The sequence below is a fragment of the Streptomyces sp. NPDC104814 genome (assembly GCF_055583185.1).
In genome coordinates this window covers 1-55,902 of sequence record NZ_JBVJOL010000012.1, presented here as the reverse complement: position 1 = coordinate 55,902, position 55,902 = coordinate 1, and the positions used below count along the sequence as shown (strand labels likewise).

Genomic DNA, 55,902 nt, shown 5'->3' with positions numbered 1-55,902 from the left:
AACATCGTCCCCCATCGACTCAGTACGGGGACCGGGGACCGGATCGGTCATCGGTCCCGCGATGTTGGCGTCGGACCGCAAGGATTCACTCTCCTCGACTTCAGGCTCGCAATGAACAGAGCCTCGCATGTCTTCGGGGTCATCAACCAGTGAGGTCTGGTCTTCTGTGGAGAAATCCACCTCTGTGGACAACTCCGTGCCCCTCACGGGGGACCGGGTCCCGTCGATGGGGGCCCCATCTACGGGGTCTTTGTCGAGTGAACCGAGGGGCTTACGGTCGCGGGGATCGGCCGCAGCGCGGCCCCGACTGATGATGCCGTGCAGCAGTGAGCGACGTTTCACGTGAAACACGATGCACAGCACCGCAGGCCGAACCGGAGCGACACTCCGTCAGGCGTAGGCGGGGCAGCTTGTGTGGAGTACGTCTCGTCGTCGGAGGCGATCAACGCCGCCGGCGCGTCCGGCCCGTCCGAGCGGCCTTCGCACGCTTCGCCGCGAACCGCACTCCACCGGGGCTCTCGCCCACCTCGACCCGCACCACGGTCGACAGGGGATCCACCACGCCCTCACCGACGTGCAGGATCGACGTCTCCACCGCTCCCAGCTTGCTCAGTGCCGTGGCCGCGCTCTTCAGCTCCTCCTCCGCGGTGTCGCCCTTGAGCGCGAGCATCTCGCCGTAGGGGCGCAGCAGCGGAATGCCCCACGTGGCCAGCCGGTCCAGCGGGGCGACCGCACGGGCGGTGACGACATGGACGGGAGGCAGCTTGCCCATGACCTCCTCGGCGCGCCCGCGCACCACGGTCACATGGTCGAGCCCGAGCAGCTCCACGACCTCCTGGAGGAAGTTCGTGCGCCGCAGCAGCGGCTCCAACAGGGTGATCTTGATGTCCTCGCGCACCAGCGCCAGCGGGATGCCGGGCAGACCCGCACCGGAGCCCACGTCGCACACGGTCACGCCCTCGGGGACGACCTCCGAGAGCACCGCGCAGTTGAGCAGGTGCCGCTCCCACAGGCGTGGCACCTCCCGCGGCCCGATGAGCCCACGCTGCACACCGGCCTCGGCGAGGAGCTCGGCGTAGCGGACCGCATCCGTGAAGCGATCACCGAACACGTCGCGCGCCTGCTCGGGCGCAGGGGGGAGCTCCGCTGCCTCCGTCACGGGGACCGTCCTTCCGTACGCATCAGCGCCACCAGCGCCGATCACCAGAACTACAGGCTGACAAAGTCCGGCCCCGCCTGCGCATCAGACGGGGCCGGAGTGACGTACGTATCGACGTCAGTTGGGCAGGACGACGACGAAGCGCTGCGGCTCTTCGCCCTCGGACTCGCTGCGCAGGCCGGCGGCCTTCACCGCGTCGTGGACGACCTTCCGCTCGAACGGGGTCATCGGCTTGAGCCGCTTGGCCTCACCGCTGCTCTTGACCTCGGCGGCGGCCTTGGCACCCAGCTCGGCCAGCTCGGAACGCTTCTTGGCCCGGTAGCCGGCGACGTCCAGCATCAGCCGGCTGCGGTCCCCGGTCTCCCGGTGCACGGCCAGCCGCGTCAGTTCCTGCAGCGCCTCGAGCACCTCGCCATCACGACCGACCAGCTTCTGCAGATCACGGCTGCCCGTGTCGCTGATGATCGACACGGAGGCCCGGTCGCCCTCCACGTCCATGTCGATGTCGCCATCGAGGTCGGCGATGTCCAGCAGACCCTCGAGGTAGTCCGCCGCGATCTCGCCCTCCTGCTCCAGGCGGGAGAGGGTGTCTGCACCCTCGGCAGCGGCGGAGGTGGTGCCTTCCGTCACGGGATGGGCTCCTTCTTACTTCTTGGACGGGGACTTGGGCCGCTGCGGGCCCTTGCGCTGGCCGGACTGGGCCTTGCTGCGGGTACCGGAGCCCTGCTTCGGGGCGGCCTTGCCGGCGGCACCGGCGGGCTTGGTGTCCTCCGGCTCCTCGGACTTGCTCAGCGACGGGCCGGTGGACGAGGGCTCATCGCCCGCCTTCATCGCGCCCGACTGGCGCTGGGCCTTGGACTGCCGCTTGGGCTGCTGCCGCTTGGGCTGGCCACCGGTGATGGTCGTGCCGTCCTCGGTCTCGACCACCGTCTGGCTCTCGCTGCGGATCACCGTGCCGTCGGTCTGGGCGGCCAGGCCGGCCTTGCTCAGGCCGTTGATGAACTTGCGCTCGAACTCGTTGCGGTCACGGCCCTTGGCGACGATGGCCTTGACGATGACCTTGTCCCGGCGCCGGGCGACCTTGCCGTGGTGCGTGACGTGCTTGTGCAGGCGCTCCAGGTAGGCGGCCTGGGCCTTGGAACCCGGGGTCGGGTTGTTGTGGATGACGTACATCTGCTGGCCCATGGTCCACACGTTGGTGGTCAGCCAGTAGACGAGGACACCGACCGGGAAGTTGATGCCGAAGACGGCGAACATGACCGGGAAGACGTACATCAGCATCTTCTGCTGCTGCATGAACGGCGTCTTCACCGTGGTGTCGACGTTCTTCGTCATCAGCTGGCGCTGCGTGTAGAACTGCGACGCCGACATCAGGACGATCATGATCGCGGTCACGACACGGACGTCGGTCAGCGTGGCGCCGAGCGAGGCGACCTTGTCGGCGCTGTCCGTGAACTTCGCGGCGAGCGGGGCACCGAAGATGTGTGCCTTACGGGCACTGGCGAGCAGCGGGTCGTTGATGACACCGATGGTCTTGCCCGTCGCGATGCCGTTGAGCACGTGGTACAGGGCGAAGAAGAACGGCGACTGGGCCAGGATGGGAAGGCACGAGGAGAGCGGGTTGGTACCCGTCTCCTTGTACAGCTTCATCATCTCTTCGGACTGGCGCTGCTTGTCGTTCTTGTAGCGCTCCTGGATCTTCTTCATCTCCGGCTGGAGCGTCTGCATCGCGCGCGTCGACTTGATCTGCTTCACGAAGAGCGGGATCAGGCAGATGCGGATCAGGATCACCAGGGACACGATGGACAGGCCCCAGGCCCACCCGGTGTCGGCGCCGAAGATCGCGCCGTACATCTTGTGGAACTGGACGATGACCCAGGAGACGGGCCAGGTGATGAAACTGAAGAGGCTGGCAATCGTGTCCACTAATCATGCTCCTTGGGCATGGGGCGGGGTCTCTGCGGCCGGGCTCGAAGGGATCTCCCCGTCGGTGGCCGGTTCGGCGGCGGAGGGCCCGCCCCTGCGTGCACGCCAGGCGTCACGCAGCATTTCGTGCCACCGCGGGCGCTTGCGCGGCGGAACATGGTCCACTCCGCCCGGCGACCACGGATTGCACCGCAGAATCCGCCAGGCTGTGAGCGCTGTTCCCTTGATCGCACCGTGCCGGTCGATCGCCGTGTAGCCGTAGTGGGAGCACGACGGGTAGTACCTGCACACCGGCCCGAGCAGCGGACTGATCGTCCACTGGTAGAGCTTGATCAGGGCCAGCAGTGGGTACTTCATCGCGCGCCCCCTCCCAGCAGCCGCTGAAGGGCGGCGTCCAGGTCTCGGGCCAGCTGTGCATGGTCGGCGTCACCCGCACCGGGCAGCGCACGTACCACTACCAGGCTACCGGGGGGCAGCTGGGTGACCCGGTCGCGCATCAGATGGCGAAGCCTGCGCTTCACCGTGTTGCGCACGACCGCGCCGCCGATGGCCTTGCTCACGACGAAACCCGCACGCGGCGGGGGAGCGCTCTCCCCTGGCGCGTGCGGGTCCGTGGCACCGCTGCGAAAATGGACGACGAGGGACGGGCGGGCTGCCCGGCGCCCTCGTCGTACCGCGGTCGCGAAGTCCTCGCGCCGCCTCAGCCGGTTTTCGGTGGGCAGCACGACGTCATGACCTGATCGGGATCAGGCGGACAGACGGGCGCGACCCTTGCCACGGCGGGACGCGAGAATCGCGCGGCCGGCACGGGTGCGCATACGCAGCCGGAAGCCGTGGGTCTTCGCGCGACGACGGTTGTTCGGCTGGAAGGTGCGCTTGCTCACTCGGGGGCTCCAGAAAGAATCGGGGTTGGCGGGGTGCCGTCCTGGCTGTCACCGTGCGCCCACGAGTAGCTCGCGTTACGCCCGAGTGCACCGCTGTCCGATCACCGTGTTCGCGATCTGTGCCCATCGGAGGCAGGCGGCAGCAGCCATCGACAACTCGACCTGGTTACGGTACGCGGGACTACGCCATCCGGTCAAACCGACGGTCACCGGGAGACACTTGTCCACAGCCTGGGGACAACAACTTGAACCGTACCCGCCGCGCTGACTACCGTGGCTGGACTCCGATTCGTTCCCTTGTCCCCTCAAGCACCCGATTCACATCCCGACCCGTCCCCGAACCACACGTTCGAGGGACTCTCTGAGAGAGCGTGCCCTGTGGCTGACGTACCTGCCGATCTTGCCGCAGTGTGGCCACGAGTGCTGGAGCAGCTCCTCGGCGAGGGACGCGATCAGGGGGTCGAAGGAAGGGACGAGCACTGGATCCGGCGCACACAGCCGCTGGCGCTGGTCGCCGACACGGCCCTGCTCGCCGTACCGAACGAGTTCGCGAAGAACGTCCTCGAGGGGCGTCTCGCGCCGATCGTCAGCGAGACGCTGAGCCGCGAGTGCGGCCGGCCGATCCGGATCGCGATCACCGTCGACGACTCCGCGGGCGAGCCCGCGGCTCCCGCCACGCCGGCCGCTCCGCCGCAGCCGCGCTACGAGGAGCCGCGGTACGAGGAATCGCGTTACGAGGAGCCCGAGCCGCCCGCCGCCCCGCAGTACGACCAGTACGAGGGGTACGGCCGGCACCGCGGCGAGTCCGGCGACCAGCTCCCCACGGCCCGCCCCGCCTACCCCTCCGAGTACCAGCGCCCCGAGCCCGGCGCCTGGCCGCGTCCCTCCCAGGACGACTACGGCTGGCAGCAGCAGCGGCTCGGCTTCCCCGAGCGCGACCTGTACGGCTCCGGGGGACACGGCGCGAAGGACCCGTACGGCTCCGGGCCGGGTGGCAAGGACCCGTACGCCTCGGGTGGGCCGGCGAAGGACCCCTACGCCTCGGCACCGGGCGGCAACGATCCGTACGGCTCCGCGCCGGGCGGCAAGGACCCGTACGCGTCCGGCGGCCCGGCGAAGGACCCGTACGCCTCGCCGTCGTCGAAGGATCCGTACGCCTCGCCCTCCTCGGCGGACTACCGGCCACCGGCGAGTGAGCGGCCGTCCTACGACCAGCCCCGCGGTGAGTACGACCGCCGCGACACCCACGACACCCGCGACGGCCGTCCCTCGCGCGACTACGACCGTGACTACGACCAGCGCGACGGCGGCCGCCGGGAGCTGCCCGAGCCGCCGGCCGGCTCCGGGCACGTGCACCGCGGCGGTCCCGTGGGCTCGAACCTGCCCACCACCGGGGCTCCCGGACCGCTGGCCGCGCAGCCCGCGCCGGCCTCCGGACCCGGGGAGCCGACCGCGCGGCTGAACCCGAAGTACCTGTTCGACACGTTCGTCATCGGCGCCTCGAACCGCTTCGCGCACGCGGCCGCGGTGGCCGTGGCCGAGGCGCCGGCGAAGGCGTACAACCCGCTGTTCATCTACGGCGAGTCCGGGCTCGGCAAGACGCACCTGCTGCACGCCATCGGGCACTACGCGCGCAGCCTCTACCCGGGCACGCGCGTGCGGTACGTGAGCTCGGAGGAGTTCACCAACGAGTTCATCAACTCCATCCGCGACGGCAAGGGCGACAGCTTCCGCAAGCGGTACCGGGAGATGGACATCCTGCTCGTCGACGACATCCAGTTCCTGGCGGACAAGGAGTCGACGCAGGAGGAGTTCTTCCACACCTTCAACACGCTGCACAACGCCAACAAGCAGATCGTGCTGTCCTCCGACCGGCCGCCGAAGCAGCTGGTCACGCTGGAGGACCGGCTGCGCAACCGGTTCGAGTGGGGACTGATCACCGACGTCCAGCCGCCCGAGCTGGAGACGCGGATCGCGATCCTGCGCAAGAAGGCGGTGCAGGAGCAGCTGAACGCGCCGCCGGAGGTGCTGGAGTTCATCGCCTCCCGTATCTCGCGGAACATCCGTGAGCTGGAGGGCGCGCTGATCCGGGTGACGGCGTTCGCGTCGCTCAACCGGCAGCCGGTGGACCTGGGGCTGACGGAGATCGTCCTGAAGGACCTGATCCCGGGCGGCGAGGACTCGGCCCCGGAGATCACCTCCACGGCGATCATGAGCGCGACGGCGGACTACTTCGGGCTGACGGTCGAGGATCTGTGCGGCACGTCGCGGGGGCGCGCGCTGGTGACCGCCCGGCAGATCGCCATGTATCTGTGCCGTGAGCTGACGGATCTGTCGCTGCCGAAGATCGGTGCGCTGTTCGGCGGCCGGGACCACACGACGGTGATGCACGCGGACCGCAAGATCCGCAATCTGATGGCCGAGCGCCGCTCCATCTACAACCAGGTCACCGAGCTGACCAACCGCATCAAGAACGGCTGACGCCACCACGGCGGATTGCACAGAGGGCGCTCCCGGGTCGCCGGGGGCGCCCTCAGCCGTATCCAGGACGCCTTAGCCGGCCGCGAACGCCTTCGACGGCCTCCGACGCGCTGCCTTGGCCGTCGTCCATCTGTCATCTCTTGTTCGATTACCTGCCGGGTTACGGCCTCTCTCCACAGATTCGGGGACTTTTTCGCGTCCACACCCTGGGGACTGCCGAGTTGTCCAGATCGCGTCCACAGGGGAGCCTGGGGGAACATCATCGGCCCAGCTCAGGTGCCTGTGGATCCGTGGACGAAGAAGATCCACAGGGTGTGGACAACTTGCCGGTCCACACCCTGTGCAGGAAGTTGTCCACGGGTAACCCACAGGCTGAGGCCCGTTGTCCCCAGAGATCGCCCGCTTCTCCACATGTCTGTCCACTGTTCGGCAAGCCGACGCGCCTCCTCACCACGTCGAGTGAAAGCCGTCACACGAAGCTGCCGGGTTGGGCTGTGGGAAACGTGGGTAAACCTGGGGACGCTTCTGGGGAGAACTCGCCCCGGCCTGTTGATGGTGTGTGCAGAACTTTCTGTTCTCCACAGAAGGCCCCGGTTGTCCACCGCCTCCACCCACAGGCCCGGTGGATAAAATTTGGGCTCTGACCTGCGCAAACGAGGTTATCCACGGTATCCACAGGCCCTACTACTACCAACGACTAGAGAGAGCGAGGAATTCGTTTCGAAGCGGGGCCTGTGCACAACTCGCTGTCGGTTGACCGGCTGCCCCTCGTCGCGACTTGACCCCGACGGGCACCTACTGTCAGTGCGGTGCGTCAGACTGGTCCCGGTGTCCTTCCCCCCGACGGGGCCCGTGACACCGCGACAGACGACGAAGGCGAAGCAGGGCGACAAGCGCCGGCAACAGCAGGAGGCGGCTTACCGTGAAGATCCGGGTGGAACGCGACGTACTCGCGGAGGCAGTGGCCTGGGCGGCCCGCAGCCTCCCGGCCCGTCCGCCGGCGCCTGTCCTCGCCGGCCTGCTGCTGAAGGCGGAGGACGGCCAGCTGAGCCTGTCCAGCTTCGACTACGAGGTCTCCGCCCGGGTGAGCGTCGAGGCCGAGGTCGAGGAGGAGGGCACGGTCCTGGTGTCCGGCCGCCTGCTCGCCGACATCTCCCGCGCGCTCCCCAACCGCCCGGTGGAGATTTCCACAGACGGTGTACGGGCGACGGTGGTCTGTGGGTCGTCCCGGTTCACCCTGCACACACTGCCTGTGGAGGAGTACCCGGCGCTTCCCCAGATGCCGAACGCGACCGGCACGGTCCCCGGCGAGGTCTTCGCCGCCGCCGTCTCGCAGGTGGCCATCGCCGCCGGCCGTGACGACACGCTGCCCGTCCTCACCGGTGTGCGCATCGAGATCGAGGGCGACACGGTCACCCTGGCCTCCACCGACCGCTACCGCTTCGCGGTCCGCGAGTTCCTGTGGAAGCCGGAGAACCCGGACGTCTCCGCGGTCGCCCTGGTGCCCGCCAAGACCCTCCAGGACACCGCCAAGGCGCTCACCAGCGGCGACAGCGTCATCCTGGCGCTGTCCGGCTCGGGCGCAGGCGAGGGCCTGATCGGCTTCGAGGGCGCCGGCCGCCGCACCACGACCCGGCTGCTCGAGGGCGACCTGCCGAAGTACCGCACGCTGTTCCCGACGGAGTTCAACTCCGTCGCCGTGATCGAGACCGCCCCCTTCGTGGAGGCCGTCAAGCGTGTGGCCCTGGTCGCCGAGCGCAACACCCCGGTGCGGCTGAGCTTCGAGCAGGGCGTGCTGATCCTGGAGGCCGGCTCCAGCGACGACGCACAGGCTGTGGAAAGGGTCGACGCCCAGCTGGAGGGTGACGACATCTCCATCGCCTTCAACCCGACGTTCCTGCTGGACGGTCTGAGCGCGATCGACTCGCCGGTGGCGCAGCTGTCGTTCACCACGTCCACCAAGCCCGCGCTGCTGAGCGGCAAGCCGGCCGTGGACGCCGAGGCGGACGACGCGTACAAGTACCTGATCATGCCGGTGCGGCTGAGCGGCTGACCCCGCCCGCTGCCGGAGTGAGGCCGCCGCGGTGGTCCACAGCCTGTGGACCACCGTCCGTCGAAATCCCCAGGTGAGGGCGTACGTCTGAGCGCGTATGCCCACAGCTGTGCGGGACCGTCCGGGATTAGGCTCGGACAGGGGTACGAGGGTGCCCCAGGGGTGCCATGGTGCCCCGCACGCCACACAGCGACCTTAAGGAACAGCACTGATGGAGCTCGGTCTCGTCGGCCTCGGCAAGATGGGCGGCAACATGCGCGAGCGGATCCGCCGCGCCGGCCACACCGTCATCGGATACGACCGCAACCCCGACGTCGCGGATGTCCACAGCCTTCAGGAGCTTGTGGGCAAGCTCTCCGGCCCGCGCGTGGTGTGGGTGATGGTCCCGGCGGGCGAGCCCACCCAGTCGACCATCGACGAGCTGGCCGAGCTGCTCCAGCCCGGTGACGTGGTGGTGGACGGCGGCAACTCCCGCTGGACCGACGACGAGAAGCACGCACGGGAGCTGGCCGCCAAGGGCATCGGTTTCGTCGACTGCGGCGTCTCCGGCGGGGTCTGGGGCCTGGAGAACGGCTACGCGCTGATGTACGGCGGCGACGCCGAGAACGTCGCCAAGGTCCAGCCGGTCTTCGACGCGCTGAAGCCGGAGGGCGACTTCGGCGCGGTGCACGCCGGCAAGGTCGGCGCGGGCCACTTCGCGAAGATGGTCCACAACGGCATCGAGTACGCCATGATGCAGGCCTACGCCGAGGGCTGGGAGCTGCTGGAGAAGGTCGACTCCGTGGAGAACGTCCGCGAGGTCTTCCGCTCCTGGCAGGAGGGCACGGTCATCCGCTCCTGGCTGCTGGACCTCGCGGTGAACGCCCTCGACGACGACGAGCACCTTCAGGGCCTGCGCGGTTACGCACAGGACTCCGGTGAGGGACGCTGGACCGTGGAGGCCGCCATCGACAACGCGGTGCCGCTGCCGGCGATCACCGCGTCGCTGTTCGCGCGGTTCGCCTCCCGCCAGGAGGACTCGCCGCAGATGAAGATGATCGCGGCGCTGCGCAATCAGTTCGGCGGCCACGCGGTCGAGAAGAAGTAACCCGCCCCGGGCGACGCGCCCGCAGGACGCGTCGCCCGGAGAGAACGCGCAACGACAAGCGCGCCACGAGAAGCAGTACAGGCACTACCCGAAGGCTGGGGAGGTCGGCGAACGACCATGCACGTCACGCATCTGTCGCTGGCCGACTTCCGCTCCTACGCCCGGGCCGAGGTCCCGCTGGAGGCGGGCGTCACCGCGTTCGTCGGCCCCAACGGGCAGGGCAAGACCAACCTGGTGGAAGCGGTCGGCTACCTCGCCACGCTGGGCAGCCACCGCGTCGCCTCCGACGCCCCGCTCGTGCGCATGGGCGCCGAGCGGGCCGTCGTACGCGCCCAGGTCCGGCAGGGCGAGCGGCAGCAGCTGATCGAGCTGGAGCTGAACCCCGGCAAGGCCAACCGCGCCCGTATCAACCGGTCCTCGCAGGTCAGGCCGCGGGACATCCTCGGCATCGTGCGGACCGTGCTGTTCGCGCCGGAGGACCTCGCCCTGGTCAAGGGCGATCCGGGGGAGCGGCGGCGGTTCCTGGACGAGCTGATCACCGCGCGCTCCCCGCGCATGGCGGGCGTGCGCTCGGACTACGAGCGGGTGCTGAAGCAGCGCAACACCCTGCTCAAGACGGCCGCGCTGGCCCGTCGGCACGGCGGCCGCTCCATGGACCTGTCCACGCTCGACGTGTGGGACCAGCACCTCGCGCGGGCCGGCGCCGAACTGCTCGCCCAGCGCCTGGACCTGATCGCCGCGCTCCAGCCGCTGGCCGACAAGGCGTACGAGCAGCTGGCCCCGGGCGGCGGGCCGCTCGGTCTGGAGTACAAGCCGTCCGCGCCCGGCGAGGCACACGCGCGTGAGGACCTCTACGCGCAGCTCATGGCGGCGCTCGCGGACGCCCGCAAGCAGGAGATCGAGCGGGGCGTCACCCTGGTCGGCCCGCACCGCGACGACCTGCTGCTCAAGCTCGGCCGGCTGCCGGCCAAGGGCTACGCCTCCCATGGCGAGTCCTGGTCCTACGCCCTCGCCCTGCGTCTGGCCTCCTACGACCTGCTGCGTGCCGAGGGCAACGAGCCGGTGCTCATCCTCGACGACGTGTTCGCCGAGCTGGACGCCCGCCGCCGGGAGCGGCTGGCGGAGCTGGTGGCGCCGGGCGAGCAGGTGCTCGTGACGGCGGCGGTCGACGACGACGTACCGCACGTGCTCAGCGGCGCCCGGTACGCGGTGGCGGACGGCGAGGTGGCACGCGTATGAGCGGCGGCATGGCACGCGTGACGGCGGAGGCCGGCACCCGGATGACCGGCGAGGTGGCACGCGTGACCGCGGAGGTGACGCGCGGATGACCGGACAGCAGCCGGAGAGCCGGCCCGAGAGCCGGCCGGAGAACCAGCCGAAGAAGGCTCCCGAGCCGTCCGGTGTCGACCTCGCGCGCGTGGCGCTGCGCGCCGCGAAGGAGGCCGCACGCGCGCGTGGCGACGCCGCGCAGCAGAAGAAGCAGGCGCGCCGCGGCGGCCTGCGCTCCGGCGCGCGGGCCGACGGACGCGACCCGCTGGCACTCGGTGCGGCGATCAACCGGCTGATCACCGAGCGGGGATGGGAGACGCCGGCCGCGGTGGGCGGAGTCATGGGCCGCTGGCCGCAGATCGTCGGCGAGGACGTGGCCAAGCACTGCGTGCCGGAGCGGTACGACGAGGACGAGCGCGTGCTGGTGGTGCGCTGCGACTCCACGGCCTGGGCGACCAACCTCCGTCTGCTCGCCCCGACGCTGGTCGCGCGGCTCAACGAGGACCTGGGGCACGGCGCCGTCCGCATGATCAAGGTGCTGGGCCCGGGCGGCCCCGTGCGCCGCTACGGCCCCCTGCGCGCCCCGGGCAGTGTCGGACCGGGCGACACCTACGGCTGAGTACGGCCGGGGACGGCGCCGGCGTGCCCGAGTGAGCGACGTCACACCGAATCCCTGCGTCTACGCGCGTGCGTGCCGGGTCGCCTGCCGCGCTGCCCGCCCCCGCGTACGGAACGCACGCACGCGTGCACGGCAAGACACACAAAATCACCGCATAAGCGTACGAAACGACACCTGACTCCCGAGTAGCAAAGGGTTGACAGTCCGAGGCGCTGAGTGCCGCTGTGAGCCTCTTGGAGCCCCCTTCCGTATATCGGGAGTCGGAAGAGGCCGGTTCAGGGCGCCACATCGGGACTCAGGTACCGGCAAACCCCCATCGATGTCAGTGCTACCGGTAGACTGGAAGCCAATCCCGCCCCAACCACGGGGACCGTCCGGGAAACGCTGAGCAACGCTGATCAAGGCTTACCAACGCACCATGCCGCAGCCGCTCCGGCAACCCTCCTCCACAGGGGGAACCCCCAGGAGCCTGGCTTGTGCTGTGCCAGAAAGGGCGCTTCGTGGCCGATTCCGGCAACCCCAACGAGAACATCCCGTCCACCGACGCCGGCGCGGACAACGCGGCGAGCACCTCGAGCGGTGAGGTCACGGCCTCGTACGACGCCAGCGCCATCACCGTCCTCGAGGGTCTGGACGCGGTCCGCAAGCGACCCGGCATGTACATCGGCTCGACCGGCGAGCGCGGACTGCACCACCTCGTGTACGAGGTCGTCGACAACTCCGTCGACGAGGCGCTGGCCGGCCACGCGGACACGATCGACGTGACGATCCTCGCCGACGGCGGGGTGCGCGTCGTCGACAACGGCCGCGGTATCCCGGTCGGCATCGTGCCCTCCGAGGGCAAGCCGGCCGTCGAGGTCGTGCTGACGGTCCTGCACGCGGGCGGCAAGTTCGGCGGCGGCGGCTACGCGGTCTCCGGCGGTCTGCACGGCGTGGGCGTGTCCGTGGTGAACGCCCTGTCGAGCAAGGTCTCCGTCGAGGTCAGGACCGACGGGTACCGCTGGACGCAGGACTACAAGATGGGCGTCCCGACGGCGCCGCTGGCCCAGCACGAGGCGACGCAGGAGACCGGCACCTCGGTCACCTTCTGGGCCGACGCGGACATCTTCGAGACCACGGAGTACTCCTTCGAGACGCTGTCGCGGCGTTTCCAGGAGATGGCGTTCCTCAACAAGGGCCTGACGATCAAGCTCACCGACGAGCGTGAGTCGGCGAAGGCCACCGCCGGGGCGGACGAGGCGGGCGCCGACGAGAAGGACGAGGCCAAGACCGTCACGTACCACTACGAGGGCGGCATCGTCGACTTCGTGAAGTACCTCAACGCCCGCAAGGGCGAGGTGGTCCACCCGACGGTCATCGACCTCGAGGCCGAGGACAAGGACAAGAGCCTGTCCCTCGAGGTCGCGATGCAGTGGAACAGCGGCTACAGCGAGGGTGTGTACTCCTTCGCGAACATCATCCACACTCATGAGGGCGGCACTCACGAAGAGGGCTTCCGCGCCGCGCTGACGTCCCTGATCAACAAGTACGCGCGCGACAAGAAGCTGCTGCGTGAGAAGGACGACAACCTCACCGGTGACGACATCCGCGAGGGTCTGACCGCGATCATCTCGGTCAAGCTGAGCGAGCCGCAGTTCGAGGGCCAGACCAAGACCAAGCTGGGCAACACGGAGGCCAAGACCTTCGTGCAGAAGGCGGTCTACGAGCACCTCACCGACTGGCTCGACCGCAACCCGAACGAGGCCGCGGACATCATCCGCAAGGGCATCCAGGCCGCCACCGCGCGCGTGGCCGCGCGCAAGGCCCGCGACCTGACCCGCCGCAAGGGCCTGCTGGAGACGGCGTCCCTGCCCGGCAAGCTCTCCGACTGCCAGTCGAACGACCCCACCAAGTGCGAGATCTTCATCGTCGAGGGTGACTCCGCCGGCGGCTCGGCCAAGTCCGGACGCAACCCGGAATACCAGGCGATCCTCCCGATCCGCGGCAAGATCCTCAATGTCGAGAAGGCGCGGATCGACAAGATCCTGCAGAACCAGGAGATCCAGGCGCTGATCTCCGCCTTCGGCACGGGTGTGCACGAGGACTTCGACATCGACAAGCTCCGCTATCACAAGATCATCCTGATGGCGGACGCCGACGTCGACGGCCAGCACATCAACACGCTGCTGCTGACCTTCCTGTTCCGCTTCATGCGGCCGCTGGTCGAGGCCGGGCACGTGTTCCTCTCCCGCCCCCCGCTGTACAAGATCAAGTGGGGCAAGGACGACATCGAGTACGCCTACTCCGACCGTGAGCGCGACGCGCTGCTGGAGCTGGGCCGCCAGCGCGGCAAGCGGGTGCGCGAGGACTCGATCCAGCGCTTCAAGGGTCTCGGCGAGATGAACGCCGAGGAGCTGCGCGTGACCACCATGGACCAGGAGCACCGCGTCCTCGGCCAGGTCACCCTCGACGACGCCGCCCAGGCCGACGAGCTGTTCTCGGTCCTGATGGGCGAGGACGTCGAGGCACGCCGGCAGTTCATCCAGCGCAACGCCAAGGACGTCCGCTTCCTCGACATCTGAGTCGGTCTCAGCTGACCGCACCAGGAAGGATCTTCACCAGCAATGGCCGACGAGAACACCCCCGTCACCCCCGAAGGTGACGGCGTCATCGCCCAGCGTGTCGAGCCCGTCGGGCTCGAGACGGAGATGCAGCGCTCCTACCTCGACTACGCGATGTCCGTCATCGTCTCGCGTGCGCTGCCCGACGTCCGGGACGGCCTCAAGCCCGTCCACCGCCGCGTGCTGTACGCGATGTACGACGGCGGCTACCGCCCCGAGCGCGGCTTCTACAAGTGCGCCCGTGTCGTCGGCGACGTCATGGGCAACTACCACCCGCACGGCGACTCCTCGATCTACGACGCGCTGGTCCGCCTGGCCCAGCCGTGGTCGATGCGGATGCCGCTGGTCGACTCCAACGGCAACTTCGGCTCCCCGGGCAACGACCCGGCCGCGGCCATGCGGTACACCGAGTGCAAGATGGCGCCGCTGTCGATGGAGATGGTCCGCGACATCGACGAGGAGACCGTCGACTTCACGGACAACTACGACGGCCGCTCCCAGGAGCCGACCGTCCTGCCCTCGCGCTTCCCGAACCTGCTGATCAACGGCTCGGCCGGTATCGCGGTCGGCATGGCGACCAACATCCCGCCGCACAACCTGCGCGAGGTCGCCGCCGGCGCCCAGTGGTATCTGGAGAACCCCGAGGCCTCGCACGAGGAGCTGCTGGACGCGCTGATCGAGCGCATCAAGGGCCCCGACTTCCCGACCGGCGCGCTCGTCGTGGGCCGCAAGGGCATCGAGGAGGCGTACCGCACGGGCCGCGGTTCGATCACCATGCGCGCGGTGATCGAGGTCGAGGAGATCCAGAACCGCCAGTGCCTGGTGGTCACCGAGCTGCCGTACCAGGTGAACCCGGACAACCTGGCGCAGAAGATCGCCGACCTGGTGAAGGACGGCAAGATCGGCGGCATCGCCGACGTCCGCGACGAGACCTCCTCGCGCACCGGACAGCGCCTGGTCATCGTGCTCAAGCGGGACGCGGTCGCCAAGGTCGTCCTGAACAACCTGTACAAGCACACCGACCTGCAGACCAACTTCGGCGCGAACATGCTCGCGCTGGTCGACGGCGTGCCGCGCACCCTCTCCCTGGACGCGTTCATCCGCCACTGGGTGACGCACCAGATCGAGGTCATCGTCCGCCGTACGCGCTTCCGGCTGCGCAAGGCGGAGGAGCGGGCGCACATCCTGCGCGGTCTGCTCAAGGCGCTCGACGCGATCGACGAGGTCATCGCGCTGATCCGGCGCAGTGACACCGTCGACGTCGCCCGCCACGGCCTGATGGACCTGCTGGAGATCGACGAGATCCAGGCCAACGCCATCCTCGAGATGCAGCTGCGGCGCCTGGCGGCCCTGGAGCGGCAGAAGATCGTCCAGGAGCACGACGAACTCCAGGCGAAGATCACCGAGTACAACGCGATCCTCGCCTCGCCGGTCCGTCAGCGCGGCATCGTCAGCGAGGAACTGGCCGCGATCGTCGAGAAGTACGGCGACGACCGCAAGACGAAGCTGATCCCCTACGAGGGCGACATGTCCATCGAGGACCTGATCGCCGAAGAGGACATCGTCGTCACGGTCACCCGCGGCGGCTACATCAAGCGGACCAAGACCGACGACTACCGGGCGCAGAAGCGCGGCGGCAAGGGCGTACGGGGCACGAAGCTGAAGGAAGACGACATCGTCGACCACTTCTTCGTCTCCACCACGCACCACTGGCTGCTGTTCTTCACCAACAAGGGCCGCGTCTACCGCATCAAGGGCTACGAGCTGCCCGAGGCCGGCCGGGACGCGCGCGGCCAGCACGTGGCGAACCTGCTGGCCTTCCAGCCGGACGAGGCGATCGCCGAGATCCTCGCCATCCGCGACTACGAGGCGGTGCCGTACCTGGTGCTGGCCACCAAGTCCGGCCTGGTGAAGAAGACGCCGCTGAAGGACTACGACTCCCCGCGCTCGGGCGGTGTCATCGCCATCAACCTCCGTGAGCGCGAGGAGGGCGGCGACGACGAGCTGATCGGCGCGGAGCTGGTCTCGGCCGACGACGACCTGCTGCTGATCAGCAAGAAAGCGCAGTCGATCAGGTTCACCGCCTCGGACGACACGCTGCGTCCGATGGGCCGTGCCACCTCGGGCGTCAAGGGCATGAGTTTCCGTGGCGGGGACGAACTGCTCTCGATGAATGTGGTGCGACCCGGTACGTTCGTGTTCACTGCCACTGACGGTGGGTACGCGAAGCGGACCCGCGTCGACGAGTACCGCGTCCAGGGCCGCGGCGGCCTCGGCATCAAGGCCGCCAAGATCGTGGAGGACCGCGGTGAGCTGGTCGGCGCGCTGGTGGTCGAGGAGACCGACGAGATCCTCGCCATCACACTCTCGGGCGGTGTGATTCGTACGCGAGTCAACGAGGTCAGGGAGACGGGCCGTGACACCATGGGCGTCCAACTGATCAACCTGGGCAAGCGCGATGCCGTGGTCGGCATCGCCCGTAACGCCGAGGCGGGGCGTGAGGCGGAGGAAGTCGACGGCGACGTGGCCGTGGACGAGACCGCCGAGGACGCCGCGACCACCGGCACGGACGAGGGTGAGTCGCCCTCGGCCGAGTAGCACGAGGAGTGAGCATCGTGAGCGGAGCCACGGGCGCCGGACCGACCGGTACCAGTACGGGAACGGACGGCGGCGGCCGTGGCTCCGCCGCGCACGCCTCACCTGTGAACGACCCTGCGCACGACCCGCAGACCACCAACCTCCAGGCGATCAAGGCGCCCGCCAAGGGCGCGCCCTCTTCCGACACCCAGGGATCCCAGGGGGGAACCGTGACGGACACCCGAGGTCAGCAGCCGGCCTCGCCGCTGCCCGACGAGCGCCAGGGGCAGCAGAGCGGCGACCCCTACCACCCGCCGCAGGCCTACCAGTCGGACGCCGTACGCCGCCCGCGCACCGGAGTGCGCACGACGCCGCGGGTGCGCAAGGCACGGCTGCGGGTGGCCAAGGCCGACCCCTGGTCGGTGATGAAGGTCAGCTTCCTGCTCTCCATCGCGCTCGGCATCTGCACGGTCGTGGCGGCCGCGGTGCTGTGGATGGTGATGGACGCGATGGGCGTCTTCTCCACGGTCGGCGGCACGATCTCCGAGGCGACCGGCTCCAACGAGTCGAACGGCTTCGACCTGCAGTCCTTCCTGTCGCTCCCCCATGTGCTGATGTTCGCGACGATCATCGCGGTCATCGATGTGGTCCTCGCGACGGCGCTCGCGACCCTCGGCGCGTTCATCTACAACCTGTCCGCTGGTTTCGTCGGCGGCATCGAGCTGACGCTCGCCGAGGACGAGTGAGCAGGTCGCGGACAACCGATTTTGGGACTGCGCCCCTCGTGCGCTAATCTTCAGGAGTCAGCGCGCGGGACATACACCGCAGAGCGCGGCGGGGCTATAGCTCAGTTGGTTAGAGCGCATCCCTGATAAGGATGAGGCCACAGGTTCAAATCCTGTTAGCCCCACCAGACACGAAGACCCCCGGTCCGGGTAGGATCGGGGGTCTTCTGCATGGCAGGTCACATGAGGTGTCACCTGGGGGGCGTGTGGTCGCGATCAGTGTTTTCTTCGGCTTGCTCACCGCTGTCGTCGTCGCTCTCGTCGCCGTGTTGCTGCGGCGGCGCAACGGCGGTACGCGCAACGCCGACGGGCTGCGCATCGAGCAGGACCGCCGGCTCCAGGCCCACAGCGACCGGGTGTCGTTCAACGCCATCACCCTGCACGGCCAGGCGCCCAACATGACCGACGAGTACCGGCGCCACTGACGTCAACGGTTCGGGCACACACACCGGGACACACACCGGGACACACTCAGGGACACACTCCGGGCCCGCGTCGGACATCGCGGACATCGGCACGCCGCGCACGGGAGGTACCCCACACACGGCGAGGCCCGGCGGCTCTTGCGAGCGGCCGGGCCGGTGTTGCGCGTGCGGTGGTACGCGAATCGCCGTCACGTCAAAGGTGCTGGTAGGAGCACGGCGGGGGCGCCGTGCGCGGCGCTGTCAGCGCTGCAGCGGGATCATGGGGCGCTGCTGGGCCGGGATGGCGGCCCGTTCCGGGGCGTCGGCGCCGTCACAGTGTTCGTCGGTCGCCGCCGCGTCGTCGACCGGCCGGTGGCGGCAGCTGGGGGACTTGCCGTGGGCCTCGGCGCGGATGCGCTGCTTCATCGTCGGGGGAAGGGACCGGGCGTGGAGCCAGGACCAGGTGGACAGTGGCGGTGCCGCCGCCTCGGGGGCGGTCGCGGCGTCGTCGCTGCTGCTGTTGCGCGGCGCCTCGCTCTGCGGTACCGCCGCGGCGGCGGTCGTGGTGACGAGTCCGAGCGCCGTGAACAGCGCGAGGAAGGCGGTCACGATGACCGTCCACAGCTGCTTTACCTGGTTCTGGGCCATGATCCCCTCACTTTCGGGTTGGGCGATTTGCGTACTTTCCTCATGATGTGTATGGGGATCGCGAAGTGGTGGACCGACGCCCGTGGCGCGTCGATGTTCCGATGAACACCACTCGGATGGACGTACGGGGCACGTGGGGGGCCTGTGTGGGGGCTCGGCGAGCGCCGTGGCGGGATCGGTGGTAGGGAGGGTCGGGACGGCGGACGGGGCCTCTGGGAGGGCCGCGTCGGGGTGCCGCATCGGAGGGGCGAGGTCCGCTTCCATCGCGCCGGTTCGTATGGCCAGTTGGTGCCCCGGCGCAGGTCACCGATCGGTATCGGCCGGTGTGTATAGTCGGGCGCCAGAGGTCCCTTACGTCAATGAAAGACGAGGTTGCGCGGTGAAGAAGCTGCTCCTGGTCGCACTGGCCGCCATCGGCGGGCTCCTCGTGTACCGCCAGATTCAGGCGGATCGCGCTGAGCAGGACCTGTGGACGGAGGCGACCGACTCCGTGCCCACGGGTTCCTGACCACCCGACCCGAATTCCGCAGACCCCGGCCGCCCGAGCGGTCGGGGTTTTGTGCTGTCGGGGGCCCGGCGAGAATTGCGCGATACCCCGGATGCCCACGGGACCGCCGGGGCAGGATGGGCACGGTCCGGTTGCGGAACGGTGAGAGGGCGCGTATGGGAGGGCGTACGGGGGCGGCGCTGCTGGTCGTGGGCATAGCGCTGGCGACGGCCCCACCCGTTCAGGCGGCTGAGGCCCTGTCCGTACCGGCGGCTGCGGTCCAACCCGCCTCGGCGGCCACGGCCCCCACCGCATCCGCCGCCACCGGCACCCCGGTGCCGGGCTCCTTCGCCTACGACCCCGACGCCCGTACCGTCGCCGCCGCGCAGGGCACGGGGGAGGCCGCCGGCCTGGCGCCGGGGCACAGTTACCGCTCCACCCTGACCGGCAAGGGCCCGGTCTACTTCCGGCTCGACCTGGACGGCACCTCGAACGCCTACGTCTCCGCCACGGCCGTCCCGCCGGCGGACGCCGAGGTCTCCGCCTCCGACGGCCTGAAGGTGTCCGTCCAGGACGCCGACGGGCGCTCCTGCTCCTTCGACACGGAGCTGTTCGGCGCGTCCCGCAGCCCGCATCCCGTGACGGCCTGGGGCGCACGGGAGACCGGCACCTCCGGCCGGTCGGCCTGCCGCGGCCCCGGGGCCTACTACGTCGTCGTGGAGCGGGCCGGGCGGTCCGCCGTCACGGCGTCCTCGCCGCAGCCGTGGGCGCTGGAGCTGACCGCCGCCACCGAGCCGCCGCTCGCCCGGCCCGGCCCCACCAGCGCCCCCGAGGCCTGGAACTCGGCGTCCGCCGCACCCCCGTCGGGAACCCCGGCGAGCCGCCCGGCCGGCGCCGGCTTCGCCACGGCGCCGCTCGTCGGCGAGGGCGTCTGGCAGACCGCCGTACGCCCGGGACAGTCCCTCTACTACAAGGTGCCCGTCGGCTGGGGGCAGCGGCTGTCCGCCACCGCGGAGCTGGGCAGTACCGCCGTGCGGGGCGGCTACACCGTCGGCGCCCTGGAGCTGGCGCTGTTCAACCCGGTGCGCGGGCACGTCACCGACGTCGGCGTGGGCTACGACGGCGCGCAGAAGTCGGCCGCCCTGCCGCCCGTGCCCCCGGTCGCCTACCCCAACCGCTACGCGGTGCGGGACACGGTCGCCGCGATGCGGTTCGCCGGGTCGTACTACCTGGCGGTGCACGTGGCGGCGCGTGTGGCCGACCGGCTCGGACCGGGGGCGCTGCCGCTGACGCTGCGGGTGCGCGTGGACGGGGAGCCGCAGTCGGGGCCGGACTACGCGGGCCGGCCGTCGCCGGACGACGTCTTCCAGGCCACGGCCGGAGCCGGGGGCGGCGGCACGTCCGGTGACCCCGTGCTCAGGGCCGTCGCGGTGGGCGGCATCGGCACCGGGACCCTGCTGCTGGCCGTGCTCGGCGGCTGGACGGTGCTGGCGCGGCGCCGGGCCGGTCAGATGCGGGCCAGCGCCCAGAACCCGACGGCGTAGCAGACGAGGGCGAGCAGCAGCAGCGGCACGGCGACCCGCGCGGGCGGCCCGGGGCGCCGACGGCGATGAGCCGGGGCCGCGGTGTCCACAGCGCCGGGGGCCATCCGGGGCTGCTGCGCGGTGTACGACGCGGTGGCGGGCTCGGCGCGGTACCGGACGACGGGCAGGACATGGGTGGGCGTGTCGACGGTAGGCGCGTCGCCGGGCTGCCACCCAGTGACGGCCTGCTGCCCTGAGACGGCCTGCGCCCCTGACGCTGCCTGCCGGCGCCCTGAGACGGACTGGTACCCGGACGCGGCCCGCTGTTGCCCTGACCCAGCCTGCGCCCCCGAGGCGGCCTGTTCCCCCGAGGCGGCCTGTTCCCCCGAGACGCCCTGCGCCCCCGATACGGGCTGTTCCCGGGGCAGCGTCTGTTGCCGGGACAGCGTCTGTTCCTGGGACACGGCCTCCGCCGGATGCGGTGGTACGGCGGTGACGTCCCGCGGATCGCCGAGCGGGCCGTGCGGTCCGAACCCCGGGGGCAGGGGGCCGACTTGGTCGAAGATCTCGATCAGCTCGTCGTCGGGCCCCGGCTCCGGCAGGAGTTCCACGGCCGCCGCCAGCGCCTTGCGCGCCCCCGTCGCCGTGCGGAAACGTGCCTGCGGGTCGGGTTGCAGCAGCGCCGCCACGACCTGCCAGAGCGGCTCCGGAACGCCCTTGGGCGCGCCGGGAGTGCCGTGGTCGGTGAAGTACTCCACGAGCGCCTTGGCGTCAGGCTTGGCGCCCTCCAGCAGATACAGCGCCACCAGACCCACGGCGAACAGATCGGCCGGGAAGTCCGGCTCGGCGCCCAGCAACTGCTCGGGAGCGAGGTAACCGGGCGTTCCCACCACGAGGTTCGTCTCCGTCAGCCGCGGCTCGCCCAGCCGCATCGCGATGCCGAAGTCCGACAGACGCAGCCGGGGCCGCCCGGTGCCGGTGGCCTCCAGCAGGATGTTGGCGGGCTTGACGTCCCGGTGGACGACCCCCTCGGCGTGCACCGCGGCCAGCCCCGACAGCAGCTGGTCGAGCAGTGTGCAGACGAAGGCCGGCGGGAGGGGGCCGTAGTCGCCGACGAGATGGACCAGGGAACCGCCGGTGACCAGGTCCATGGTGAACAGGACCTGGTCGTCGTCGGCGGCCCAGCTGGTGGGCGCCAGCACATGCGGATGATCGATCCGCAGGGCCTGCTCCCGCACGAACCGCAGCAACGCGTGCGCGTCGCGCTGCTGGAGCACCTTGGCGGCCGCGTACCGGCGACGACGGTGGTCCCAGACCCGCCATACGGCGCCGACGCCGCCCCGTCCGATCGGATCGACCAGCTCGTACCGCCCGGCGAAGACCTCACCCATCGCTGCGCGCCGCTCCTCCCCCTCGGGTCACCCCCCTTGCATCCCCCGCGGCCGGCCGCCGAACCCCCTCGCTGACCGACCGCCGCCGCCCCCCGGCCACCGGCCGCCGAACCCCCGGCGACGGGCCGGGAGGGTCAGTTCTGGTGGGACTGGTAGTGCGCGACCGCGTCGGAGGTGCGGCCGGCGCCGTAGACCCTGAGGAATTCGGCCAGTTCCGGATGGGTCGCGGACAGGGAGTCCGCGGCCTCGATGATGTCCCCGGCGGCGGCCACGGAACGCAGCAGCGACTGGATCTCGCGGACCACCCGCTTGACCGTCGGCGCGCCCGAAGTGCTCGTCGTCTGCGTGGTGTTGTTGAGCACCGAGCCCCCCTGCGACTTCTTGATCTCCTCCATGCGCTCGGTCGCCTCGGCGGCGCTGACGCTGCCGTCCGCCGCCTGCGCCGCCAGCTCCTGCAGCAGCTGCACCCGCTGGACGACCGCCGGATTTCCGATCTTCGCCCGCTGACCGCTCATCAGCTGGGACAGCATCGGCGCCGACAGTCCCAGCACCCCCGCGAGCCGGGCCTGGTTCAGACCCAGGTCGTCTATGAGCCTGCGGAAGAGCGCCCCCAGCGGCTCCCCGTACCAGTTCCGCTGCAGTTCCCGCGCTCTTGCGGTGGCTTCCTGCTGTGCGGCGTCCATTGCGTCTCCCCATCGCTTCCCCAAAACGGCGGTTCGCTGCCGCGAACCACGCCGAGCATCTTACGGAGCGTGGTCGACTACGGGGACCCCCAATCTTTTTGCGAGATCCCCGGGTGGACCCGGTACTCTGGTCTGCGGCGCCCACCGGATCGCGGTTCTTCCGGCCGGACGCTTCTCTTGCGGGGCCTTAGCTCAGTTGGTAGAGCGCCGTCTTTGCATGGCGGATGTCAGGGGTTCGACTCCCCTAGGCTCCACATCGAAATGCCCCCCGGCCTGCGGAAACGCAGATCGGGGGGCATTTTCTCGTGTGTTCGCCGGGCTCAGCCCTCGTCGTCGCGGCGGGCCGCTTCCTCTTCGGCCTGCTTGGCCTGGACCTCCGGGTCGAGCGCGGCGTCGCCGCTGCCGTCGACCGACGTCAGACGGCCCGACTCGGGCACCTCGGTCGCGGCGGGCGGCTCGACCAGCCAGTCCGGGTTGGCCTGCTTGTCCCACCACTTCCAGGCCGCGAACGCCCCGCCGGCCACGGCGCCGGCCACGGCCAGCACCTTCGCGATCCGGCCGGCCCTGGCCCGGCGCTGGTGCTTGCGGGCCAGCTTCTGGATCTCCTTGGGCGAGACCTGGCCGCGCAGTGCGGCCAGTGCGGCGGCGCCCCGGGCGGCGGCCTCGTCACGGACGGGTCCGGCCGCGGCGACCGCCTGCTCGATCATCGGCCGGGAGTAGTCGGCGGCCTGCCGGGCGGCCTTGCGGGTGCGTACGGCGGCCTCCTGGGCCACCTGGTCCACCCTCGGCGGCACATGCGTCATGGCCTGCACGCGGGCCTGCTCGATACGGGGCGCCAGATGGACGCCGTACTGGGCGCGGGCCTGCTCGGCGGCCAGCGTCACCTTGGGCGCGAGCCGTACGCGTGCCTCGTGCGCGTAGTGCGCGGCCCTGTCCTTGGCCGTGTCGGCGTAGGGCGCCACCACTTCCGCGGCGTGCAGCACGCTGTCCTTCGCCGAACCGGTCGCGGCGCGCACGCTGTCGATGCGGGTCACGGGTTCCTCCTCCTCGGTGGCGTACGGTAAATCGACTTTCCACCCTTTTGCGGATCATGCCTGTCCGTCGGCTCTCCGGCATGCGGTGACGCGCATCCGGGTGCCGTAGAACGCGATCGCGGGCGAATAGCGGACGAACAGGGGGCAACGGGAGCTTGTCGTCGACAATGCCACGGATCGGCCCGTCGCGCTCCCGTCCCGCAGGACTCGGTCGCCACGAGCCGTGGACCCGGTGGCCGAAATCCCTGCTTCCCCCCAGGAAGGCGACGCCGGGAGCGGACCGTGCGAGGATCGGGGAGTCACAGAAAGACAACGGAAGGCACATCGTGGCTGAGCAGCTCTACGCCACCCTGAAGACCAACCACGGCGACATCGAGATCCGGCTTTTCAAGGACCAGGCGCCGGCCACGGTCAGGAACTTCGTCGAACTCGCCACGGGCGAGCGTGAGTGGGTCCACCCGGAGACCGGCCAGAAGACCCAGGCCAGGCTCTACGACGGCACGGTCTTCCACCGGGTGATCAGCGGCTTCATGATCCAGGGCGGCGACCCGCTGGGCAACGGCACCGGTGGTCCGGGCTACCAGTTCGCGGACGAGTTCCACCCCGACCTGCGCTTCGACCGTCCCTACCTGCTGGCGATGGCCAACGCGGGCCCGGGCACGAACGGCTCGCAGTTCTTCATCACCGTCGCCCCGACGGCGTGGCTGACCCGCAAGCACACCATCTTCGGCGAGGTCACCGACCAGGCCGGCCAGAAGGTGGTCGACGCGATCGCCGGGATCCAGACCAACCCGCGCACCGACCGTCCGCTCCAGGACGTCGTCATCGAGTCGGTCGTGGTGGAGTCCCGCGAGGGCTGAGCGAGGCCCCGGCGGGAAGACGCGCCGGACGTCCGAGAGCTCCCGAAGGGAACCAATCGCCCTGCTCGTCCGTAAGGATGAGCAGGGCGGTTCCTTTTGTGCCCGAGTGGCACCGGACGCGTACCCGACGAGCGAGGGGATCTCATGGACCAGGCGCCGAGCAGCCCGCAGGACGCGCGCAGCAGCCTGCCCACCTGCTACCGCCACCCCGACCGGCAGACCGGCATCCGCTGCACCCGCTGCGAGCGGCCGATCTGCCCGGAGTGCATGGTCGACGCCTCGGTCGGCTTCCAGTGCCCCGACTGCGTCCGCGGTGCGTCCGGCCGCGAGGGCCGCGCCGCCACGGCGGCGGCCCGCCCGCGCACGCTCGCCGGCGGTGCGATCACCGCGGACCCCCGCCTGGTCACCAAGGTCCTCATCGGGCTCTGCCTCGCCGCCTTCCTCGTCCAGAAAGCCGTCGGTGCCGCCTTCGAGGACCGTTTCTTCCTTCTCGGCCGGGCCTATGTCCCGCAGTTCCACGCGGTGGAGGGTGTCGCCGAAGGGCAGTGGTACCGGCTGCTGACCGCGATGTTCCTGCACGGCAGCTATGTCCACCTGCTGTTCAACATGCTCAGCCTGTGGTGGATCGGCGGCCCTCTGGAGGAGGCTCTCGGCCGGGCCCGCTATCTCGCGCTGTACCTCGTCTCGGGGCTGGCCGGCAGTGCGCTCAGCTATCTGCTCGCCGCGCCCAATGCGCCGTCCCTCGGTGCCTCGGGAGCGATCTTCGGGCTGTTCGGCGCCATGGCCGTGCTGATGCGCCGCCTGAACTACGACATGCGGCCGGTGCTCGCCCTCCTGGCGATCAACCTGGTCATCACCTTCGGGGTCAGCGGTATCGCCTGGCAGGCCCATATCGGCGGCCTGGTCGCCGGTGTCCTCGTCGGGTACGCCATGGTGCACGCGCCCCGGGAGCGGCGGGCGCTGGTGCAGTTCGGCAGCTGTGCGCTGGTGCTCGCCGTCGTCGTGGTGTTGACCCTGTTGAGAACGTCTCAGCTCACCTGAGCGACTGGTTGTCCACAACTAGTGGCCGATCTTGTGCACAGTGTGCCAGCACAGCTGTGCCCCCTGTCACCGACCCGGGTTTGTGCAGGTCAGGAAGGGGGCGAACAGGTGTGCGGCAAGCGGTGTGTCAGTCGTACCAGCGTCAAGCCGCGAGGGGTTATCCACAGATCGTCGTTTCTTTTCCCCAGGCCGGGTGTGGATAAATGCACGACCTGTGGATAACTCAGCGGATAGCCGTGGGCAGAGCTGAGTTCACCGGCCCGTGGCCGCTACTTCCACTGCGTCGAGACACCGAATCCGGCGGCGATGAAGCCGAAACCGACCACGATGTTCCAGTTGTCCAGGCTGTCGATCGGCAGCGAGCCGTCCGTCACGTAGAAGACGACGATCCAGGCCAGACCGATCAGGAACATCGCCAGCATGACCGGTGCGACCCAGCCCCGGGTGCCCAGCTTGATGGTCGTCGCCTGCTTCGCCGGGGGCGGCGTGAAGTCGGCCTTCTTGCGGATACGTGACTTCGGCACGAGGGTCTCTCCTGTCGATGCGCTGCGTGGCCGCGCAGGGAACTGGTCGGGCTCGGGGCAGCGTAACTGGGGACACTGAGTGCTCCCCCGGGCGTCCGTTAGCGTAGTGCTTCCGCGGCGCCGAAGGAGATAAGGGTACGTTGAGCAATTCTGCCGACTCTCCCCCGACGGGATCCAGCCCTGCCCGCGGGCCCCGTTTCCGGCCCGCGCGGGTGCTCACGATCGCCGTCTTCGCCCTCGCCGGACTCCTTTTCATCACGAGTTTCAACACGGCCAAGGGCACCAATATCCGGACGGACACGTCCTTGCTGAAGCTGTCCGACCTCATCCAGGAGCGCAGCCGCAAGAACAAGGAGCTGGACGACACCAACGCGGCCCTGCGCGACGACGTGGAGGCGCTGGCCGAGAGGGACGACGGCAGCACCAAGGCCCAGGACGACAAGCTCGCGGGGCTGGAGAAGAGCGCGGGCACCCAGAAGGTCACTGGCAAGGCGATCACCGTCACGCTGAACGACGCCCCGCCGAACGCCACGGCCAAGCTGCCCGGTTATCCCGAGCCGCAGCCGGACTATCTGGTGATCCACCAGCAGGATCTGCAGGCGGTGGTGAACGCCCTGTGGCAGGGCGGCGCCAAGGGCATCAAGGTGATGGACCAGCGGCTGATCTCCACCAGCGCCGTGCGCTGCGTGGGCAACACCCTGATCCTCCAGGGCCGCGTCTACTCGCCGCCGTACAAGATCACCGCGGTCGGGGACCCCGACAAGCTGCAGAAGGCGCTGGCCGAGTCGCCGGCGATCCAGAACTACATGGTCTATGTGAACGTCTACGGCCTCGGCTGGAACGTCGCCGAGGACGGGACGGTGACGCTGCCGGGCTACTCGGGCACCGTCGACCTGCACTACGCCAAGCCTGTGCAGCCGTAGGGGCGCCGCGCCTCGGTTTCACGTGAAACCGATCCACCTCCGGCACGCCTCGCGCAGGTACCTTGCGGACGCACGGGATCCGGGGGCGCCGCGCCGTTAGTCTGGTTCCGGTACGGCGTGAGTGACGGTGCCGTGGGGAAACGGAAGGGACGGCATGTACGGCTGGATCTGGCGGCATCTGCCGGGCAACGCGTGGGTGCGGGCGCTGATCTCGATCGTGCTCGTCGTGGCCGTGGTCTATCTCCTGTTCCAGTACGTCTTCCCGTGGGCCGAACCGCTGCTTCCCTTCAACGATGTGACGGTGGACAACCAGTGAGCGCGCGCATTCTCGTCGTCGACAACTACGACAGCTTCGTCTTCAACCTGGTCCAGTACCTGTACCAGCTGGGCGCCGAGTGTGAGGTGCTGCGCAACGACGAGGTGGCGACCTCCCACGCCCAGGACGGCTTCGACGGCGTGCTGCTGTCGCCGGGTCCGGGCAAGCCGGAGGAGGCCGGCGTCTGCATCGAGATGGTCCGGCACTGCGCCGCGACCGGTGTCCCGGTCTTCGGCGTCTGCCTGGGCATGCAGTCGATGCAGGTGGCGTACGGCGGCGTCGTGGACCGGGCGCCCGAGCTGCTGCACGGCAAGACCTCGCTGGTGGAACACGAGGGCAGGGGCGTCTTCGCCGGGCTGCCCTCCCCGTTCACCGCGACCCGCTACCACTCGCTTGCGGCCGAGCCGCCGACCGTGCCGGCCGAGCTGGAGGTCACGGCCCGCACCCAGGACGGGATCATCATGGGCCTGCGCCACCGCGAACTGCCCGTCGAGGGCGTGCAGTTCCACCCGGAGTCGGTACTGACCGAGCACGGGCACCGGATGCTGGCCAACTGGCTGGTGGAGTGCGGCGACGAGGGCGCGGTGGCGAGGTCGGCGGGGCTCGCCCCGGTGGTGGGCAGGGCCACGGCGTGACCACGCTGCGCCCCGAGCGCAAGGACTCGTACGGCTCCGCGCCGCACGAGTCCTACGGCACGTCGCCGTACGGGGCGCAGGACGGGACGTACGGGGACGAGCCGTACGAGGACGAGGGGCACGGGTCCGAGGGGCAGAGGTCCCAGGGGCACGGGTCCGACGGCTACGGGCCGGGGGCGTACGCAGCCGCGGCGTACGAGCCCGAGACACACGGGACCTACGGGGCCCCGGCGTACGGGGGTCAGGGGCAGGAACCCTCCGTGCCGCCCGTGCCGGCCTTCGATGACGAGACGGTGGCACTGCGGGTGGCGCCGCCACCGGGGCGTGGGCGCGAGCGGGGCTCCCTAGCCGCCTCTGACGGCCCGTCTGCCCCTGGAGCCACCGGAGTCACGCCCGGCGGGCGCGCGGCCCGCAGGAAGGCCGCCAAGCGGCGCCGCGGGGGCCGGCACGGCGCCGCCGCCACCGGACAGGACGCTCCGCAGGACGAGCAGAGCGCCGCGCCCCGCTCCCGTGTCGAGGCCCGCCGGCTCGCCCGGGCCCGCAAACCCAGCGCCGGTGTCATCGCGAGCCGGGTGATCGGGGAGCTGTTCATCACGACCGGCGTGCTGATGCTGCTGTTCGTCACCTACCAGCTGTGGTGGACGAACGTGCGCGCCCACGCGCAGGCCGGCCAGGAGGCGAACAGCCTCCAGCAGGACTGGGCGAACGGCAAACGCAGCCCGGGCGTCTTCGAACCGGGCCAGGGCTTCGCCATCCTGCACATCCCGAAGCTGGACGTGGTCGTGCCCATCGCCGAGGGCGTCAGCACCAAGCGGGTGCTCGACAAGGGCATGGTCGGCCACTACGGCGAGGAACCACTGAAAACGGCGATGCCGGGTGACAAGACCGGCAACTTCGGACTGGCCGGCCACCGCAACACGCACGGTGAGCCGTTCCGCTACATCAACCGGCTCCGGCCCGGCGACGAGGTCGTCGTCGAGACGCAGGACACCTACTACGTGTACAAGATGACGTCGATGCTGCCGGTGACGTCGCCGAGCAACACCACGGTGCTCGAACCCGTACCGCCGGGCTCGGGCTTCACCGCGCCGGGCCGCTACATCACCCTCACGACCTGCACGCCGGAGTTCACGAGCAGGTACCGGCTGATCGTCTGGGGCAAGATGGTCGAGGAACGGCCGCGCAGCAAGGGCAAGCCGGATGCGCTCGTCAGTTAGGGCTAGGGACAGTGGCAGCGACCGCAGAGGACACCGGGACGTCGTCCCCTCGACCGGCCCGGCGTCGCCGGGGCACCGGCCGGATCGCCATGGCGGTGAGCGTCTTCGGTGAACTCCTCATCACAGCGGGCCTGGTGCTCGGCCTGTTCGTCGTCTACTCGCTGTGGTGGACCAACGTCGTCGCCGACCGGGCGGCCGGCCGGCAGGCCGACAAGGTCCGCGAGCACTGGGCGCAGAAGGACACCGGGCCCGGGGCGCTCGACACCAAGGACGGCATCGGCTTCCTGCACGTGCCCGCGATGCACAACGGCGAGGTGCTGGTCGAGAAGGGCACCGGCACGGACGTCCTCAACGACGGTGTCGCCGGCTACTACACCGACCCGGTCAAGGCGATGCTGCCGACGACCGGCAAGGACGGCAACTTCACTCTCGCCGCGCACCGCGACGGGCACGGCGCGAAGTTCCACAACATCGACAAGCTGAAGAAGGGCGACCCGATCGTCTTCGAGACGAAGGACAAGTGGTTCGTCTACACGGTGTACGCCGTCCTTCCCGAGACGTCGAAGTACAACGTCGAGGTCCTCGCCCAGGTCCCGAAGGAGTCCGGCAAGACCAAGCCGGGCCACTACATCACCCTGACGACCTGCACCCCCGTCTACACCTCCCGCTACCGCTACGTGGTGTGGGGCGAGCTGACCCGCGTCGACAAGGTCGACAGCGACCGCACCCCGCCGAAGGAACTGGCGGGCTGACGGTACGACGAAGCCCCGGCACCCTCCGCGTGAGGGGCCGGGGCTTTCGTCGTGCCGGTGACGGCCGGTGGCGTGTGGGCTAGCCCGTCACACCGCCGAAGAACTGTGTGCCGCCGCCGTTGTTGCCGCCGTTGTTGCCTCCGCCGCCGATGGTGATCAGGTCGACCGTCTGGCCCTTGTTCACCGTGCTGCCCTGGGGCGGGTTGGAGCCGACGACGATGGCGTTGTCGTCGTTCGAGCCCTGGATGTTGCCGACCTCCAGACCGGCGTCCTTCAGGGCCTTCTTGGCGTCCTTCAGGCGCTGGCTCTGCACCGGCGGAACCTGGACCTGCTGGTTCTGCGGGGCCTTGCCGACGACGATCTGGACCGTGGAGCCCTTGCTGATCTCCTGGCCGGCCTGCGGCGTGGTCGAGAGGACCTTGCCGACCTGGTTCGGGTCCTGGGTCTCCTGCTCGGTGCAGTTGCCGGTCAGGTTGTTGGCCTGCATCTGCGCCTTGGCGGCGTCACAGGACTGGCCGGTGACGTCCGGGACGGTCGCCTTCTCCTCGGCCTTGGCGACCGTGAGGGTGATCGTGGAGCCCTTCTCCACCTCGGCCCCGAGCTCCGGGTCCTGATCGAGGACGGTCCCCGGATCCTCGGCCGAGACCTCGGTCTTCTTCTCGACCTTGAACTGGTACTGGTCGCCCTCCAGCAGGGCCTTCGCGTCGTCGAAGCTCTTGCCACGCACGCTCGGCACGGCCACCTTCGGGGCGCCCGTCGACACCACGACGTTGACCGTGGTGTTCTTGTCCACCTCGCTCTTGGCCACCGGGTCCTGCGAGCAGATGTTGCCCTTGGCCTGGTCGGCGCAGGGCTTCTCGGTGGCCGCCAGCTTCAGATCCGAGTTCTCGGCGATCTTCTGCGCCTGGGCCTGCGACATCCCGATGAACTGCGGCACCGGCACCTGGTCGTTGCCGACGCCCTTGCCGTTGAAGATGTACTTGCCGATCAGGATCGCGCCGACGAGCACCAGGATCGCCGCGACGACCAGCAGGATCGTGGACGTGCTGGACTTCTTCTGGCGGCGCCGGTCCGGGCGGTCGTCGTAGCCGTAGCCGCCGTCGTCCGCGTTCATCGGCGGCAGCATCGTCGTCGCCCCGGCGGGGCCGCCGTCCGAGCGCAGCGCGGTCGTCGGCTGGTCGTCGGGGTAGCCGCCGTAGGCCACCGAGCCCATGGCGGCGGTGGCGGCGACCGGCTGTCCGTCGAGGCACGCCTCGATGTCGGCGCGCATCTCGTCGGCCGACTGGTACCGGTAGTTCGGGTCCTTGACCAGCGCCTTCAGGACGATCGCGTCCATCTCCGGCGTGATCTCGGGGTCGAAGACCGACGGGGCCTGCGGCTCTTCCCGCACGTGCTGGTAGGCCACGGCCACGGGCGAGTCGCCGACGAACGGCGGCCGTACCGTGAGCAGCTCGTACAGCAGACAGCCCGTCGAGTACAGGTCCGAGCGGGCGTCGACCTGCTCGCCCTTGGCCTGCTCCGGCGACAGGTACTGCGCGGTGCCGATGACGGCCGCGGTCTGGGTCATCGTCATGCCGGAGTCGCCCATGGCGCGGGCGATGCCGAAGTCCATCACCTTGACCTGGCCGGTGCGCGTCAGCATGACGTTGGCCGGCTTGATGTCGCGGTGGACGATGCCGGCCCGGTGCGAGTACTCCAGGGCCTGGAGGATGCCGATGGTCATCTCCAGCGTCCGCTCCGGCAGCAGCTTGCGGCCGGAGTGAAGCAGCTCACGGAGCGTGGAGCCGTCGACGTACTCCATGACGATGTACGGGATCGAGACCCCGTCGATGTAGTCCTCGCCCGTGTCGTAGACCGCGACGATCGCGGGATGGTTGAGCGAGGCGGCCGACTGGGCCTCCCGGCGGAAGCGGGCCTGGAAGGACGGGTCGCGCGCGAGGTCCGCGCGCAGCGTCTTCACTGCCACCGTGCGGCCGAGGCGGGTGTCCTGCGCGAGGTAGACCTCCGCCATGCCACCACGGCCGAGCACCTGGCCCAGCTCGTACCGGCCGCCGAGGCGACGCGGCTCTTCCATAGCTACCTACCAGCCCTCTCCATCGGTCCCGACCGGCACGCCCGTGCGGCCGGAGGCTGTCGTCCGGGCCTACCGTACCCGGATCGGTTTGTGTGACCTGGCCAAGCCCGTCACCCGATACAGGACCGGTATCGCAACGTGCGGCAATGGGCAGACGACGTGATCGGGTTCACTTCTTGCCCTTGATGACCGCCTCCATCACGCTCTTCGCGATGGGGGCGGCGAGACCGCCACCGGAGATGTCGTCCCGGTTGGCGTTCTCGTCCTCGACGACCACGGCGACGGCGACCGGCGAGCTGCCGTCGGGGAGCTTGGCGTAGGAGATGAACCAGGCGTAGGGGTTCGCGCTGTTCTCCACACCGTGCTGGGCGGTACCGGTCTTGCCGCCCACGGTGACGCCGTCGATCTGCGCGTTCTTGCCCGTGCCGTCCTTGACGACGGTCTCCATCATCGACTGCAGGATCTGCGCGTTCTTCGGCGACAGCGGCCGGCTCAGCTCCTGCGGGTCGGTCTGCTCGATCGGGTCGAGGTTCGACGTCTGGAGCTGGTCGACCATGTACGGCTTCATCAGCTTGCCGTCGTTGGCGACGGCGGAGGCGACCATGGCCATCTGCAGCGGCGTCGCGGCGGTGTTGAACTGGCCGATGGACGACAGCGCCGTCTGCGACTTGTTCATGTTGTCGGAGAAGACCGAGGCGCTGGAGCGCACCGGCGTGAACTGCTCCGCGTCGAAGCCGAACTTCTTGGCCTCCGCCAGCATCTTGTCGTTGCCGAGGTCGGCGCCGATCTTGCCGAAGACGCTGTTGCAGGAGACCCGCAGGGCCTCACGCATGGTCGCGTTCTCGCAGGGGATGTTGCCCTCGTTCTTCAGCGGGGTCGTGGTGCCCGGCATGATCCACGGCAGCGGCGAGTTGGTCTTGGAGTCCGCGTCCGGGTAGAGGCCGTTCTCCAGCGCGGCCGCCGCGGTGACCACCTTGAACGTCGAGCCCGGCGGGTAGGTCTCGCGCAGCGCCCGGTTCAGCATCGGGTCGTTCGGGTTGTCCTTCTTCTGCAGCTTCTGCCAGGCCTTGGCGTCGTCGTCGGAGTTCCCGGCGAAGGCCGAGGGGTCGTACGACGGGTAGGAGGCGAGCGCGAGGATCTTGCCGGTGGCCGGGTCGAGCGCGACGACGGCACCCTTCCCGCCCTGCTTCTTCAGGCCGTTGAACGCGGCCTTCTGCGCGCCGGCGTTGAGCGTGGTGACGACGTTGCCGCCCTGCTTCTCCTTGCCGGTGACCATGTCGAGGGTGTTGCGGAAGAACAGCCGGTCGTCGGTGCCGGTGAGGATGCCGTCCTCGAGGGACTCCAGCTGGTTGGCGCCGAACGCCTGCGAGGCGTACCCGGTGACCGGCGCCCACATGGGGCCGTTCTTGTAGGTGCGCTTGAACTTCAGGTCGTTCAGCCCGCTCGTGCTGGTCTTCGCCGACCCGGTGATCGCCTCCCCGCCGCCGACGATGATGTCGCCGCGCGGGGTGGAGTAGCGGGCGATGGTGACGCGGCGGTTGTCCTTGTCGGTGGCCAGGGAGTCGGCCTTGACGTACTGCAGCCAGTTGTCCCGGATCAGCAGGGTGAGGACCAGGAGGCCGCAGAAGATCGCGATGCGGCGCAGAGGCTTGTTCACGGACGGACCACCTGGGTCATCTCGGCGTCGGGGTTGCTGGCGGGGGCGGGTGCCGGGCGGCGCGCGGTGTCGCTGATGCGGATCAGGATGCCGATCAGGGCCCAGTTGGCGATGACGGAGGAACCGCCGTACGCCAGGAAGGGCATCGTCATACCGGTCAGCGGGATGAGGCCCATCACACCGCCGGCCACGACGAACACCTGCAGCGCGAACGCGCCGGACAGGCCGATGGCCAGCAGCTTGCCGAACGGGTCGCGGGCGGCGAGGGCCGTGCGCACGCCGCGCTCCACGATCAGGCCGTAGATCAGCAGCAGCGCCATCAGACCGGCCAGGCCCAGCTCCTCGCCGAAGGTGGCGAGGATGAAGTCGGAGTTGGCGGCGAACCGGATCAGGTCGCTGTGGCCCTGGCCGAGACCGGAGCCGAGCGTGCCGCCGGAGCCGAACGCCCACAGCGCCTGCATCGCCTGCTCGGAGTGACCGGCGACGCCCTGCCGGGAGAGCGTGTACTCCTTCATCGGGTCCAGCCAGGCCTGGACACGCTGCTGGACGTGCGGCTCGAAGCTCGCGACGCCGACCGCGCCGACACCGGACATCAGCAGACCGAAGACGATCCAGCTGGTCCGCTCGGTGGCGACGTACAGCATGATCACGAACATGCCGAAGAACAGCAGGGAGGTACCGAGGTCGGTCTCGAAGACCAGGATCAGGATCGAGATGAACCAGACCACCAGGATCGGGCCGAGGTCACGGCCGCGCGGCAGGTACAGGCCCATGAAGCGGCGGCTGGCGAGCGCGAGCGCGTCCCTCTTCACCATCAGATAGCCGGCGAAGAACACCGCCAGCACGATCTTGGCGAACTCACCGGGCTGGATGGAGAAGCCGGCCACGGAGATCCAGATCTTCGCGCCGTAGATGTTCTGCCCGAGGCCCGGCACCAGCGGCAGCAGCAGCAGGAACAGCGCGCCGACCATGGAGATGTAGGTGTAGCGCTGCAGGACGCGGTGGTCCTTGAGGAAGATCAGCACGACGATGAACAGGGCGATGCCCATCGCGGTGTACATCAGCTGCCGCGGCGCAGCCGTGCCGGCCTGCTTGATGGACTGCAGCAGCTTCGACTGGTCCAGCCGCCAGATGACCACCAGGCCCAGGCCGTTGAGCAGCGTGGCCAGCGGCAGCAGCAGCGGGTCCGCGTACGGCGCGAACTTGCGGACGACGAGATGGGCGACACCGGCCAGCAGGCCGAGTCCCAGGCCGTAGCTCAGCAGACCGGCGGGCACCTTGTCGTTGATCGCGAGCCCGACGTTGGCGTAGGCGAACACCGGGATGGCGACCGCGAAGACCAGCAGCGCGAGCTCGGTGTTGCGCCGGCTCGGTGCGCCGATGGCGCCGATCGTGGACGTGTGGTGCGACGACGTGTTGGTAGTACTGCTCATCGTGTGACAGGGCCTCTCACGGCTTGCCTACTGCTTACCGCACAGCGAGACGACCTTCTGCTCTTCCTCCGAGAGGCTGGGGCCGGGGCTGGGATGGGCGGTGGGGGTCGGTGAGGTGGACGGGGTCTTCGTGCCCGGTTTTCCTGTGGCCGAAGGGGTCGGTGTGACCTTGGACGTGAAGGAGGCGGGAGTGGTTCCCCCCGTGGTGCCCCCGGCCTCGCCCTGGCCCGTCTTCGCGTTGTGCTCGTTCTCGGCGGCGTTGCGCTCGGCCTGCTTCTTGCAGGCGGAGGCCTGCACGGCGAGCTCGTCGACCTTCTTGCGGGCTCCGGCGAGGTCGCCCTCCGCGATCGTGTTCTTGACCTGCTTCTGCTGGTAGGGCGGCAGGTACTTGAGTTCGATCTCGGGGTGGTCCTTCTCCACCTTCGACAGCGACACCCACGCCAGGTCCTGGCTGATGCCGCGGTACAGCGCGACGTGCTCGTCGTTGGCGCCGACGTAGTACTGGGTCTGGGTCCAGCGCCAGCCGCCGTACAGGCCGCCGCCGATGACGGCCAGCGCCAGCACCGAGTACAGGGATCTCTTGATCCACCTGCGGCCCTTGCGCGGCTTGGCGAAGTCGTCCTCGTCCCAGTCGCCGAAGCTGCCGGCCGGGATGAAGCCGGTGGTGTCGCCCGAGCCGGGCGGGCCGAACTCACCGCCGCCGCCACCGGGCGCGGCGTGCCGGCCCAGACCGGAGGCGCGGCCGGCGGGCGTCTGCATGATGCCGTTGTCGTGGTGGTGGTGCTGGTTCTCGGCGACCGCGCCGACCACGACCGGGGTGTCGGACAGCTGCCCGGCGAGCGTGTCACCGGTGTCCAGGTCCAGCACGTCGGCGACGATCACCGTGATGTTGTCGGGGCCGCCGCCGCGCAGCGCCAGCTCGATCAGCTGCTGCACGGTCTCCTGCGGGCCCTGGTAGCTGGCGAGGGTGTCCTCCATCGTCTGGTGGGAGACGACTCCGGACAGCCCGTCGGAGCAGATCAGATAGCGGTCGCCGGCGCGCACCTCGCGGATCGACAGGTCCGGCTCGACGTGGTCGCCGCTGCCGAGGGCGCGCATCAGCAGCGAGCGCTGCGGGTGGGTGGTGGCCTCTTCCTCGGTGATCCGGCCCTCGTCGACCAGACGCTGCACCCAGGTGTGGTCCTGCGTGATCTGGGTGAGGACGCCGTCGCGCAGCAGATACGCGCGGGAGTCGCCGACGTGCACCAGGCCGAGGCGCTGGCCGGTCCACAGCAGGGCGGTGAGCGTGGTGCCCATGCCCTCCAGCGACGGGTCCTCCTCGACCATCTGCCGCAGCTGGTCGTTGGCGCGCTGCACGGCCGCGCCGAGCGCCGTGAGGATGTCGGAGCCGGGGATGTCGTCGTCGAGGGCGACGATGGTGGAGATCACCTCGGAGGAGGCGACCTCACCGGCCGCCTGGCCGCCCATGCCGTCGGCGATCGCGAGCAGCCGCGGACCGGCGTACCCGGAGTCCTCGTTGCCCTCGCGGATCATGCCTTTGTGCGATCCGGCGGCGAAGCGCAGTGACAGACTCATGCCCACCTCGCCCGTCGGCTCCGCATGCAGCCGGTCGTGTCGAGCCACACTGCCCACCCTCCGGTCGGGAGCGCGCCGGGGTCCGGGGTGTGAACCGCCGCTGCGTGCTCGCTCCGCTCGCGCTCATTCATGACGTAGCACTACTTCCGCAGCTCGATGACGGTCTTGCCGATGCGGATCGGCGCGCCCAGCGGGATCGGCGTCGGGGTCGTCAGCCGCGTCCGGTCGAGGTACGTGCCGTTGGTGGAGCCAAGATCCTCGACGATCCACTGACCGTTCTGGTCCGGGTAGATCCTGGCATGGCGGCTGGAGGCGTAGTCGTCGTCCAGCACGATCGTCGAGTCGTGCGCCCGGCCCAGGGTGATGGTCTGGCCCTGCAGCGCGACGGTGGTGCCGGTGAGCGTGCCCTCGGACACGACGAGTTTGGTGGGGGCGTTACGGCGCTGGCGGCCGCCGCTCTGCTGCTGGCGCTGCTGCGGCGGCGCCTGGCGCTGGGCCTGCTGGGTCCGGCCGGCGTCCCGCCGGGCGGCGCGCTGCGTGACGCGCGTACCGAACAGATCGCTGCGGATGACCTGCACGGCCACGATCACGAACAGCCACAGGACGGCCAGGAAACCCAGCCGCATGACCGTGAGGGTCAGCTCTGACATTGCCCCCGCTTCACCCTTCGGCTTGCCTATAGATAACGGTGGTGCTGCCCACGACGATCCGCGAGCCGTCGCGGAGCGTAGCGCGGGTGGTGTGCTGCCCGTCCACCACGATGCCGTTGGTGGATCCGAGATCCTGGATCGTCGAGGGCGTTCCGGTCCGGATCTCGCAGTGCCGGCGGCTCACGCCGGGGTCGTCGATCCGCACGTCGGCGTCGGTGCTGCGACCCAGCACCAGCGTCGGGCGGGAGATCTGGTGGCGGGTGCCGTTGATCTCGATCCAGTAGCGGGTGCGTCCGCCGGACGCCGGCGCGGCGGCCGGCGGCCGCTGGGGGCTCGCCGGCTGCGGATAGCCGTACCCGCCGGGGCGGGCGCCGGGCGGCGGGGCGGACGGCATGGGGGGCGCTCCGGCGGGCGCGGCGGGCGCGCCGTGCCCGGCCGGACGGCCGGGCTGCGGGTAGCCGTAGCCGCCCTGCTGCTGCCCGCCGGCCGCGGGCGCGCCGGGCGCCTGCTGGCTGGAGGACGAGGCGAGCGTGCGGCTGCGCACCCGGTACAGACCGGTGTCGAGATCGTCGGCCTTCTCCAGGTGGACCTTGATCGGGCCCATGAAGGTGTAGCGCTGCTGCTTGGCGTAGTCGCGCACCATCCCGGCGAGCTCGTCGCCGAGCTGCCCGGAGTAGGGGCTCAGCCGCTCGTAGTCCGGGGTGGAGAGCTCGACGATGAAGTCGTTGGGGACCACCGTGCGGTCGCGGTTCCAGATCGTCGCGTTGTTGTCGCACTCGCGCTGGAGCGCGCCGGCGATCTCCACGGGCTGGACCTCGGACTTGAAGACCTTGGCGAAGGTGCCGTTGACCAGACCTTCGAGACGCTGCTCGAACTTCTTCAGGACTCCCATGGGGCACCTCCTCCGTCGTTCCTGCCGTCCTGCTGCCCGCGGTGCGGGTACTGCCCTACCTGGTACTGCTTACTGATCGTATCCACGCGCCGGTCGATCGGCTGGTTCCCCCTGTCGGCCCGGTCGACTGGGTGTCGACACCTCGGTGTGTACCTGATGCCTCGTACCCCTTGCGGGGTACTTCTGCCCAGGATCGTAGAGGCGGCCGCAAACCAGTGTCCCGCACACCGCTGTGCGCTCCCTCCGCCTGAAGGGGGGACGGCCCCTACCGGTACGAGGTTGATACGTGCTGGGGGTGCGGCCGAGACGTGAGGGGCCCGTGGGGGCGGTGTCGCGGAGCGCGGGCCCGGCGGACGGTCGCGCGGGGGCGCGGGGCGGTTCTGCGGGCACGGTGTGCGGGGCGGTTCTGCGGGCGCGGGGCGCCGGGTGCGCTGCTCAGGGGCGTGGGCGGTGGCCCCGCTGCTCGCCGGGGCGGGGCCGGCGGGAAGGGATGTGAATCCACCCCGGGCGACGTGCTAATGTTCTGGGTGTCGGAAGGCGCCGGGCCGAAAGGAACGGAGCCGGAGGACACACCCAATGCGCGGGTGGCGGAATAGGCAGACGCGCTGGATTCAGGTTCCAGTGCCCGCAAGGGCGTGGGGGTTCAACTCCCCCCTCGCGCACAACAGGCGAGAGGCCGGTCGTTAAACGACCGGCCTCTCGTCGTATATGGGGCCGTACGTATCGGCCGTGGACCTCCGCTCTGTGAGGTCTGTGAGGAAGGTCTCAGGGGCTGTCGGGGCGACGGCCGGGTCGGGCCGGGTCGGCGGACCTGGGCGACGCTTCCGAAGCCGCCCCCCCGATGCACGCGGACGAGGCCCCCGCCCCCCTGTCTTCGCCGCCGAGGTCGTCATCGCCCCCTCTCCGCACCGGCGAGCCGTCCGCGGGCACGGGAATTCCGGCGCGGCCGGCTCCCGGAAAAGGCGCCCGGATATTTCGTCAACCCGCAGAACTCGGCCAATGGCCGAAAAGCACTGGCCATACTAAGGCCGCGTAAACAGTTCCCTTGTTTCGTTGACATTCCCGAGCGGCGCCCCACATGATCGACGGCGGTATCGACCACGAAGACCCAGGGGGAAGAAATGTCTTCGCAGTACCATGCCGGAATCGAAGAACTCTGCGATTCGCTCTCCGCGAAAAGCTACGACCTGCTTTCCGGGGACAAGGTCGCGGAACTTCTGCGCCGGCGTTCCGAAAACGCGCTGGACGATCTGGAGGACTTCCGCGAGAGCTGGAACAGGATGCCGCTCGACGGTTACATGGCCGACGGCGGCCGCTACCGGCGTCGCCGGCACGCCACACTGAGCGCGCCGAAGGGGGCCGCCGAGTACCGGGTGGAGGAGCACCGGCCGCACTACCAGACGGTGGACTTCAACAACCTCAACGGCGGTGTCGCCCGCCACTACGAGCCGTTCGAGGACGCCGCCCTGAAGGGCTCGACCATGGACAGCCTGGTCACGCTGGGCTGTGACATCTTCGGCCGGCTCGCGCCGTACTCGGCGTGGCACATCGAGGCCCACCAGTTCCGCATCGAGGTGGACGGGGAGGAGATCGGCAAGCCCACGCCGGAGGGGGTCCACCGGGACGGGGTCACGTTCGTGCTGATGGCCCTGATCAACCGGTCCAACGCGGGCGGCGGCGAGAGCACCATCTTCAACCTGGAGCAGGAGCCGCTGGAGAAGTTCACCCTCACCGACCCGCTGGACCTCGCGCTGGTCAACGACGAGCGCGTGTTCCACGGGGTGTCGCCGATCCAGCAGCTCGAAGCGGGCCGGCCCGCCTCCCGTGACGTGCTGGTGATCACCTACCGTCACAAGGCCGCCTGACGTCGGTGCTCGGGGGCGCCCGCGGCCCGGCCGCGGGCGCCCTCATCTCCGTCCTGCCGGTCTCTACCGGTCGAGTGAGAAAACGGGAACATGGGTCAGATCGTCGCCGTTGCCGTCATCACCGTGCTGGCTGTCATCAGCCCCGGCGCGGACTTCGCGATGACCGTCCGCAACAGTTATCTCTACGGTCGCCGCGCGGGAATCCTCGCGGCGGTCGGAATTTCACTCGGCGTCCTCGTCCACGTCACCTACACCATGGTCGGTGTGGGACTGCTCGTCTCCCGGACGCCGCTGCTTTTCACGGTGATGAAACTGGTCGGCGCGGCCTATCTGGTGTTCATCGGGTACAAGACGTTTGTCGCCAAGGCGCAGTTGCACATCGATCTGTCCGCCGACGGCACGTTGTCCCCGGCGGGAGCACTGCGCACCGGATTCCTGACGAATGCGCTGAACCCCAAGACGATGCTGTTCGTGCTCAGCACCTACACCCAGGTCGTCAGCGCCGACACCCCGGTCGCCCAGCAGATCGGATACGGCTTGTTCATGTCGGTCGCGCATCTGGTGTGGTTCGCCCTGGTGGCGTTGCTCTTCTCACAGCAGGACCTGCGGGCCCGGCTGCTGCGACGGCAGGCCGTCCTGAACAAGGTGATCGGGAGCGTGCTGGTCGGACTCGGGGTGGTGCTGGCCCTGACGCCGGCGGTGTCGTGAGGGGCCGACGCCGTTGCTTCGTGAGAGGTGACGGCGTCGGTGTCGTGGGGGGCCGACGCCGTCGGTTCCGTGCGAGGTGACGGCGTCGGTGTGGTGAGCGCGGGGCGTCAGTCCTGGGCGATCGTCTCGAGGCGGGGCCCGGCGATCGAGCGGTAGTCCGTCGTCGACAGGGCCAGGGAGCGGTCGAGGCGGGCGGCGTTGAAGAAGAACTCCGGGTGGGCCAGCAGCGCCGGGTCGACGATCAGCTCCAGCCGCTCGTCGAAGGAGAACGGCAGGATGGTGCCGCTCTGCGACCCGGCCAGTTCCTCGGCGATCTCGGGCGAGGCGAAGGAGGCGTAGGTGCCGCCGTACAGCGCCTTGATCGCGGTCAGGTCCACGCGCTTGTCGCCGGGGACGACGGCCAGAGCGAAGCGCTTCTCCTTCTTGCCGATCTTCACCATCACGATGATGCACTTGGCGGCCCGGTCCAGGTCGTGGCCGCGCAGCCGGCTGACCGCCTCGGTGGCGCCCTCGCTCTCGTGCTCGATCACCCGGTAGTCGGCCCCGTGCTCGTCGAGCAGGGCGATCAGCTTGTCGTAGGTGTCGTGCGAGGCCATGGGTTCCCCTCGGGCAAACGGCGGCTGCGTCGGGCGAGTTGACCATAACGTCCACGGGGTGGCCGAGTTGTCCACAACCGCCGGGTCGTCCCCAGGTCTGACGGGATTCGGCCACCGGCTGTACGGTCGGCACGCGTTGACGTTCGTACACGTTGGTGTTCGTCCAGTTGTGCTTCGTGCAGCCGTACTTCGTGCGGTGGATGTCGGGGGAGGCGGTCGCGGTGACCGAGAACGGTGCGGTGGTGTCCGAGGTGTCGGGGGCAACGGGTGGGGCGGTGGTGCCCGCGCAGGCGGAGGCGCCCGGCGGGGTCCGGCGGCTTCCCCGGGTGCGGGGTTTCGCCGAGTGGCCCGGGGCCGGCTCGCCGAAGGGCGAGGGCAAGGCGCTGCGCCGCCGGGTGCCGCGCCGGGCGCACGCCGAGCTGGATCTCGACGCCGGCCGCCCGGACGCGGTGAGCGCGGTGGAGGAGTCCAGCCAGGGGCGGCTGCCCGAGCTGACGCCGATCCGGGTCGGCCGGATGGCGGCCACGCCGTTCGCCTTCCTGCGCGGATCCGCCGGGCTGATGGCGTACGACCTCGCGCGGACGCCGCTGACCCGGATCACCGCGCAGATCTGCGGGGACGCGCACGCCGCGAACTTCGGTCTGTACGGCGACGCGCGCGGCGGGCTGGTCATCGATCTGAACGACTTCGACGAGACCGTGCCCGGCCCCTGGGAGTGGGACCTGAAGCGGCTCGCCGCTTCGCTGGTGCTCGCGGGGCGCGAAGCCGGCGCCGACGAGGACGTCTGCCGGCAGGCCGCGTTCGACGCGGTGGGCGCCTACCGGCGCACCATGCGCCTGCTGGCGAAGCTGCCGGTGCTGGACGCGTGGAACGCCATCGCCGACGAGGAACTCGTCTCCCACGCCGACGCCCACGACCTCCTCGGCACGCTGGAGCGCGTCTCGGAGAAGGCGCGGGCCAACACCAGCGGCCGTTTCGCGGCGAAGTCGACCGAGCCGGCCGAGGACGGCGGGCGCCGCTTCGTGCCCGCGCCGCCGGTGCTGCGGGCGATACCCGACGCCGAGGCGGCGGCGGTGGCCGCGTCGCTGGAGTCCTACCTCTCCACCCTCTCCGAGGACCGCCTGCCGCTGCTGGCCCGGCACGCGGTGCACGACGTCGCCTTCCGTGTCGTCGGTACGGGCAGCGTCGGCACGCGGTCGTATGTCGTGCTGCTCCTGGACCACCGGGGCGAACCGCTCGTGCTGCAGGTGAAGGAGGCCCGGCCGTCCGCGCTGGTGCCCCACCTGGCCACCGCCGGCTTCGAGGTGCCGGAGGTGGACCACGAGGGCCGCCGGGTGGTGCTCGGGCAGAAGCGCATGCAGGTCGTCAGCGACATCCTGCTGGGCTGGACGACGGTGCAGGGCCGCCCCTTCCAGGTCCGGCAGTTCCGCAACCGCAAGGGCAGCGTCGACCCGGCCGCCCTCGCCGCCGACCAGGTCGACGACTACGGCCGGATGACCGGCGCGCTGCTGGCCCGCGCCCACGCGCACAGCGCCGACCCGCGCCTGATCGCCGGCTACTGCGGCAAGAACGAGGAACTGGACGAGGCGATCGCCGCGTTCGCCCTCGCCTACGCGGACCGCACGGAGGCGGACCACGCGGACCTGCTGGCGGCGGTGAGGTCGGGGAGGATCGCGGCGGAGATGGGGGTCTGACGACGGAGAGGGCGACCGTGCCCCGCAGCCGCCGCCCTGCAAGTGCCGCACTCCAGACCGACGGCATGTGCCGTCGGTGCGGGGGACGGCCGCATGTGACGGCAGCCACAGTGCTCACAACCCAGTCATAAGCGGCACGGGCGCCCTCGGCATCGGCGCGGGCCCGGCGCAGCGCTTACGCTGGCCGGGTGACGACCCCGGAAGCTGAGCAGCCGCGGCCCGAGGAGCGGCTGGAGCGGGCCGTGCGGGCCGCCGAGCAGGCGCTGATCGAGTACGAGATCGCGGTGGAGACGTTCCGTGTGGAGGTCGAGAACTTCTCCCGCCTCCACCACGAGCGGCTCGGCCCGATGTACGCCCGTATCGAGGAGCTGGACGCCCGGATCGCCGAGGCCCGGGCAGAGCGCACCGGCGACCCCGAGGACCTGCGCCGCGCGCGGGAGCTGCGGGCCCGGCTGGAGCCGATCCCCGGTGTCGAGGACCTGATGCAGGGCTGGATGGACGACTCCGGGCTGTTCCCGGAGGCGGCCGCGATGCTCACCGAGCAGCAGGTCCGGCCGCCGCAGCGGGTGCGGCCCAGTGAGGAGGCCCGCCGGCTCTACCGGGAGCTGGCCCGCAAGGCGCACCCCGACCTGGCCCAGGAAGAGGGCGAGCGGGTGCGGCGCGAGGAGTTCATCACCCGGGTCAACGCCGCCTACGCCCGTGGTGACGAGACCGAGCTGCGGGAGCTGGCCGCGGAGTGGGCGGCCGGACCGGTGCCGCCGGAGCGGCGGCCCAGCCCCAGCGAGGAGCTGTACGCCCGCCTGGAGTGGCTCTCCCAGCGCAAGGAGCTGCTCACGGTGCTCCAGCGGGAACTGGAGGAGGGCGCGATCGGCTCCATGCTGCGCCTCGCCCCGGACGACCCCGACCAGCTGCTCGTGGAGATCGCCGGGCAGTTGCAGGCCGACATCACCGCCCGTGAGACGGAACTGGCGACGCTGGTCGGGCAGCAGCCGTAGGGCCGTCGGCCGCGTCGGGTAGCGTCGGGTGCATGAGTTTCGGAGCTGGTGTTCCTACGGTCGAGGTCAACGACGTCAAGGACGGCGACTTCCTGCTGGACGTCCGTGAGCACGACGAGTGGCAGGCGGGCCACGCCGAGGGCGCCCTGCACATCCCGATCAGCGAGTTCGTGGCCCGCTACGGCGAGCTGACCGAGGCGGCGCCGCAGGACGGCCGCGTCCACGTCATCTGCCGCTCGGGCAGCCGGTCCGCCCAGGTCACGATGTACCTGGCCCAGCAGGGCATCGACGCGGTGAACGTCGACGGCGGCATGCAGGTGTGGGCCGCCACCGGCCGCCCCGTGATCACCGACGAGGGCAAGCCCGGCCACGTGCTGTAGCAGCGGGGTTGCGTCCGCGGGCGACGTCGTGGGCGGAGGCCGACGGCGACAGACGCCGTCGGCAGGGGTAGGCCTGTCGTTGCCCTCAGCGGTCGAAGTCCAGCTCCACCTGTTCCGTCACCGGATGGGACTGGCAGGCCAGGACGTAGCCGGCCTCCGTCTCCTCCGGCTCCAGCGCGAAGTTGCGGTCCATGCGCACCTCACCGGAGACCAGGAAGGCCCGGCACGTCCCGCACACGCCGCCCTTGCAGGCGTAGGGCGCGTCGGGCCGGTTGCGCAGCACCGTCTCCAGCAGCGTCTCGCCCTCCTGGACCGGCCAGGTGCCGCCGCGTCCGTCGAGGCGGGCGGTGACCGCGCTGTGCGCCGGGGCGCCGGTGGCCGCCGTGGGGGAGGCGGCGTCCACGTGGAAGATCTCCTCGTGGATCCTGGCCCGGGCCACGTCCAGCTCGCGCAGCGCCCGCTCCGCCTGCTGCACCAGCCCGAACGGCCCGCACAGGAACCATCCCGCGACCTCGCCGACCGGCAGCAGCGCCGGCAGCAGCCCGGTCAGCCGCTCCTGGTCGAGCCGTCCGGACGGCAGACCCGCCTGCTGCTCCTCCCGGGACAGCACGGTCACCAGCTGCAGCCGGTCCGGGTAGCGGTCCTTCAGATCGGCGACCTCTTCGAGGAACATCGTCGAGGCGGACGTCCGGTCGCTGCGGACCAGGCAGAAACGGGCCCGGGGCTCACGCGCCAGCAGGGTGGCCGCGATCGACAGCACCGGGGTGATGCCGCTGCCGCCGACGATGGCCGCGTACAGCCCGGGCGCCGGGTCGAGGGTGAAGCGCCCCGCGGGGGTCATCACCTCCACCTCGTCGCCGACGTTGATCTCCTTCAGCGCGTAGGTGGAGAACGCCCCGCCCTCCACCAGCCGTACGCCGATCCGCAGCGTGTGCGGGCCCGGCCCGTCCGGTGCGGGCGCCGGGGAGCAGATGGAGTACGTCCGGCGTATCTCGGCGCCGTCGGCGATCCGGCGCAGGGCGAGGTGCTGCCCCGCCGCGTGCCGGAACTCCTCGCGCAGTTCCTCGGGGACGGCGAAGGTCAGCGCGACGGAGTCGTCGGTGAGCCGGTCGACCTCGGCCACGGGGAGCCGGTGGAAGCGGGCCATCACAACTCCTTGAAGTGGTCGAAGGGTTCGCGGCAGGCGAGGCAGCGGCGCAGCGCCTTGCACGCGGTGGAGGAGAAACGGCTGAGCAGCTCGGTGTCGGCGCTGCCGCAGTGGGGGCAGTGGACCGGGTCCGCTTCCTCGCCGCCCTGGGTTTCCTCACCGCCATGGGTGCGGGTCGGGCCCAGCGTGACGGTGACCGGCCCGGCCGCCCGCTGGGTGCGTGGCGGCGCGATGCCGAACTCCCGCAGCTTGCGCCGTCCTTCGTCGCTGATGTCGTCCGTCGACCAGGCCGGCGAGAGCACGGTGCGGACGGTGACCTCGCGCACGCCGTGCGCCTGCAGCGCCCGCTCTATGTCGGTGCTCATGGTCTCCAGCGCGGGACAGCCCGTGTACGTCGGGGTCAGCTCGACCTCGACCGCGTCCGAGCCGCGCATCCGCACCCCGCGCACGACCCCCAGCTCCTCCAGGGTGAGCACGGGCAGCTCGGGGTCGGGCACCGCACCGGCGATCTTGAGCAGCTCCGCCTCGAGCGGGGTGGTCGTCACCATGACGCCCCCGGGTGGCTGCGGTGCAGATGCTGCATCTCGGCGAGCATCCGGCCGAACGACTCGGTGTGCAGCCCCTGCCGGCCCGCTCCGGCCGTCCACGCCCCGGACTGCGGCCCCTGGGGCAGGGTCAGGGTCGCGCGGGCGAGCACGTCGGTGACCGAGGCGAGCCAGCTCTCGCGCAGTCGGTCCCGGTCCACGCCGTCCAGGCCCTCGACCGGCTGGAACATCTCGCCGGTGAACCGCCACAGCGTCTCGCAGGCCCGCTGCATCCGGGTGTGGCTCTCCTCGGTGCCGTCGCCGAGGCGCAGCGTCCACTGCTCGGCGTGGTCGCGGTGGTAGGCGGTCTCCTTGACGGCCTTCGCCGCGAGGGGAGCGAACGGGCCGTCTCCGCCGGCCAGTTGGCCGTACAGCAGGTGCTGGTAGGTGGAGAAGTACAGCTGCCGGGCGATGGTGTGCGCGAAGTCGCCGTTGGGCTGCTCGACCAGCTGGAGATTGGTGAAGGCGCGCTCCTCGCGCAGATAGGCCAGCTCGTCCTCGTCGCCCGCCATCGACAGCAGCACCCGGGCCTGGCCGAGCAGGTCGAGGGCGATGTTGGCGAGGGCGACCTCCTCCTCCAGCACGGGGGCGTGCCCCATCCACTCCCCGAGACGGTGGGAGAGCACCAGCGCGTCGTCGCCCAGTGCGAGGGCCGCCGTGGCGGGAACCGTCGTGGTCACAGGTGCTTCACCCCGTCCGGGATCTCGTAGAACGTCGGATGCCGGTACGGCTTGTCGGCGGCCGGCTCGAAGAAGGGGTCCTTCTCGTCGGGCGAGGACGCGGTGATCGCCGTGGAGGGGACCACCCAGATGGACACGCCCTCACCGCGCCGGGTGTACAGATCGCGGGCGTTGCGCAGGGCCAGCTCCGCGTCGGGCGCGTGCAGACTGCCGGCGTGGGTGTGGGAGAGGCCGCGGCGTGAGCGCACGAAGACCTCCCACAGTGGCCAGTCGGTGTTCGTCATGCCTGCTCCACTCCCCTGATGCCGGTGTGCGTCCCGGCGCTGGTGCCGGTGCCGGTGTGCTTCGCCGCGTGGGCCGCGGCCGCCTCGCGCACCCACGCGCCCTCCTCATGGGCGCGTCGGCGCTGGGTGATGCGCTGTTCGTTGCACGGGCCGTTGCCCTTGAGGACGTCCCGGAACTCCGACCAGTCGATCGGCCCGAAGTCGTGGTGACCGCGCTCCTCGTTCCACGTCAGCTCCGGGTCGGGGAGCGTCAGACCGAGGCTCTCGGCCTGCGGGACGCAGATGTCGACGAAGCGCTGGCGCAGCTCGTCGTTGGAGTGGCGCTTGATCTTCCAGGCCATGGACTGGGCCGAGTGCGCCGACTCGTCGTCGGGCGGGCCGAACATCATCAGCGACGGCCACCACCAGCGGTTCACCGCGTCCTGCGCCATCGCGTGCTGCTCCGGCGTGCCCTTGCTGAGGCTGAGCAGCAGCTCGTAGCCCTGGCGCTGGTGGAAGGACTCCTCCTTGCAGATCCGGACCATCGCGCGGGCGTACGGTCCGTAGGAGCAGCGGCAGAGCGGGACCTGGTTGGTGATCGCGGCGCCGTCCACCAGCCAGCCGATCGCGCCGACGTCCGCCCAGGTCAGCGTCGGGTAGTTGAAGATCGAGGAGTACTTCTGGCGGCCGGTGTGCAGCTTGTCGAGCAGTTCGTCGCGGCCGGTGCCGAGCGTCTCGGCCGCGCTGTACAGATACAGCCCGTGGCCGGCCTCGTCCTGGACCTTGGCCATCAGGATCGCCTTGCGGCGCAGCGAGGGTGCGCGCGTGATCCAGTTGGCCTCCGGCTGCATGCCGATGATCTCGGAGTGCGCGTGCTGCGCGATCTGCCGGACCAGCGTCGCGCGGTAGGCGTCCGGCATCCAGTCGCGCGGCTCGATGCGCTCGTCGGCGGCCACGGCGGCGTCGAAGGCGCGCTCGTACGCGGCCTCGGCGCCGTCCTGGACGCCGGGCGCCGTGGTGCGGCTCGTGTCGTGCGCGGCTGCTGTCGCCATGTGCTCCCCCTCGACCTTGGGTGCTGTCCCGGCTTGCTCCCGACCGATCGTTCGGTCCGTGCGATTCCATGGTGGGACGGGCGTCGTAAGGTGTCAACCGCTGTGGACAACCCGCGGCCCGCCCTGTGGAAAACCTCGCGCACGGGCGCGCCCGGCGTCGGGGGACGGACCGGCCGACGTTCCGCGATCCCGTCCGCGCCGTACCGGTGGGACCGCCGTGCGGGGTGGGGCTGTGCGGGGCCGCTGGGGCTGAGTACCGTTCCGTGCGGACGTCGCGCGGCCGTATCCGCCGCAGGCGCCGGTCCGGGTACCGCGGGCGGGCACAGCAGAGCCGGACATCAGGACATAGAAAGACGGGGCGGAATGGACACGTACGGCGCAAACGACGCGTACGGCGGCGGCGCGAGCGCGCCGCCGGGATCGGACGACCGCCCGGCGGACCGGGACCGGCCGCCCGCGCCGGAGGCGCCCCGGACCGAAGACGCGCAGACGCCGTCGTCCGTGCCGGACAGGTCCCAGGCCGGTGACGCGCGGACGCCGTCGGTGGCGGAGGCGGAGGCGGAGGCGGGACCGACCGGTGACGCCCTGCCGGCCGACGTACCCCCCGCGCCCCCGCGCACCGGCGTGGCCGCGCTCTCGCCCCGCTATCAGGTGGGGGCGGCGCTGGCGCTCGCCGTCGTCGCGGTCGCGGTGTGCGTGCAGATAGGCATGGTGTTCCTGCACGTCGCGCCCGCCAACACCCTCAGCCGCAAGCACGGCACGGCGGTCGACGAATGGATCTACCCCGAGTTCGAGCAGAACTGGAAGCTGTTCGCGCCCAACCCGCTGCAGCAGAACATCGCCGTCGAGGTGCGCGCCGAGATCCGCACCCGGGGCGGCGAGGTGCGCACCACCGGCTGGTACGGGCTGTCCGCGCAGGACGGCCGGGCCATCGAGCACAACCCGCTGCCCAGCCACACCCAGCAGAACGAGCTGCGCCGCGCCTGGGACTTCTTCACCGCCAGCCACACCGCCGACAACCGTCCCGTGGGGCTGCGCGGCACGCTCTCCGAGGCGTATCTGCGCCGTATCGCGCTGCTGCGCCTGGACCGGTCGGACGCGGCCGGTGCCGGCGGCGCCGTGGAGCGCGTGCAGTTCCGTTCCCGTACGACCGCCGTGGCCCCGCCCCCGTGGAGCAGTGAGAAGGTCTCCCAGAAGCCGATGTTCCGGGTGCTGCCCTGGTGGACGGTGGCGCAGGACGACACCCCTGGAGATGCCCGGTGAACCGCCTCGCCCTGTCCGTGTCCGGCGGGATCGCCCGCGTCACCGAAGCCGCCCTCGGCCCCTACCAGAGCGCGCTCGTCCGGATCGGCTTCGCCTCCACCTGGCTGCTGTTCCTGCTGCGGGAGTTCCCCCACCGCGCCGAGCTGTACGGCCCCGACGGCCCGTGGAGCTGGGACATGGCCCAGCAGCTGATCGGTACCAACGGCGCGTTCACCGTGCTGATGTGGTCCGACAGCCGGCTCTGGTTCGAGATCGTCTACGCCCTCGCCGTGGTCGCCTCCGCGCTGCTGGCCCTCGGCTGGCGCACCCGGACCATGTCGCTGCTGTTCATGGTCGGCGTGCTGTCGCTGCAGAACCGCAGCGTCTTCATGGGTGACGGCGGCGACAACGTGCTGCACCTGATGTCGATCTACCTCGTGTTCACGCGCTGCGGCCAGGTGTGGTCGCTGGATGCGCGCCGGGAGCGGCGGGCCGAGCGGGCACACGCGCGTGGGGAGCGGGTGGCGGACCGTGTGGGCCCCGCGCTGTGGGCGGTGCTCGGCGTGGTGCTGGTCATGGCGAGCGCGGGCGGCCGGTTCGGCTCGCAGGAGTGGGAGATACCGGCCCTGCTGTGGGCGGCCTGGCTGGCGCACGGTCTGCGGTGGCTCGTCGGGGGGCGCTCGCGCGGCGGTGAACCGCGCGTCCTGCTCGACGTGATCGCCAACCTGCTGCACAACGGCGCCCTCGTGGTGATCATGGCCGAGGCGTGTCTGATCTACGCCACGGCCGGCTGGTACAAGATCCAGGGATCGCGCTGGCAGGACGGCACGGCCGTGTACTACCCGCTGCACCTGGACTACTTCACGCCCTGGCCGTGGCTCGCCGATCTGATGTCCTCCAGCGGCACGATGATGCTGATCGTGACCTACGGGACCGTGATCGTGCAGGTCGCCTTCCCGTTCACCCTGTTCAACCGGCGGGTGAAGAACGTGCTGCTGGCCGCCATGATGACCGAGCACGCCGTGATCGCCGTCGTCCTCGGGCTGCCGTTCTTCTCGCTCGCGATGATCGTCGCGGACTCCGTCTTCCTGCCCACGTCGTTCCTGCGCCGCCTGGGGAAGGCGGCGGCACGCGCGCGTGTCCGTGCGCTCGGGCGCGGGACGAACGCCGAGCTGCCCCGGCCGCGCAGCCCGGAGGGCGCCGAGCAGCCGCACGTAGGCTCTACGGCATGACCGATCCCCTGGCCGACTGGCGGCGGCTGGCCGACTCGGCGGTGCTGCTCGACGGCTTCCACGCCCTCAAGCACGCCGTGCGCTTCGGCGCCGAGGTCCCGGTGGCGGTCACCACCGGACGCGGCGCCGCGCTCGCGCTCGCCGACGAGCTGGCCCCGGACGTGCGGCAGACGCTGCAGGAGCTGCTGACCGAGGTGCCGGAGGCGACGTACGCCTCCCTGGTGCCGCGTCCGCACCCCACGGGCGTGGCCGCGCTGGCCGTGCGGCCGCCGCGGGACGCGCAGCTGCGGACGCTGGCGCACCTGCCCCGCCGGGCGCCGGTCGTCGTGCTGGACAACCCACGCAACCTGGGCAACGCCGGGGCCGTGATCCGGCTGGCCGCCGGGTTCGGGGCGACCGGGGTGGTCACCACCGGCACCCTGGACCCCTGGCATCCCACGGTGGTGCGCGGCGGAGCGGGGCTGCACTTCGCGACCGCCGTCGAGCGGCTGGACGTCGAGGAACTGCCGCCCGGTCCGGTGTTCGCGCTGGACCCAGAGGGCGAGGACATCCGGGGCGTGAAGCTCCCCGATGACGCCGTCCTCGCCTTCGGCTCCGAGCGCAGCGGGCTGTCCGCCGCGCTGCGCGCGCGTACGGACCATCTGCTGGCGCTGCCGATGCGCCCCCAGGTCTCCAGCTACAACCTGGCCACCAGCGTGGCCATGACGCTGTACCACTGGAGCGCCACGGGGGGCGTGCCCCGCTAGCGTGCGCCTCGCCGGGCGTGCGCTTGCCGGGCGTGCGCCTTGCCGGATCTGTGTCGGGTGTGCCCCGGGCCCCGGGGCACACCCACCGGGCCTACGCCTCCCGGCGCACCTCGACCACGCGGAAGCGGTTCGCGACGAACGCGCCGTCGGTCAGCGCCGCGTTGGCGGCGGGATTGCCGCCCGAGCCGTGGAAGTCGGAGAAGGCCGCCGTCTGGTTCACGTACACCCCGCCGGTGAGGTTGAACGACAGCTGTGCCGCCTCCTCCAGGCAGACCTCCTCGATCTGCCCCGCGGCCTCGCTGTCGGTGGTGTACGCCCCGACGGTCATCGCGCCCTTCTCGCGCACCGTGCGCCGCAGCAGTTCCACGGCGTCGGTGAGCGAGTCGACGGCGACGGCGAAGGAGACCGGCCCGAAGCACTCGCTCATGTAGGCGGCCTCGTCGTCCGGCTTGGCGCCGTCCAGCTTGACGATCACCGGGGTGCGCACGACCGCGCCGGGGAACTCGGGGTTGGTGATCTCACGGGAGGCCAGGGCGACCTCGCCGAGGCCGGCCGCGGCCTCCAGACGTGCCTTGACGTCGGGGTTCACGATCGCGCCGAGCAGGGCGTTCGCCCGGGCGTCGTCACCGAGCAGGCCGTCCACCGCCTGCGCGAGATCGGCGACCACCTCGTCGTAGGACTTCGGGCCCGCGTCCGTGTGGATGCCCTCGCGCGGGATGAGGAGGTTCTGCGGGGTGGTGCACATCTGGCCGCTGTACAGGGACAGCGAGAACGCCAGGTTGGCGAGCATCCCCTTGTAGTCGTCCGTGGAGTGGACGATCACCGTGTTGACGCCGGCCTTCTCGGTGTACACCTGGGCCTGGCGGGCGTGGGTCTCCAGCCAGTCGCCGAAGGACGTCGAACCGGTGTAGTCGATGATCCGGATCTCCGGGCGCGTGGCGAGCGTCTTGGCGATGCCCTCGCCGGGCCGCTCGGCGGCCAGCGCCACCAGGTTGGCGTCGAAGCCGGCCTCGGTGAGCACCTGGCGCGCGATCTGCACGGTGAGCGCCAGCGGCAGCACCGCGCGCGGGTGCGGCTTGACCAGCACGGCGTTGCCGGTGGCCAGGGACGCGAACAGGCCCGGGAAGCCGTTCCAGGTCGGGAAGGTGTTGCAGCCGATGACCAGGCCGATGCCGCGCGGGACCGGCGTGAACTCCTTGGTGAGCGCCAGCGGGTCGCGCTTGCCCTGCGGCTTGGACCACTCGGCGGCCTCGGGCGTGCGCGTCTGCTCCGCGTACGCGTAGGCCACCGCCTCCAGGCCGCGGTCCTGGGCGTGCGGGCCGCCCGCCTGGAACGCCATCATGAACGCCTGGCCGGAGGTGTGCATGACCGCGTGCGCGAACTCGTGCGTCCGGTCGCTGATCCGCTTGAGGATCTCCACGCAGACCGCCGCGCGCAGCTGCGGACCCGCGTCCCGCCAGGCGCGCTGCCCGGCCTTCATCGCCGGCAGCAGCACGTCGAGGTCGGCGTGCGGGTACGTCACGCCCAGTTCGATGCCGTACGGGGAGATCTCGCCGCCGACCCAGTCGTCGGTGCCGGGCTGGTCGAGGTCGAGGCGGCTGCCCAGCAGGGCGTCGAAGGCGGCCTTGCCCGCCACCGCGTCCAGGCTGCCGTGCTCCTCGCCGTAGGCCTTGGGGTGCTCGGGGTGCGGGGACCAGTACGCGCGCGTGCGGATGGCCTCGAGCGCCTGGTCGAGGGTGGGCCGGTGCCTGGCGATCAGGTCGTGTGCGGTCAGTTCGGCGGCCATGCGGGACCAACTCCTGTCTCGAGAACTCTTCGTCGAGTTCATGACCTGGGCGAAACCATGGGCGGGAACAGCTGGACAGAGTTAGAGTAACCGAACGATCGGTCGGGACAAGGGGGCCTGCCGCATCTGTGGACAACCCCGTGCGGGAGGATCGCGCACATGACAGCACTCGACCTCAGCAGCCCCGTGGCCGTCGTCGGCACCGGCACCATGGGCCAGGGCATCGCCCAGGTCGCGCTGGTGGCGGGCCACCCTGTGCGGCTGTACGACGCCGTGCCGGAACGCGCCCGTCACGCGGCCGAAGCGATCGGCGCCCGCCTCGACCGGCTCGTCGAGAAGGACCGTCTGAGCGCCGCCGCCCGCGACGCGGCCCGTGCCCGGCTCACGCCCGCCGACACCCTCGCCGACCTGGCCGGCTGCGCGCTCGTCGTCGAGGCCGTCCTGGAGCGGCTGGACGTCAAACAGCAGCTGTTCCGGGACCTGGAGGACATCGTCGGCGAGGACTGCCTGCTCGCCACCAACACCTCCTCCCTGTCCGTCACCGCGATCGGCGGCGCGCTGCGCCAGCCCGGCCGATTCGTCGGCCTGCACTTCTTCAACCCCGCCCCCCTGCTGCCCCTGGTCGAGGTCGTCTCCGGTTACGCCACCGACGTCACCTACGCCACGCGCGCGTACGAGACCGCACGGGCCTGGGGCAAGACTCCCGTGGCCTGCGCCGACACCCCCGGCTTCATCGTCAACCGCATCGCGCGGCCCTTCTACGCCGAGGCCTTCGCCGTCCTGGAGTACCAGGGCGCGGACCCGGCCACCATCGACGCCGTCCTGCGCGAGTCGGGCGGCTTCAAGATGGGTGCCTTCGAACTGACCGACCTGATCGGACAGGACGTCAACGAGTCGGTGACGCAGTCGGTGTGGCAGTCCTTCTTCCAGGACGTGCGCTTCACCCCCTCCCTCGCCCAGCGCCGCCTGGTGGAGTCCGGCCGGCTCGGCCGCAAGAGCGGCCAGGGCTGGTACGACTACCGGGAGGGCGCCGAGCGGCCCGAACCGCACACCGCCGAGCCGCACAAGGCGCCCGCCTACGTCGTCGCCGAGGGCGACCTGGGCCCGGCCTCCGAACTGCTCGCGCTGATCCGCGAGGCGGGCATCCAGGTCCGTGAGGAGGACGAGGACAACGGCACGCGCCTGGTGCTGCCGAGCGGCGGCCAGCTCGCCCTCGCCGACGGCCAGACCTCCGTGGAGTTCCGTGACGTCGTCTACTTCGACCTCGCCCTGGACTACCGCAGGGCCGGCCGCATCGCCCTGTCAGCCTCCCAGGACACCTCCGCCCAGACCCTCGCCGAGGCGACCGGGCTCTTCCAGGCGCTCGGCAAGAAGGTCAGCCTCATCGGCGACGTCCCCGGCATGATCGTCGCCCGCACGGTCGCCCGGATCGTCGACCTCGCGCACGACGCCGTCGCCAAGGGCGTGGCCACCGAGGAGGACATCGACACCGCGATGCGCCTGGGCGTCAACTACCCGCTCGGCCCCTTCGAATGGAGCCGCAGGCTCGGCCGTGACTGGGCCTACGCCCTCCTCGACGACCTGCACCTGCGCGACCCGTCGGGCCGCTACGCCCCGTCCCTCGCGCTCTACCGGCACGCGCACGCCTCCGACAAGCGTGAGGGGACCTCGTCATGACCGCCTGCCAGAAGCGGGAGGGCACCCCGTGACCACCGCCAAGCGCGACACGTACACGCCGGAGACACTGCTGTCCGTGGCCGTGCGCGTCTTCAACGAGCGCGGCTACGACGGCACCTCCATGGAGCATCTGTCCAAAGCCGCCGGCATCTCCAAGTCGTCGATCTACCACCACGTCGCCGGCAAGGAGGAGCTGCTGCGGCGCGCGGTGAGCCGGGCGCTGGACGGGCTGTTCGCGATCCTCGACGAGGAGCACGCGTGCGTGGGGCGCGCCGCGGACCGGCTGGAGTACGTCGTGCGGCGCATGGTCGAGGTGCTCATCGCCGAACTGCCGTACGTGACGCTGCTGCTGCGGGTGCGCGGCAACACCGCCACCGAGCGGTGGGCGCTGGAGCGGCGCCGCGAGTTCGACCACCGGGTCGCCGAACTGCTCAAGGCGGCGGCCGCGGACGGCGAGGTGCGCGGCGACGTGGAGGTGCGGCTCGCCACCCGGCTGGTCTTCGGAATGATCAACTCCATCGTGGAGTGGTACCGGCCCGACGGCCGCGGCATGAGCGAACGGGAAGTCGCCGAGGCGGTCGTGGTGCTGGTCTTCGGCGGGCTGCGGCAGAGCTGACCGCCGGGAGCGCTGACGGGCCGGCTGAGTACGCGCGCGTGCGGGGGTGAGTAGGCGACCGGATGTACCGGGCCGGTGGTGGTGATGGGGTGGGCCGCATGTCCGACGACGACCTGCGGCCGCCCGCCCCTCATCCCACCTGGTGGCGGGCGCCTCTCGTGGCCTCCCTGTGCGGCCTGCCGTTCCTGGTGCTGGAGTACCGCTGGTTCCGGTCCGAGGACGGCATCGGCGCGTTCGGCGGGATCTTCTACTGGGCGGCCGGCCTGCTCGCGCTCTCCTGGGCGCTCCCGCACCAGCGCTCCCTGCGCACGCCGCGCATGGTGGCCGCCGGCGCCGGGCTCGGGTGCGTGCTGCTGCCCATGCTGCTCGCGCTGATGCTGGGGCTGGCCCTAGGCCGTGTCCGCAAAGTGGTGCGCTCGTTGGTCTGTTCGTGGTGCGTCGTCATGAGCTGACCGATGAGTCGTGGGCGGTGATCGAGCC

54 protein-coding genes and 3 tRNA genes (1 of these 57 only partly in view) are annotated in these 55,902 nt (G+C 70.4%); 32 read left to right on the top strand and 25 right to left on the bottom strand.

Translation table 11 applies throughout. The features are described 5' to 3' along the window. The 7 genes from ACZ64A_RS31455 to rpmH form a co-directional block, all read right to left on the bottom strand. Positions 1-129: the 5' portion of a ParA family protein gene (locus tag ACZ64A_RS31455; RefSeq protein ID WP_469815460.1), read on the bottom strand. Its footprint begins 945 nt before the window's first position; only the first 129 of its 1,074 coding nucleotides appear in the window; the start codon lies at positions 127-129; its stop codon lies off the left edge, out of view. Positions 130-442: 313 nt separating this feature from the next. Beyond that, positions 443-1,159 (bottom strand): 16S rRNA (guanine(527)-N(7))-methyltransferase RsmG, encoded by a 717-nt coding sequence (gene rsmG, locus ACZ64A_RS31450; protein WP_469815221.1) that lies wholly within the window; start codon positions 1,157-1,159, stop codon positions 443-445. A gap of 117 nt (positions 1,160-1,276) precedes the next feature. Then, on the bottom strand, positions 1,277-1,789 hold the full coding sequence (locus ACZ64A_RS31445) for a Jag family protein (protein WP_469815219.1): 513 nt from the start codon (positions 1,787-1,789) through the stop codon (positions 1,277-1,279). A gap of 15 nt (positions 1,790-1,804) precedes the next feature. Further along, a complete protein-coding gene (yidC, locus tag ACZ64A_RS31440; protein WP_469815217.1) occupies positions 1,805-3,085 on the bottom strand; it encodes a membrane protein insertase YidC in 1,281 nt (426 codons plus the stop codon). 3 nt (positions 3,086-3,088) lie between these two features. Further along, on the bottom strand, positions 3,089-3,442 hold the full coding sequence (gene yidD, locus ACZ64A_RS31435; protein WP_469815215.1) for a membrane protein insertion efficiency factor YidD: 354 nt from the start codon (positions 3,440-3,442) through the stop codon (positions 3,089-3,091). Further along, positions 3,439-3,810, bottom strand: a complete 372-nt coding sequence (gene rnpA, locus ACZ64A_RS31430; protein WP_469815213.1) for a ribonuclease P protein component — start codon at positions 3,808-3,810, stop codon at positions 3,439-3,441. The genes yidD and rnpA overlap by 4 nt, the downstream gene beginning before the upstream one ends. 21 nt (positions 3,811-3,831) lie before the next feature. Next, positions 3,832-3,969, bottom strand: coding sequence for a 50S ribosomal protein L34 (gene rpmH / locus ACZ64A_RS31425; RefSeq protein ID WP_003949374.1), 138 nt, complete (start codon positions 3,967-3,969; stop codon positions 3,832-3,834). 378 nt (positions 3,970-4,347) lie between these two features. Here rpmH and dnaA point away from each other — a divergent pair, with 378 nt between their 5' ends. The 10 genes from dnaA (at position 4,348) to ACZ64A_RS31375 (ending at position 17,865) form a co-directional block, all read left to right on the top strand. After that, positions 4,348-6,450 carry a chromosomal replication initiator protein DnaA gene (gene dnaA / locus ACZ64A_RS31420; protein ID WP_469815211.1) on the top strand — a complete coding sequence of 701 codons (2,103 nt, stop codon included), beginning with the start codon at positions 4,348-4,350 and terminating at the stop codon, positions 6,448-6,450. A gap of 922 nt (positions 6,451-7,372) precedes the next feature. Further along, positions 7,373-8,503 (top strand): DNA polymerase III subunit beta, encoded by a 1,131-nt coding sequence (gene dnaN, locus ACZ64A_RS31415; RefSeq protein ID WP_361630206.1) that lies wholly within the window; start codon positions 7,373-7,375, stop codon positions 8,501-8,503. 211 nt (positions 8,504-8,714) lie between these two features. Further along, entirely contained in the window at positions 8,715-9,590 is an 876-nt protein-coding gene (gene gnd, locus ACZ64A_RS31410) for a phosphogluconate dehydrogenase (NAD(+)-dependent, decarboxylating) (protein ID WP_469815209.1), read from the top strand. A 117-nt stretch (positions 9,591-9,707) separates the two neighbouring features. After that, positions 9,708-10,829, top strand: coding sequence for a DNA replication/repair protein RecF (gene recF / locus ACZ64A_RS31405; RefSeq protein WP_469815207.1), 1,122 nt, complete (start codon positions 9,708-9,710; stop codon positions 10,827-10,829). A gap of 85 nt (positions 10,830-10,914) precedes the next feature. After that, positions 10,915-11,478 carry a DciA family protein gene (locus ACZ64A_RS31400; RefSeq protein WP_469815205.1) on the top strand — a complete coding sequence of 188 codons (564 nt, stop codon included), beginning with the start codon at positions 10,915-10,917 and terminating at the stop codon, positions 11,476-11,478. 476 nt (positions 11,479-11,954) lie between these two features. Further along, positions 11,955-14,039: a DNA topoisomerase (ATP-hydrolyzing) subunit B gene (gene gyrB / locus ACZ64A_RS31395; RefSeq protein WP_469815203.1), complete on the top strand. Its 2,085-nt coding sequence runs from the start codon at positions 11,955-11,957 to the stop codon at positions 14,037-14,039. A gap of 42 nt (positions 14,040-14,081) precedes the next feature. Continuing rightward, positions 14,082-16,676 carry a DNA gyrase subunit A gene (gene gyrA / locus ACZ64A_RS31390; protein ID WP_469815201.1) on the top strand — a complete coding sequence of 865 codons (2,595 nt, stop codon included), beginning with the start codon at positions 14,082-14,084 and terminating at the stop codon, positions 16,674-16,676. A 17-nt stretch (positions 16,677-16,693) separates the two neighbouring features. Continuing rightward, the gene (locus ACZ64A_RS31385) at positions 16,694-17,401 is read left to right on the top strand and encodes a DUF3566 domain-containing protein (RefSeq protein WP_469815199.1); all 708 of its coding nucleotides are present in this window, start codon (positions 16,694-16,696) and stop codon (positions 17,399-17,401) included. A 90-nt stretch (positions 17,402-17,491) separates the two neighbouring features. Beyond that, positions 17,492-17,568: transfer RNA gene (locus tag ACZ64A_RS31380), tRNA-Ile, on the top strand. A 105-nt stretch (positions 17,569-17,673) separates the two neighbouring features. Beyond that, entirely contained in the window at positions 17,674-17,865 is a 192-nt protein-coding gene (locus ACZ64A_RS31375; RefSeq protein WP_469815197.1) for a hypothetical protein, read from the top strand. A 240-nt stretch (positions 17,866-18,105) separates the two neighbouring features. Here ACZ64A_RS31375 and ACZ64A_RS31370 read toward each other — a convergent pair whose 3' ends face one another. Beyond that, on the bottom strand, positions 18,106-18,492 hold the full coding sequence (locus tag ACZ64A_RS31370) for a DUF6344 domain-containing protein (RefSeq protein ID WP_469815195.1): 387 nt from the start codon (positions 18,490-18,492) through the stop codon (positions 18,106-18,108). 379 nt (positions 18,493-18,871) lie between these two features. Here ACZ64A_RS31370 and ACZ64A_RS31365 point away from each other — a divergent pair, with 379 nt between their 5' ends. Together ACZ64A_RS31365 and ACZ64A_RS31360 are read left to right on the top strand one after the other, a co-directional pair. Further along, positions 18,872-19,000 carry a DLW-39 family protein gene (locus ACZ64A_RS31365; protein ID WP_003999697.1) on the top strand — a complete coding sequence of 43 codons (129 nt, stop codon included), beginning with the start codon at positions 18,872-18,874 and terminating at the stop codon, positions 18,998-19,000. A gap of 155 nt (positions 19,001-19,155) precedes the next feature. Then, positions 19,156-20,523 (top strand): hypothetical protein, encoded by a 1,368-nt coding sequence (locus ACZ64A_RS31360; RefSeq protein ID WP_469815193.1) that lies wholly within the window; start codon positions 19,156-19,158, stop codon positions 20,521-20,523. Here the strand turns inward: ACZ64A_RS31360 and ACZ64A_RS31355 are convergent. Next, entirely contained in the window at positions 20,487-21,893 is a 1,407-nt protein-coding gene (locus ACZ64A_RS31355; protein WP_469815192.1) for a serine/threonine-protein kinase, read from the bottom strand. The two genes, ACZ64A_RS31360 and ACZ64A_RS31355, sit on opposite strands and share 37 nt — an antisense overlap. Before the next feature lie 134 nt (positions 21,894-22,027). Further along, positions 22,028-22,576, bottom strand: a complete 549-nt coding sequence (locus tag ACZ64A_RS31350; RefSeq protein ID WP_469815190.1) for a helix-turn-helix domain-containing protein — start codon at positions 22,574-22,576, stop codon at positions 22,028-22,030. 181 nt (positions 22,577-22,757) lie between these two features. Between ACZ64A_RS31350 and ACZ64A_RS31345 the strand changes: the two genes are divergently transcribed. Continuing rightward, positions 22,758-22,830: transfer RNA gene (locus ACZ64A_RS31345), tRNA-Ala, on the top strand. A gap of 66 nt (positions 22,831-22,896) precedes the next feature. Here ACZ64A_RS31345 and ACZ64A_RS31340 read toward each other — a convergent pair. Continuing rightward, positions 22,897-23,610, bottom strand: a complete 714-nt coding sequence (locus ACZ64A_RS31340; RefSeq protein WP_469815189.1) for a DUF5324 family protein — start codon at positions 23,608-23,610, stop codon at positions 22,897-22,899. Between the two features lie 326 nt (positions 23,611-23,936). On the opposite strand from ACZ64A_RS31340, the gene ACZ64A_RS31335 reads away from it, so the two are divergent. Beyond that, positions 23,937-24,470 (top strand): peptidylprolyl isomerase, encoded by a 534-nt coding sequence (locus tag ACZ64A_RS31335; protein ID WP_469815187.1) that lies wholly within the window; start codon positions 23,937-23,939, stop codon positions 24,468-24,470. Between the two features lie 144 nt (positions 24,471-24,614). Beyond that, positions 24,615-25,511 (top strand): rhomboid family intramembrane serine protease, encoded by an 897-nt coding sequence (locus tag ACZ64A_RS31330; RefSeq protein ID WP_469815185.1) that lies wholly within the window; start codon positions 24,615-24,617, stop codon positions 25,509-25,511. A 269-nt stretch (positions 25,512-25,780) separates the two neighbouring features. Here ACZ64A_RS31330 and crgA read toward each other — a convergent pair whose 3' ends face one another. Beyond that, a complete protein-coding gene (crgA, locus tag ACZ64A_RS31325; protein WP_469815183.1) occupies positions 25,781-26,035 on the bottom strand; it encodes a cell division protein CrgA in 255 nt (84 codons plus the stop codon). Between the two features lie 140 nt (positions 26,036-26,175). Between crgA and ACZ64A_RS31320 the strand changes: the two genes are divergently transcribed. The 5 genes from ACZ64A_RS31320 (at position 26,176) to ACZ64A_RS31300 (ending at position 29,878) form a co-directional block, all read left to right on the top strand. Beyond that, on the top strand, positions 26,176-26,958 hold the full coding sequence (locus tag ACZ64A_RS31320; RefSeq protein WP_469815181.1) for a DUF881 domain-containing protein: 783 nt from the start codon (positions 26,176-26,178) through the stop codon (positions 26,956-26,958). 154 nt (positions 26,959-27,112) lie between these two features. Beyond that, entirely contained in the window at positions 27,113-27,274 is a 162-nt protein-coding gene (locus tag ACZ64A_RS31315) for a hypothetical protein (protein ID WP_361630155.1), read from the top strand. Then, a complete protein-coding gene (locus ACZ64A_RS31310; RefSeq protein WP_361630152.1) occupies positions 27,271-27,909 on the top strand; it encodes an aminodeoxychorismate/anthranilate synthase component II in 639 nt (212 codons plus the stop codon). Before ACZ64A_RS31315 ends, ACZ64A_RS31310 begins: the two co-directional genes overlap by 4 nt. Continuing rightward, positions 27,906-29,126, top strand: a complete 1,221-nt coding sequence (locus tag ACZ64A_RS31305) for a class E sortase (RefSeq protein WP_469815178.1) — start codon at positions 27,906-27,908, stop codon at positions 29,124-29,126. Before ACZ64A_RS31310 ends, ACZ64A_RS31305 begins: the two co-directional genes overlap by 4 nt. 11 nt (positions 29,127-29,137) lie before the next feature. Further along, complete coding sequence (locus ACZ64A_RS31300; protein WP_469815176.1) at positions 29,138-29,878, top strand: class E sortase; 741 nt, start codon at positions 29,138-29,140, stop codon at positions 29,876-29,878. Between the two features lie 79 nt (positions 29,879-29,957). On the opposite strand, the gene pknB is transcribed toward ACZ64A_RS31300, so the two are convergent. From pknB to ACZ64A_RS31270, 6 genes are all read right to left on the bottom strand, one after another. Continuing rightward, positions 29,958-31,952 carry a Stk1 family PASTA domain-containing Ser/Thr kinase gene (pknB, locus tag ACZ64A_RS31295; RefSeq protein ID WP_469815174.1) on the bottom strand — a complete coding sequence of 665 codons (1,995 nt, stop codon included), beginning with the start codon at positions 31,950-31,952 and terminating at the stop codon, positions 29,958-29,960. Between the two features lie 169 nt (positions 31,953-32,121). Further along, a complete protein-coding gene (locus ACZ64A_RS31290; RefSeq protein ID WP_469815173.1) occupies positions 32,122-33,609 on the bottom strand; it encodes a peptidoglycan D,D-transpeptidase FtsI family protein in 1,488 nt (495 codons plus the stop codon). Next, the gene (locus ACZ64A_RS31285; RefSeq protein ID WP_469815171.1) at positions 33,606-35,042 is read right to left on the bottom strand and encodes an FtsW/RodA/SpoVE family cell cycle protein; all 1,437 of its coding nucleotides are present in this window, start codon (positions 35,040-35,042) and stop codon (positions 33,606-33,608) included. The genes ACZ64A_RS31290 and ACZ64A_RS31285 overlap by 4 nt, the downstream gene beginning before the upstream one ends. A 27-nt stretch (positions 35,043-35,069) precedes the next feature. Further along, on the bottom strand, positions 35,070-36,617 hold the full coding sequence (locus tag ACZ64A_RS31280) for a Stp1/IreP family PP2C-type Ser/Thr phosphatase (protein ID WP_469815170.1): 1,548 nt from the start codon (positions 36,615-36,617) through the stop codon (positions 35,070-35,072). 140 nt (positions 36,618-36,757) lie between these two features. After that, positions 36,758-37,267: an FHA domain-containing protein FhaB/FipA gene (locus tag ACZ64A_RS31275; protein ID WP_469815168.1), complete on the bottom strand. Its 510-nt coding sequence runs from the start codon at positions 37,265-37,267 to the stop codon at positions 36,758-36,760. Between the two features lie 10 nt (positions 37,268-37,277). Further along, positions 37,278-38,159, bottom strand: coding sequence for an FhaA domain-containing protein (locus ACZ64A_RS31270; RefSeq protein WP_469815166.1), 882 nt, complete (start codon positions 38,157-38,159; stop codon positions 37,278-37,280). A gap of 578 nt (positions 38,160-38,737) precedes the next feature. Between ACZ64A_RS31270 and ACZ64A_RS31265 the strand changes: the two genes are divergently transcribed. The 3 genes from ACZ64A_RS31265 to ACZ64A_RS31255 all read left to right on the top strand — a co-directional run bounded on the left by ACZ64A_RS31265 (position 38,738) and on the right by ACZ64A_RS31255 (position 40,732). Further along, positions 38,738-38,821: transfer RNA gene (locus ACZ64A_RS31265), tRNA-Leu, on the top strand. A 459-nt stretch (positions 38,822-39,280) separates the two neighbouring features. Further along, on the top strand, positions 39,281-40,024 hold the full coding sequence (locus ACZ64A_RS31260) for a 2OG-Fe dioxygenase family protein (protein ID WP_469815165.1): 744 nt from the start codon (positions 39,281-39,283) through the stop codon (positions 40,022-40,024). Between the two features lie 90 nt (positions 40,025-40,114). Beyond that, on the top strand, positions 40,115-40,732 hold the full coding sequence (locus tag ACZ64A_RS31255) for a LysE family translocator (protein ID WP_469815164.1): 618 nt from the start codon (positions 40,115-40,117) through the stop codon (positions 40,730-40,732). A 107-nt stretch (positions 40,733-40,839) separates the two neighbouring features. On the opposite strand, the gene ACZ64A_RS31250 is transcribed toward ACZ64A_RS31255, so the two are convergent. Continuing rightward, a complete protein-coding gene (locus ACZ64A_RS31250; protein ID WP_469815162.1) occupies positions 40,840-41,328 on the bottom strand; it encodes a YbaK/EbsC family protein in 489 nt (162 codons plus the stop codon). A 200-nt stretch (positions 41,329-41,528) separates the two neighbouring features. On the opposite strand from ACZ64A_RS31250, the gene ACZ64A_RS31245 reads away from it, so the two are divergent. From ACZ64A_RS31245 to ACZ64A_RS31235, 3 genes are all read left to right on the top strand, one after another. Then, positions 41,529-43,022, top strand: coding sequence for a DUF2252 domain-containing protein (locus ACZ64A_RS31245; RefSeq protein ID WP_469815458.1), 1,494 nt, complete (start codon positions 41,529-41,531; stop codon positions 43,020-43,022). Between the two features lie 188 nt (positions 43,023-43,210). Then, entirely contained in the window at positions 43,211-44,017 is an 807-nt protein-coding gene (locus ACZ64A_RS31240) for a hypothetical protein (protein WP_469815161.1), read from the top strand. Positions 44,018-44,049: 32 nt separating this feature from the next. After that, on the top strand, positions 44,050-44,397 hold the full coding sequence (locus tag ACZ64A_RS31235) for a rhodanese-like domain-containing protein (protein ID WP_469815160.1): 348 nt from the start codon (positions 44,050-44,052) through the stop codon (positions 44,395-44,397). An 85-nt stretch (positions 44,398-44,482) separates the two neighbouring features. On the opposite strand, the gene ACZ64A_RS31230 is transcribed toward ACZ64A_RS31235, so the two are convergent. From ACZ64A_RS31230 to paaA, 5 genes are read right to left on the bottom strand one after another with little or no spacing between them, the layout of a single operon-like run. Beyond that, on the bottom strand, positions 44,483-45,544 hold the full coding sequence (locus tag ACZ64A_RS31230) for a 2Fe-2S iron-sulfur cluster-binding protein (protein WP_469815159.1): 1,062 nt from the start codon (positions 45,542-45,544) through the stop codon (positions 44,483-44,485). Next, a complete protein-coding gene (gene paaD, locus ACZ64A_RS31225) occupies positions 45,544-46,092 on the bottom strand; it encodes a 1,2-phenylacetyl-CoA epoxidase subunit PaaD (RefSeq protein WP_469815158.1) in 549 nt (182 codons plus the stop codon). Before paaD ends, ACZ64A_RS31230 begins: the two co-directional genes overlap by 1 nt. Then, positions 46,086-46,808 carry a 1,2-phenylacetyl-CoA epoxidase subunit PaaC gene (gene paaC / locus ACZ64A_RS31220; protein WP_469815157.1) on the bottom strand — a complete coding sequence of 241 codons (723 nt, stop codon included), beginning with the start codon at positions 46,806-46,808 and terminating at the stop codon, positions 46,086-46,088. The genes paaD and paaC overlap by 7 nt, the downstream gene beginning before the upstream one ends. Beyond that, positions 46,805-47,092, bottom strand: coding sequence for a 1,2-phenylacetyl-CoA epoxidase subunit PaaB (gene paaB, locus ACZ64A_RS31215; RefSeq protein WP_329337005.1), 288 nt, complete (start codon positions 47,090-47,092; stop codon positions 46,805-46,807). The genes paaC and paaB overlap by 4 nt, the downstream gene beginning before the upstream one ends. After that, complete coding sequence (gene paaA / locus ACZ64A_RS31210) at positions 47,089-48,123, bottom strand: 1,2-phenylacetyl-CoA epoxidase subunit PaaA (protein ID WP_469815155.1); 1,035 nt, start codon at positions 48,121-48,123, stop codon at positions 47,089-47,091. The genes paaB and paaA overlap by 4 nt, the downstream gene beginning before the upstream one ends. 363 nt (positions 48,124-48,486) lie before the next feature. On the opposite strand from paaA, the gene ACZ64A_RS31205 reads away from it, so the two are divergent. The 3 genes from ACZ64A_RS31205 to ACZ64A_RS31195 are packed head-to-tail and all read left to right on the top strand — an operon-like array spanning position 48,487 to position 51,343. Then, entirely contained in the window at positions 48,487-49,386 is a 900-nt protein-coding gene (locus ACZ64A_RS31205) for a DUF5819 family protein (RefSeq protein ID WP_469815154.1), read from the top strand. Further along, entirely contained in the window at positions 49,383-50,597 is a 1,215-nt protein-coding gene (locus ACZ64A_RS31200) for an HTTM domain-containing protein (RefSeq protein ID WP_469815153.1), read from the top strand. The genes ACZ64A_RS31205 and ACZ64A_RS31200 overlap by 4 nt, the downstream gene beginning before the upstream one ends. Beyond that, positions 50,594-51,343 carry a TrmH family RNA methyltransferase gene (locus ACZ64A_RS31195; protein WP_469815151.1) on the top strand — a complete coding sequence of 250 codons (750 nt, stop codon included), beginning with the start codon at positions 50,594-50,596 and terminating at the stop codon, positions 51,341-51,343. Before ACZ64A_RS31200 ends, ACZ64A_RS31195 begins: the two co-directional genes overlap by 4 nt. 91 nt (positions 51,344-51,434) lie before the next feature. Here ACZ64A_RS31195 and paaN read toward each other — a convergent pair whose 3' ends face one another. Next, on the bottom strand, positions 51,435-53,129 hold the full coding sequence (gene paaN / locus ACZ64A_RS31190) for a phenylacetic acid degradation protein PaaN (protein WP_469815150.1): 1,695 nt from the start codon (positions 53,127-53,129) through the stop codon (positions 51,435-51,437). A 159-nt stretch (positions 53,130-53,288) separates the two neighbouring features. Here paaN and ACZ64A_RS31185 point away from each other — a divergent pair, with 159 nt between their 5' ends. The 3 genes from ACZ64A_RS31185 (at position 53,289) to ACZ64A_RS31175 (ending at position 55,874) form a co-directional block, all read left to right on the top strand. Then, positions 53,289-54,806 carry a 3-hydroxyacyl-CoA dehydrogenase gene (locus tag ACZ64A_RS31185; RefSeq protein ID WP_469815148.1) on the top strand — a complete coding sequence of 506 codons (1,518 nt, stop codon included), beginning with the start codon at positions 53,289-53,291 and terminating at the stop codon, positions 54,804-54,806. Between the two features lie 28 nt (positions 54,807-54,834). Further along, positions 54,835-55,422, top strand: coding sequence for a TetR/AcrR family transcriptional regulator (locus ACZ64A_RS31180; RefSeq protein WP_469815147.1), 588 nt, complete (start codon positions 54,835-54,837; stop codon positions 55,420-55,422). A 98-nt stretch (positions 55,423-55,520) separates the two neighbouring features. After that, a complete protein-coding gene (locus tag ACZ64A_RS31175; RefSeq protein ID WP_469815474.1) occupies positions 55,521-55,874 on the top strand; it encodes a hypothetical protein in 354 nt (117 codons plus the stop codon). Positions 55,875-55,902 lie beyond the last annotated feature (28 nt).

Coding starts and splice junctions, on each gene's coding strand:
- yidD (WP_469815215.1), bottom strand. CDS start 3,442: ATGAAGTACCCACTGCTGGCCCTGATCAAGCTCTACCAGTGGACGATC.
- gnd (WP_469815209.1), top strand. CDS start 8,715: ATGGAGCTCGGTCTCGTCGGCCTCGGCAAGATGGGCGGCAACATGCGC.
- recF (WP_469815207.1), top strand. CDS start 9,708: ATGCACGTCACGCATCTGTCGCTGGCCGACTTCCGCTCCTACGCCCGG.
- ACZ64A_RS31400 (WP_469815205.1), top strand. CDS start 10,915: ATGACCGGACAGCAGCCGGAGAGCCGGCCCGAGAGCCGGCCGGAGAAC.
- gyrA (WP_469815201.1), top strand. CDS start 14,082: ATGGCCGACGAGAACACCCCCGTCACCCCCGAAGGTGACGGCGTCATC.
- ACZ64A_RS31370 (WP_469815195.1), bottom strand. CDS start 18,492: ATGGCCCAGAACCAGGTAAAGCAGCTGTGGACGGTCATCGTGACCGCC.
- ACZ64A_RS31360 (WP_469815193.1), top strand. CDS start 19,156: ATGGGAGGGCGTACGGGGGCGGCGCTGCTGGTCGTGGGCATAGCGCTG.
- ACZ64A_RS31355 (WP_469815192.1), bottom strand. CDS start 21,893: ATGGGTGAGGTCTTCGCCGGGCGGTACGAGCTGGTCGATCCGATCGGA.
- ACZ64A_RS31350 (WP_469815190.1), bottom strand. CDS start 22,576: ATGGACGCCGCACAGCAGGAAGCCACCGCAAGAGCGCGGGAACTGCAG.
- ACZ64A_RS31330 (WP_469815185.1), top strand. CDS start 24,615: ATGGACCAGGCGCCGAGCAGCCCGCAGGACGCGCGCAGCAGCCTGCCC.
- ACZ64A_RS31315 (WP_361630155.1), top strand. CDS start 27,113: ATGTACGGCTGGATCTGGCGGCATCTGCCGGGCAACGCGTGGGTGCGG.
- pknB (WP_469815174.1), bottom strand. CDS start 31,952: ATGGAAGAGCCGCGTCGCCTCGGCGGCCGGTACGAGCTGGGCCAGGTG.
- ACZ64A_RS31285 (WP_469815171.1), bottom strand. CDS start 35,042: ATGAGCAGTACTACCAACACGTCGTCGCACCACACGTCCACGATCGGC.
- ACZ64A_RS31280 (WP_469815170.1), bottom strand. CDS start 36,617: ATGAGTCTGTCACTGCGCTTCGCCGCCGGATCGCACAAAGGCATGATC.
- ACZ64A_RS31275 (WP_469815168.1), bottom strand. CDS start 37,267: ATGTCAGAGCTGACCCTCACGGTCATGCGGCTGGGTTTCCTGGCCGTC.
- ACZ64A_RS31270 (WP_469815166.1), bottom strand. CDS start 38,159: ATGGGAGTCCTGAAGAAGTTCGAGCAGCGTCTCGAAGGTCTGGTCAAC.
- ACZ64A_RS31260 (WP_469815165.1), top strand. CDS start 39,281: ATGTCTTCGCAGTACCATGCCGGAATCGAAGAACTCTGCGATTCGCTC.
- ACZ64A_RS31255 (WP_469815164.1), top strand. CDS start 40,115: ATGGGTCAGATCGTCGCCGTTGCCGTCATCACCGTGCTGGCTGTCATC.
- ACZ64A_RS31250 (WP_469815162.1), bottom strand. CDS start 41,328: ATGGCCTCGCACGACACCTACGACAAGCTGATCGCCCTGCTCGACGAG.
- ACZ64A_RS31245 (WP_469815458.1), top strand. CDS start 41,529: ATGTCGGGGGAGGCGGTCGCGGTGACCGAGAACGGTGCGGTGGTGTCC.
- ACZ64A_RS31235 (WP_469815160.1), top strand. CDS start 44,050: ATGAGTTTCGGAGCTGGTGTTCCTACGGTCGAGGTCAACGACGTCAAG.
- ACZ64A_RS31230 (WP_469815159.1), bottom strand. CDS start 45,544: ATGGCCCGCTTCCACCGGCTCCCCGTGGCCGAGGTCGACCGGCTCACC.
- paaD (WP_469815158.1), bottom strand. CDS start 46,092: ATGGTGACGACCACCCCGCTCGAGGCGGAGCTGCTCAAGATCGCCGGT.
- paaB (WP_329337005.1), bottom strand. CDS start 47,092: ATGACGAACACCGACTGGCCACTGTGGGAGGTCTTCGTGCGCTCACGC.
- paaA (WP_469815155.1), bottom strand. CDS start 48,123: ATGGCGACAGCAGCCGCGCACGACACGAGCCGCACCACGGCGCCCGGC.
- ACZ64A_RS31205 (WP_469815154.1), top strand. CDS start 48,487: ATGGACACGTACGGCGCAAACGACGCGTACGGCGGCGGCGCGAGCGCG.
- ACZ64A_RS31195 (WP_469815151.1), top strand. CDS start 50,594: ATGACCGATCCCCTGGCCGACTGGCGGCGGCTGGCCGACTCGGCGGTG.
- paaN (WP_469815150.1), bottom strand. CDS start 53,129: ATGGCCGCCGAACTGACCGCACACGACCTGATCGCCAGGCACCGGCCC.
- ACZ64A_RS31185 (WP_469815148.1), top strand. CDS start 53,289: ATGACAGCACTCGACCTCAGCAGCCCCGTGGCCGTCGTCGGCACCGGC.
- ACZ64A_RS31175 (WP_469815474.1), top strand. CDS start 55,521: ATGTCCGACGACGACCTGCGGCCGCCCGCCCCTCATCCCACCTGGTGG.